This is a genomic window from Isoptericola sp. NPDC056134 (genome assembly GCF_042264825.1).
GTDB classification, from domain to species: domain Bacteria; phylum Actinomycetota; class Actinomycetes; order Actinomycetales; family Cellulomonadaceae; genus Isoptericola; species Isoptericola nanjingensis.
This window is the reverse complement of record NZ_JBHJVM010000011.1, coordinates 64,433-122,103: the sequence shown is the minus strand read 5'-3', so window position 1 is coordinate 122,103 and position 57,671 is coordinate 64,433. Positions and strand designations below refer to the sequence as shown.

Below are 57,671 nucleotides of genomic sequence, written 5' to 3'. Positions count from 1 at the left end.
CGATCCCGGGCAGGGCGGCCACGCCCATGAGCACGACCAGCGTCGCCGCCCGCGAGGTCACGCACGCGACGGAGACGTCGTCGAGTACGTCGCCGCCCGCCGCGCCGTCGCGGGTGTGGCCCGTGACGACGTGGAACGCCGTCGTCGTGCCGCGGTGCGTCAGCGGCACCCCGGCCAGCGCGGGCGCGGCGAGCGCGGACGAGACCCCGGGCACCACCTCGACCGGTACCCCGGCGGCACGGCAGGCCGCGACCTCCTCACCGCCGCGGCCGAAGACGAACGGGTCGCCGCCCTTGAGGCGCACCACGCGCTCGCCGGCGAGCGCGCGCGCCACGATCAACGCGTCGATCTCCTCCTGCGGCAACGTGTGCCGGCCCGGCGTCTTGCCGACATCGACGACCTCGACGCCGGGGCCCAGGTCGTCGAGGACCTCGCGCGGCACCAGCCGGTCGGTGACGACGACGTCGGCCGTGGTCAGCGCGCGCCACGCGCGGTACGTGAGCAGGTCTGCGGCGCCCGGACCGGCGCCGACCAGGGTGACGCGGCCTGGGGCCGCGTCCCGCGTCGTCATCCGATCCCCACGTGCACGACGCCGCCGGACACGACGACCGGGTACGACGCGAGGTCCCCCGCCAGCCCCGCGCGGGGCTCCTTGCCCGCCGCGTCGAGGCAGCGACCCGTGTGCAGCTCGAAGACCTGCTTGTACACCGGGGACGCCACGGTAGGCGTGCCGCCGCGGGTGCCGACGATGCCGCGCGACATGACGTTCGCGCCCGAGTACGGGTCCAGCTGCTGCACGGCGCAGACCGTGCCGTCGAGCAGGCGGAACAGCGCCACCTGCAGCTCCTCGCCGTCCGAGCCGGTCACCAGGGCGGCGGCGCCGCGCTCGGGGGCCAGCGCGCCCAGCGGGCAGACGGCGGTCCAGCCGGGGCCGTCGACGAGGGTCGTGGCGGTGGGGCTCGGGGTCAGGGCGGTCATGCGCGCACCTCCAGGGTGGGGCCGGCGACGAGGACGGGGCTGGTGAGGGCGGAGACGAGATCGGGGTCGGCGGTGCCGGAGGCGACCTCGTCCGCGGTGGCCGGGCGCTTCTGCCCGCGCTCGGGCACGTACGCGAGCGCCGGGTCGGGCGTGGTCGGGGCGTTGACGAAGGAGCCGAACCGGGCCAGCTTCTCCGGGTCGTCGAGCACGGCCTTCCACTCGTCCTCGTACCCCTCCACGTGCTGCGCCATCGCGGCGTCGAGATCCGCGCCGATGCCGAGGGAGTCCTCGATCACCACCTGGCGGATCGCCTCGAGCCCGCCCTCGTACTCCTCCACCCACGGCGCGGTGCGCTGCAGCCGGTCGGCGGTGCGGATGTACAGCATGAGGAAGCGGTCGACGGTGCGCAGCAGCTCGGCGGACGAGAGGTTCTCGGCGAGGAGCTGCGCGTGCTTCGGCGTCTGGCCGCCGTTGCCGCCCACGTAGACGTTCCACCCCTGGTCGGTGGCGATGACCCCGACGTCCTTGCCGCGGGCCTCCGCGCACTCGCGGGCGCAGCCGGAGACGCCGAGCTTGAGCTTGTGCGGGGAGCGCAGGCCGCGGTAGCGCAGCTCGAGCTCGACGGCCATGCCCACGGAGTCCTGCACCCCGTACCGGCACCAGGTGGACCCGACGCACGACTTCACGGTGCGCAGCGACTTGCCGTACGCGTGCCCGGACTCGAAGCCGGCGTCCACGAGCCGCCGCCAGATCTCCGGGAGCTGCTCGACGCGGGCGCCGAACATGTCGATCCGCTGCCCGCCGGTGATCTTCGTGTAGAGGCCGAAGTCCTTCGCGACCTGCCCCACGACGATCAGCCCCTCCGGCGTCACCTCGCCGCCCGGCATGCGCGGGACGACCGAGTACGTCCCGTCCTTCTGCATGTTGGCGAGCATGTGGTCGTTGGTGTCCTGCAGGGTGGCCTGCTCGCCCGCGAGGATGTGCCCGTTGCCGAGGCTGGCCAGGATCGAGGCCACGGTCGGCTTGCAGATGTCGCAGCCACGGCCGGCGTCGCTCGCGCCGTCGGGCACCCGCCCGAACCGGGCGATGATCTCGCTGAACGTGTGCAGGTCGGCCACGCGCACGGCGTCGAAGAGCTGGGCGCGGGAGAGCTCGAAGTGCTCGCACAGCGCGTTGCTCACCTCGACGCCGGCCTTGGCCAGCTCCGTCTTCGTCAGCTTGGTGACCAGCGGCAGGCAGGCGCCGCACGTGGTGCCGGCCCGCGTGCACGCCTTGACGCCGGCGACGTCGGTGCAGTCGTGCTCCGTCACCGCACCGCGGATCGTGCCCGCCGAGACGTTGTTGCAGGAGCAGACGTTCGCGTCGTCGGGCAGCTCGAGCGTGGGCGCGCCGCCCGCGCCCTCGGGGAGCAGGAACGCCGACGGGTCTCCCGGCAGCTCCGCGCCGAGCATCGGGCGCAGCGACGCGTACGGCCCGGCGTCGCCGACGAAGACGCCGCCCAGCAGGGTGCGCGCGTCGTCGGCCATCACGAGCTTGCTGTAGACGCCGCGCAGCGGGTCGGCCCACACGATCTCGACCGACTTCTCGGTGCGGCCGTGCGCGTCGCCGAAGCTCGCGACGTCGACGCCCGAGAGCTTGAGCTTGGTCGCCGTGTCCGCGCCGGGGAACGTGGCCTCGCCCCCGAGCAGCCGGTCGGCCACGACCTCCGCCATCGTGTTGCCCGGTGCCACCAGGCCGAGGCAGCGGCCCTCGATGCAGGCGACCTCGCCGATCGCCCAGACGTGCGCGTCGGCCGTGCGGCAGGTGAGGTCGACGACGGCACCGCCGCGCTCGCCGACCTCCAGGCCTGCCGCGCGGGCGAGCTCGTCGCGGGGCCGCACGCCCGTGGCCATCACGACGACGTCCACGTCGAGCCGGCCGCCGTCGGCGAAGTCCATGCGGCCCACGTGCCCGGTACGGCGGTGCGGGCGGATCGCCTTGGTCGCGGTGTCGGTGCGGACCGAGATGCCCTTGTCGTTGATGAGCCGCTTGAGCGCGTGCCCGCCGCCCAGGTCGATCTGCACGTCCATGAGGTGCGTGCCGAACTGGATCACCGTGGCCTGCGCGCCGAGCGCCTTGAGCGCGCCCGCGGCCTCCAGCCCCAGCAGGCCGCCGCCGACGACCGCGCCGCGCACCGGCCGCTCGACCACGCCGCCCCGCGTCTCGACGCGCCCCGCCTCGCGCTTGGACTCGACCCAGCCGCGCAGCGCCGCGACGTCGTCGATGGTGCGGTACACGAAGACGCCGGGCAGGTCGTTGCCGTCGATGGGCGGCATCGCGGCGCTCGAGCCCGTCGCGAGCACCAGCTCGTCGTAGGCGTGCACGCGGCCGAGGCGGTCGGTCACGGTCTGCGCGGCACGGTCGATCGACGCGACGGCGCAGTCCCGGTGCAGGTCGACCAGCGGGTCGTCCCACAGCGCCGGGTCGCCGAGCGTGAGCTCCTCGGCGTCGCGCACCTCGAAGTAGCGCGTGAGCCCGACCCGGTCGTACGGCTTGCGCGGCTCCTCCGCGAAGACGGTCACGCGCCAGGCGCCGGCGTCGTCGCGCGCCCGCAGCGCCTCGACGAAGCGCTGCGCGACCATGCCGCCGCCCACGACGACGACGTGCCGCGGGTCCGGCCGGGTGCTGGGGGGCGTGCCCTGCGTCTCGTTCATGGCGCTGACGCTAGAAAGCCGCCGTGTCGCGGCCGTCAGGCCACGGTTACCTCACGGGAACATCTGCCTCACGCGCGAAACATGCCGCGCGAGAGAACCGTCCTGTCCCTGTCGAGCACGGGATCTGTATCGCCATGGGACCTCATCGCGGTACAGATCCCGTGCTCGACGGTCACATCCCGCGGACGGTCTCCAGCGGGCCCTCGTCGGGCGTCGGGACCTCGAAGCCGTCGTGGTACGCCGCCGCGACCTCGGGGGTCAGGACGACGTCGTGCGGGTGCGCGGCGGCCCGGGCGGCGACGCGCGCGAGGGCGACGTCGCGCGGCGTGTCGACGTGGACGACCAGCGTGTCCGCGCCGTGCGTCGCGCCGAGCGCCCGGTACTCCTCCCGGGACGCGCGGGACCAGAACGACGAGTCGACGACGACGTCGCGCCCCTCCTCGAGGAGCGTCGCGACCCGGGACCGCAGCGCGTCCTCCACCCGGCGGGCAGCGCCGGCGGGCAGCGGGTGCACCGCCGGGTGCCCGGCCGCCCACGCGAGCTCGTCGACGGACGCGACCGCGTAGCCGTCGGCCGCGTAGCGGCGGGCGTGCGTGGACTTGCCCGCGCCGGCGGGGCCGCACAGCAGGACGAGGTTCGGCACGGTCGTGACGCTACCCTCGCCGGCCATGCCGAGGACGATGCCGACGACGCAGCTCGATCGGCGCACGACGACGAACCCGCTGGTCCGCTCCGTCGGCCGACGGCTCGGCCGGCTCAACGACCGGAATCCGTGGAACCACAACGACCGCGTCCACGGCTGGATCCTGCGCCGCCTGCCGCGCCGGAGACGCCGCGTGCTCGACGTCGGCTGCGGCGGTTCTTCCGCTACACGCTCGAGTGGACCTCCCCGGCCTCCTGTCCCTCCGTCTCCGACCGCGCCTGCCGCGCGGTCGACAGCCACTCCACCAACCCGCACACGGCCTCGGTGCAGCTGCCGCAGCCGGTGGTGGCGCGCGTGGCGCGGGCGACGTCGTCCTGCGTAATCGCGCCGTCGGCCACGCAGGCCGCGATGTCGTGCTTCGTGACGCCGTTGCAGCGGCAGACGGTGGCGTCGTCGGGCATGTGCTCGGGGCTGGACGCCGGCTCGGCCGCCGGCATGACGGGCGTGAGCAGCAGGAACGCCGGGTCGGCGGGCACGGGGGTGCGGCGGGTGTAGGCGGCGGTGAGGTCGGCGGCCACGCGAGCGTCGCCCACGCACGTCGCGCCGACCAGGACGCCGCCCGCCACCACGGCCTCGACGAAGCGCCCCGCGGCCGGATCGCCGAGGCGCACGGCCCGCTCCCCCGGTTCCGGGACGCGCCCGGAACCGCAGCGCCCCATCGCGACCACGCTCAGCGGCCCTGCCTTGACCTTGACGACGTCGGTCCCGCGGGCATCGACGCCGCCCGCCCGCGCCCCCGGCGCGCGCGAGGACAGCAGGGTGCCCAGGCGCACCGCCATCGACGGCCCCGCGCCGTCGCCCGGCAGCCGCAGGTGCTCGCGCGGGCCCTCGACCCGCGCCTCCGGGCGCGGGCGCGCCGCGAGCGCCACGAGGTGCTCGGCGAGCCTCCGCGCCTGGTCCCAGCCCTCCGCGACGAGGCCGCGCGACCCCTCCGGAGGCTGCGCACAGTCGCCGACGGCGAAGACCCGGGGGTCGGTCACGCTCGCCAGGTCCGGGCCCACGACGACGCCCCGCTCGACGGCGAGCCCGGACCGTCGGGCCAGCGCCGTCTCCGGCGCGGTGCCGCACGCGAGGACGACCAGGCCCGCGCCGAGCGTCTCCCCCGGTTCGGTCGTCGCGCCGTCGAGCCGCACCCCGACGGCCCGGCCGCCGACGACGAGCACCTCCTGCGGCCGCACCCCCGTGCGCACGGCCACGCCCGCCGCCTCCAGGCTCGCGCGCAGCACGGCGCCCGCCTGGTCGTCGAGCTGCCGGTCCATCGGCGCCCCCGCGCCGTGCACGAGCGTCGTGGACAGGCCGCGCCCGGCCAGCCCGAGCGCCAGCTCCACGCCCAGCACCCCGCCGCCGACGACCACCGCGCGCGGGGCGTTCACGGTGGCGGCGACCACCTCGCGGGCGTCGTCGAGCGTGCGCAGCGCGTGCACCCCGGCGGGCAGGGCCGTGGCGTCCGTGCCGAGGCCGGGCACGTCGGGCAGGCGCGCGGCGGCGCCGGTGGCGAGGACCAGGTGGTCGTAGGGGTGGCGGGTCCCCTCGTCGGTGAGGACCACGCGGGCGTCCCGGTCGACGGCCGTCACCGCCGTGCCCCGCAGCACGCGGGTGCGGCCGTCGTCGACCGTGGGCATGCCGATCGCCGCGACGTCCGTGCGCCCGGCGACCACGTCGGACAGCAGCACCCGGTTGTACGGCTCGTAGGGCTCGGCCCCGAGCACGGTGACGTCGAGCGCGCCGTCGCCGTCGCGCCGGGACAGCTCGTCCGCCAGGCGCGCGCCCACCATGCCGTGACCGATCACGACCACGCGGTGCGGCACGCGCAGCCCCTGCTGCGGGTCGTGACTCATGCGAGGACCTCCAGGGTCTCGACGTGCTCGGCCGTCGCGGCCGGAGCGGGGACGGCCGGCGTCACCGACACCGCGCAGACCTTGAACTCCGGCATCGCGGAGACCGGGTCGACGGCGTCGGTGGTGAGGCGGTTGACGCTGCCCGCGCCGCTCCAGTGGAAGGGCATGAAGACGGTGTCCGGGCGGACGGCGTCGGTCCAGCGGGCCGTCGCCTCGACGACGCCGCGGGCCGAGGCCAGCCGCGCCCGGCCGCCGTCCGGCACGCCGACCCGCAGCCCGAGCAGGGGGTGCAGCTCGACGTACGGCTCGGGGACCAGCCGCTCCAGCTCGGGCACCCGGTGCGTCTGCGCGCCGGACTGGTAGTGCTGCAGCACCCGCCCCGTGACGAGGTACGTCGGCGCGTCGGGGCGCACGTCGTCGGACGGGCCGGAGTGGTCCACCGCGACCATCCGCGCCCGGCCGTCCGGCGTCGCGAACCGGTCGAGGAACACGCGCGGCGTCCCGGGGTGCTGCCCCGTCGAGTTGTCCGAGGGAGCGGCGGGGCAGGGCCAGTACAGCCCCGCGCCGCCGGCGGCCTCGTGCGCGTCGAGCCGGTCGTGGCTGAGCCCGGAGTAGTCGGCGACGCCACCCGCCGACGCGCGCGCCAGCTCGTCGAACACGACGGCGGGGTCGGTCGGGAACGCGACGTCGGAGCCCAGGCGTCGGGCCAGCTCCGCGAGGATCCACAGCTCGGACCGGGCCTCCCCCGGCGGGTCGGTGGCCCGCCGCCGGCGGATCACGCGTCCCTCGAGGTTCGTCATCGTGCCCTCCTCCTCCGCCCACTGGGTGGTGGGCAGCACGACGTCGGCGAGCAGCGCGGTCTCGGACGGCACGACGTCGCACACCACGAGCAGGTCGAGGGCGGCGAGCCCTTCGCGCACCCGGTCGGAGTTCGGCGCCGACACGACGACGTTCGAGCCGTGCACCAGCAACGCGCGCGGCCCGCCGGGGGCGCCGAGCGAGGTGAGCAGCTCGACGGCGGGGACGCCCGGCCCGGGCAGCGACCCCGGGTCCACGCCCCACACGCCCGCGACGTGCGCGCGGGCGGCCGGGTCGTCGATCTTGCGGTAGCCGGGCAGCTGGTCGCACTTCTGCCCGTGCTCGCGCCCGCCCTGCCCGTTGCCCTGCCCGGTGAGGCAGCCGTACCCCGACCCCGCCCGGCCCACGAGCCCGAGCGCGAGGGCCAGGTCGATCGCCGCCGTCACGGTGGCCGTGCCCTGCGCCGACTGCTCGACGCCGCGCCCGGTGAGCACGTACGCCCCGCGCCCCCCGCGCGACGGCGACGCCGCGGCCAGCAGGCGGGCCACCCGGCGCAGCTCCTCGGCGGGGACGCCGCACACCGTCTCCGCGCGCTCCGGCCACCAGGCCGCGGCCGACCGCGCGACGTCGTCGAACCCCGCGGTGCGCTCCGCCACGTACTCCCGGTCCACGAGGCGCTCGGCCACCAGCACGTGCAGCAGCGCCAGCAGCACCACGAGGTCCGTGCCCGGGACGGGCTGCAGGTGCACGCCCTCGCCCGGCCCGGCGAGCCGCGCCGTGGCGGACCGTCGCGGGTCGACGACGACGAGCCCGCCCGCGGCGCGCGCGCCGGCGAGGTGCTGCACGAACGGCGGCATCGTCTCGGCCACGTTGGAGCCCAGCAGCAGGATCGCGCCGGCCCCGGCCAGGTCGGTCACCGGGAACGGCAGCCCGCGGTCCAGGCCGAACGCCCGGTTGCCCGCCGCGGCGGCGGACGACATGCAGAACCGGCCGTTGTAGTCGATGAACGGCGTGCGCAGCACGGTGCGGGCGAACTTGCCGAGGGCGTACGCCTTCTCGTTCGTCAGCCCACCGCCGCCGAACACCGCCACGGTCTGCGGCCCGTGCTCGGCGGCCAGCACCGCGAGCCGCCCGGCGACGAGGTCGAGGGCGGCCTCCCACGACGCGGGGGCGAGCGCGCCGTCGGCCCCGCGGACCAGCGGAGTCGTGAGCCGGTCGCTCGCGCGCAGCACCGTCGCGCTGGTCCACCCCTTCTGGCAGAGCCCGCCGCCGTTCGTGGGGAACTGCCGCGGCGTCACCGTCACGGGCAGCGTCGCCCGACCCTCCGACGCGGGCCCGGGGGCGCCGGCGGGCGCGAGCTCCATGCCGCACTGCAGGGCGCAGTACGGGCAGTGGGTGGCGACCGCGGCCCCCGACGGCGTCATACGCGCGCCGCCCGCATCGCGGTGCCGCGCCGCGCGTACACCGCCCAGGTGACGACGGCCATCACCGCGTACGCCCCCACGAACACCCACAGCGCGGCGACGAGCGAGCCCGTCATCGACGTCGACATCGCGAACCCCCGCGGGATGAGGAACCCGCCGAAGGCGCCGACGGCGCCCGCGATGCCGATGCAGCCGGCGGCGGCCTTCGCCGTCGCCGCCAGGTCACGGCCGGCGCCCGCCACCCGGAAGGCGGCCGGGATCATCCGGTAGACCGACCCGTTGCCCACGCCCGTGGCCACGAAGAGCACGAGGAACGAGGCGAAGAAGAGGCCGAAGCTGTGGCTGCCGAGCGCGGAGATCGCGCCGAGCGCCCCGACGATCATCATGGCGTAGCAGCACACCGTCACGACGGCGCCGCCCACACGGTCGGCCAGGATGCCGCCCAGGGGGCGGGTGACCGACCCCACGAGCGCGCCGAGGAACGCCAGGGACAGCGACACCTCGGGGAACTGCCCCGCGAGCAGCGTCGGGAACGCGCCGGAGAAGCCGATGAACGACCCGAACGTGCCGATGTAGAGGAACGAGATGATCCAGGTGTGCGGCTCCTTCACCGCGACGACGAACGTGCGCGGGTCGGCCTTCGCGGCCGACAGGTTGTCCATGAACCGCCAGGCGAGGATCACGGCCAGCACCACGAACGGGACGAACATCAGCCCGGCCCGCTGAAGCGCGACCCCGGCGCCCGCGGTGATGACCAGCGGCACCGCGAGCTGCACGGCCGCGGTGCCGATGTTCCCGCCCGCCGCGTTCCAGCCGAGGGCCGCACCCTTCTCCTTCTCGGGGAAGAAGAAGGAGATGTTCGCCATCGAGGAGGCGAAGTTGCCGCCGCCGAACCCGGCGAGCGCGGCCACGGCGAGCATGACGCCGAACGAGGTGTCCGGGCGCTGGACGACGAACGCCATGGTCAGGGTCGGGATCAGCAGCAGCCCCGCCGACACCATCGTCCAGTTGCGCCCGCCGAAGACCGGCACCGCGAGGGTGTACGGGATACGGAGCGTGGCGCCCACGAGCGACGGCACCGCGATGAGCCAGAACATCTGGTCGGTCGAGAAGGCGAAGCCGGCGGCCGGGAGCTGCGGCACGACGATCGACCAGAGCGCCCACACGCAGAACCCGAGGAACTCGGCGAACACCGAGATCACGAGGTTGCGCCGCGCGACGCGGCGGCCGCCGCCCGCCCAGAACGCCGGGTTCTCCGGCTCCCACCGGTCGATCCAGCGGCCGGGGCGGTCGATCGCGCCCGGACGCGCGTCGGGTCGGGCCGGCGTTGTCACGGTGGTCGGTGCGGCCATCGCGTGTCCTCCTGTGCGCGGGCCCGACGACGCCGGGCGGTGGTCTGGAACCACCGGCGCGTCGTCGGGCCGGTAGGTCCGACGCTAGGAAGGCGGTGTTTCGACGCCCGGCGTCGGGCCGTGAAATGCGCGTGAGCACGAACGCACAGACTCTGGGGCAGCCCTGTGAGGTCCCGGCGTGCCCGGTCGTCCGCGGAGCAGCGGACGGAACCCGGCTCCGACGCCGCCGACGGGCGCTCCCGCCGGCTCCCCTGCCCGACATGCGCTGTCGCAGGTCCGGGCCCATGATGCGAAGCAGTGACTCTACGGTTCCCCAACCCCAGGAGTGCGCATGTCGACCACCCGCCCGCCCGTCACCGCTGACCTCGGGGCGGCGCCGCCGACCGGGGCCGCCGACGCCCTGCTGCGGCTCGGCAAGCACCTGCGCAAGGGGGACGTGTCGGAGGACCTGCGCCAGCTGTTCCTCAAGGGCGGGCGCGAGGGTGACGTCTTCTACCGGGACCGGTGGTCGCACGACAAGGTGGTGCGCTCGACGCACGGCGTGAACTGCACGGGCTCGTGCTCGTGGAAGGTGTACGTCAAGGACGGCATCATCACGTGGGAGACGCAGCAGACCGACTACCCGTCGGTGGGCCCGGACTCCCCCGAGTACGAGCCGCGCGGCTGCCCCCGAGGCGCCGCGTTCTCCTGGTACACCTACTCGCCCACGCGGGTGCGCTACCCCTACGTGCGCGGCGTCCTGCTGCGGGCGTACCGCGAGGCGAAGGCCGCGGTCGGAGGGGACCCGGTGCTCGCGTGGGAGCGGCTGACGTCCGACCCGGAGACGGCGCGGGCGTACAAGAGCGCGCGCGGCAAGGGCGGCCTCGTGCGGGCTACGTGGGACGAGGCGGCGGAGATCGTCGCGGCGGCGCACGTGCACACGATCAAGGCGCACGGGCCGGACCGCGTCGCGGGCTTCTCCCCCATCCCGGCGATGTCGATGGTGTCGCACGGCGTCGGGGCGCGGTTCGTGCAGATGCTGGGCGGCACGATGCTGTCGTTCTACGACTGGTACGCGGACCTGCCGGTCGCCTCCCCGCAGGTGTTCGGCGACCAGACGGACGTGCCGGAGTCCGCGGACTGGTGGAACTCGTCCTACCTCATGATGTGGGGCTCCAACATCCCGGTGACCCGCACCCCGGACGCGCACTTCATGGCCGAGGCGCGCTACCGCGGCACCAAGGTCGTGTCGGTCTCCCCCGACTACGCGGACAACACGAAGTTCGCCGACCAGTGGCTGGCGCCGCAGCCGGGCACCGACGGGGCCCTGGCGATGGCGATGGGGCACGTGATCCTGCGGGAGTTCCTCGTCGAGAAGCGCACCGCGCCGTTCGTCGACTACCTCAAGAGGTACGCGGACGCCCCGTTCCTCGTGCGGCTGGACGAGCGGGCCACGGAGTCGGGCGGCACCGCGTACGTGCCGGGCAAGTTCCTCACCGCCGCGGACGTCGACGACGCCGTCCTGCCGGGCGCGTCGACCGCGGCGAACCCGAGCTTCCGGACGCTGCTGCTGGGCGCCGACGGCGCCGTCGTCGCGCCGAACGGCACCCTCGCCGACCGGTACGGCGAGGCGGGCGAGGGGCGGTGGAACCTCGACCTGGGCGACGTCGACCCGCTGCTGTCGGTGGCCGACGGCGCGGCGTCCGGCGAGCGGGGCACCGCGGCGGTGCTGCTGCCCCGGTTCGATGTCGTCCCCGACGGTGACGACGGCGGTGCGGGAGACGGCGCGCAGCAGGCGCACCTCGGCGGCAAGGGCGTGCTGACGCGCGGCGTGCCGACCCGGCGCGTGGGCGGGCACCTGGTGACGACCGTGTTCGACCTGCTGCTGGCGCAGTACGGCGTCGAGCGGGCGGACCTCGACCTGCCGGGCGAGTGGCCCACCGGCTACGACGACGCGACCGCCCCGGGCACCCCGGCCTGGCAGGAGGAGATCACCGGCGTGCGGGCGGCGGACGCCGCGCAGATCGGCCGCGAGTTCGCGCAGAACGCCGAGGACTCGGGCGGCCGCTCGATGATCATCATGGGCGCGGGCGCGAACCACTGGTTCCACTCGGACACGATCTACCGCGCCTTCCTCACGCTCACCACGATCACCGGCTGCCAGGGCGTCAACGGCGGCGGCTGGGCGCACTACGTGGGCCAGGAGAAGTGCCGCCCGATCACCGGCTGGGCGCAGTATGCGGGCGGCCTGGACTGGGTGCGCCCGCCGCGCCAGATGATCGGCACGGGCTGGTTCTACCTGGCCACGGACCAGTGGCGCTACGACGGGATGCCGGCCGACGCGCTCGCCTCGCCCCTCGCGCCCGGGGTCCTGGCGGGCCGCACGACGGCGGACTCCCTGGTGGAGTCCGCGCAGCGCGGCTGGATGCCGAGCTACCCGACGTTCGACCGCAACCCGCTGGACCTCGTCGACGAGGCGCGCGCGGCGGGCAAGGAGCCGGAGCAGCACGTCGTGGACGAGCTGAAGAAGGGGACGCTCAAGTTCGCCTGCGAGGACCCCGACGACCCGGCGAACTTCCCCCGGGTCCTGACGATCTGGCGGGCCAACATCCTCGGCTCCTCCGGCAAGGGCAACGAGTACTTCCTCAAGCACCTGCTCGGCACGGACGCCTCCGTGCTGGCCGACGAGGCCCCGGAGGGCCGCCGTCCGGCGTCGATGACGTGGCGCGACGAGGCGCCGCGCGGCAAGCTCGACCTGCTGGTCACGATGGACTTCCGCATGACGAGCACCACGCTGTTCTCCGACGTCGTGCTCCCCGCGGCCACCTGGTACGAGAAGCACGACCTGTCGAGCACGGACATGCACCCGTTCGTGCACTCGTTCAACCCGGCGATCAACCCGCCGTGGCAGACCAAGACCGACTTCGACACGTTCCACACGCTGGCGGGGCTGGTCTCGCAGATGTCGGTGGAGCACCTGGGCGTGCGCGAGGACCTGGTCGCGACGCCCCTGCTGCACGACTCCCCCGACGAGCTCGCGGTGCCGCACGGCACGCTCACGGACGCGGGCGCACCGGTCACGGAGCGCGAGCTGGTCCCGGGCGTGACGATGCCGCGGCTGCAGGTGGTGCAGCGCGACTACCCGGCGTTCGCCGCGCGCATGGCCGCGCTCGGGCCGCTCACCGACTCCAAGGGCATGGCCACCAAGGGCGTCGCGTTCATGCCGGACGAGGAGGTGCGCAGGCTCGGGCAGGTCAACGGCCTGGTCGCGTCCGGCCCCGCGGCCGGTCGGCCGCGACTGGACCGCGACACCCACGCCTGCGAGACGATCCTGGCCCTGTCCGGCACCACGAACGGGCGCCTCGCGGTGCAGGGGTTCGAGCACCTGGAGAAGCGCACTGGCCAGCGGCTGGCGGACCTGGCGGCCGACGACCAGGCCAAGCGCGTGACCTTCCCGGACGTGCAGTCGCGCCCGACGACGGTGATCACCTCCCCCGAGTGGTCCGGGTCGGAGCACGGCGGGCGCCGGTACACGGCGTTCGCGGTGAACGTCGAGCGGCTCAAGCCGTGGCACACGCTCACCGGGCGCCAGCACTTCTACCTCGACCACGACTGGATGATCGAGCTGGGCGAGCAGCTGCCGGTGTACCGGCCGCCGCTCGACCTGCACCGCCTGTTCGGCGACTCCCCCACGCCCGGCGCGTTCGACGACGGGGGCGCCGACGGCAGCGGCACCGGCCATGCCGCCGTCGCGGTGCGCTACCTGACACCGCACTCGAAGTGGTCCATCCACTCGGAGTACCAGGACAACCTGTTCATGCTGTCGCTGTCGCGCGGCGGCCCCAACGTCTGGATGAGCCCCGCGGACGCCGCGAAGATCGGCGTGGCGGACAACGAGTGGATCGAGGCGGTGAACCGCAACGGCGTCGTCGTCGCGCGCGCCGTCGTCTCCCACCGCATGCCCGAGGGCACGGTCTACATGCACCACGCCACGGACCGCACGGTGGACGTGCCCCTCGCCGAGACGTCCGGCCGTCGCGGCGGCATCCACAACTCCCTGACCCGGATCCTGCTCAAACCCACGCACCTCGCGGGCGGCTACGGGCAGCTCACCTACGCGTTCAACTACCTCGGCCCCACGGGCAACCAACGGGACGAGGTCACGGTCATCCGGCGTCGCAGCCAGGAGGTGCGGTACCAGTGAAGGTCATGGCGCAGATGTCGATGGTGATGAACCTCGACAAGTGCATCGGGTGCCACACCTGCTCGGTGACGTGCAAGCAGGCGTGGACGAACCGCACCGGCACCGAGTACGTGTGGTTCAACAACGTCGAGACCCGCCCGGGTCTCGGCTACCCCCGCACCTACGAGGACCAGGAGACCTGGCAGGGCGGCTGGGTGCGCACCAAGCGCGGCAAGCTCAAGCTCCGCGCCGGCGGGCGGGCCAAGAAGCTCGCCTCGATCTTCGCCAACCCGAAGCTGCCCTCCATCCACGACTACTACGAGCCGTGGACGTACGAGTACGACATGCTGCTCAGCGCCCCGCAGGGCGAGCACACCCCGGTCGCGAAGCCGAAGTCGCTGCTCACCGGCGAGGACATGTCGATCCAGTGGTCGGCGAACTGGGACGACGACCTCGGCGGGTCCACCGCGACGATGCAGGACGACCCGATCCTCAAGCACATGAGCGAGCACGTCGCCGAGGAGCTCGAGCAGACGTTCATGTTCTACCTGCCGCGCATCTGCGAGCACTGCCTCAACCCGTCCTGCGTCGCCTCCTGCCCGTCGGGCGCGATGTACAAGCGGGTCGAGGACGGCATCGTGCTCGTCGACCAGGACCAGTGCCGCGGCTGGCGCATGTGCGTCACCGGCTGCCCGTACAAGAAGGTCTACTTCAACCACAAGACCGGCAAGGCCGAGAAGTGCACGCTGTGCTACCCGCGCCTCGAGGTCGGGCTGCCCACCGTGTGCTCCGAGACCTGCGTCGGCCGCCTGCGCTACCTCGGCCTCGTCCTCTACGACGCGGACAAGGTCGGCGCGGCCGCCGCCATCGAGGACGAGCACGACCTGCTCGCCGCACAGCGCGAGGTGTTCCTGGACCCGCACGACCCCGAGGTCATGGCCGCCGCCCGCCGCGAGGGCATCCCCGACGACTGGATCGAGGCCGCGCAACGCTCCCCGATCTGGAAGCTCATCTCGGAGTACGAGGTCGCGCTCCCCCTGCACCCGGAGTACCGGACGCTGCCGATGGTCTGGTACATCCCGCCGCTGTCCCCCGTGGTCGACGTCGTCGCCAGCTCCGGCAACGACGGCGAGGACGGGCGCACCCTGTTCGCCGCCATCTCGCAGCTGCGCATCCCGCTGGAGTACCTCGCCGGCCTGTTCACCGCCGGCGACACCGGCCCCGTCGAGCGGGTGCTGCGCCGGCTCGCGGCCATGCGGTCAGGGATGCGGGAGGTGAACCTGGGGCGTGAGTTCCCGGAGGAGAACGCCGAGGCCGTCGGCATGACCGGCGACCAGGTCCAGGAGATGTACCGCCTGCTGGCCATCGCCAAGTACGAGGAGCGGTACGTCATCCCCACCGCGCACACCGAGGTGGCGCGCGAGCTGGAGGAGATGGCCTGCTCGCTCGACTTCGAGGGCGGCCCCGGCATGGGCGGCGCGGGCCCGTTCGGCTCGTCGTCCGGCCAGCCCACCCCCGTCGCGGTGGAGAACTTCCACGCGCTCTCCGCCCGGCAGACGGCGGACTCCCCCTACGGGCCGTCCACCCCCGGGCGCGTCAACCTGCTCAACTGGGACGGCAACGGCCGGCCCACGGGCCTGTTCCCGCCGGGCGAGGACGGCGCGGGCGAGGAGGGGCGGTCGTGAGCCTCGCTTTTCTGCCCCGCCCGGGCGTACGCGCCAAGCGCCTCGACCCGCTCGCGCCGGTGCCGCTGGGCGACGGGGACCGCGCCGTCGCGCACATGGCCGCGTCGGTGCTGCTCGCCTACCCGGACGACGCGACGCTCGAGGCGGCGCCCACGGTGCGCGACGCCGTCGCCGGCCTGCCCGACCCGGTCCGGGACCGCCTCTCCGGGCTCGCCACGACGCTGCTCGACGGCGACCCCGACGCGCTTCAGGCCCGGTACGTCGCGACGTTCGACCTCAAGCGCCGCTGCGCCATGTACCTGTCGTACTACGCGGCAGGCGACACCCGGAAGCGCGGCGCCGCCCTCGTGCGGTTCGTCGAGGCGTACCGCGCCGCCGGGTTCGAGACCACCGGCGACGAGCTGCCCGACTACCTGCCCACCGTCCTGGAGCTGTCCGCCCGCGGCGGGCCCGACGGCGCCCGGATCGCCGGCGCGCTGCTCACGGCCCACCGGGACGGCATCGAGGTGCTGCGCTCGGCGCTCGCCGCGCAGCGCTCGCCCTGGACGGCGGCGGTCGAGGCCGTGAGCCTCACCCTCCCACCCGTCGACGCGGCCACCGCCGAGCGCGTCGCCGACCTCGTGGCGGCCGGCCCGCCCGCGGAGCTGGTGGGGCTGAGCGGGTACGGGGACGCCGGGTACGGGAACGACGGGAAGGACCTGCCATGGGCCTGACGGACGCCTCCGCCGACAAGATCATCCTCTGGGTCGTGCTGCCCTACGTGACCTTCGCCGTCCTGGTCGTGGGGTCGATCTGGCGGTACCGGTACGACAAGTTCGGCTGGACCACGCGCTCCAGCGAGCTCTACGAGAAGCGCCTGCTGCGCTGGGGCTCGCCCCTGTTCCACTTCGGGCTGCTGTTCGTCGTGCTCGGGCACTTCCTCGGGCTCGTGATCCCGAACACCTGGACCGAGGCCGTCGGGGTCAGCGAGGGGTTCTACCACTTCATCGCGACGTCGATGGGGTCCATCGCCGCACTCGTGGCGGTCGCCGGCCTGCTGATCCTCGTCTACCGGCGCCGCTCCACCGGCCCGGTCTTCCTCGCGACCACGCGCATGGACAAGACCATGTACGTGTTCCTCGCCGCGTCCCTGCTGTCGGGGGCCTGGGCCACCGTCCAGACGCAGATCCTCGCGGGCGGGCACGGGTACGACTACCGGGAGACGATCTCGCCCTGGTTCCGGTCGCTCTGGTACCTCCAGCCGCAGCCCGCGCTCATGGAGGGCGTGCCCGCGGCGTTCCAGGTGCACATCGTCGCGGCGATGCTCCTGTTCGCGCTGTGGCCCTTCACACGGCTGGTGCACGCGTTCTCCGCCCCCGTGCAGTACCCGTTCCGGCCCTACGTGGTCTACCGCTCCCGGGAGGCGTCCGTGACGTCGCGGGCGCCGCGGCCCGGGTGGGACCCCACGACGACGCCGCCCCGCTGATCCCGACCGTCCGTCACGACCGTCCGTCACGACTGGAGGAACCATGACCTCGGCAGCCACCCCGGGACCGGCCGACGCGCCGGCCGCCCCGGCCGTGCAGGGCAACGTCACCCAGCTCACCCTCGCGACGATCGGCTTCGCGATCTGCTTCTGGGCGTGGGCGCTGCTCGGACCGCTCGGCAACAGCTACGGGCAGCTGTACGACCTGTCCGACTTCGAGGTCTCCGTGCTGGTGGCCGTCCCCGTGATCGTGGGGTCCCTCGGGCGCATCCCGATCGGCGCGCTCACCGACCGCTTCGGCGCCAAGGTGATGTTCCCGCTGTGCGCCGCGCTGACGATCATCCCCGTGCTGTTCATCGGGTTCGTCGCGAACAGCCTGGTGTGGCTGCTGATCGGCGGGTTCTTCCTCGGCCTGGGCGGCACGACGTTCGCCATCGGCGTCCCGTTCGTGAACAACTGGTACCCGCCGGCCCGCCGCGGCACCGCGATCGGCATCTTCGGCGCCGGCATGGGCGGCACGGCCATCGCGTCGTTCTCGACCGTGCCGATCCGGGACGCGTGGGGCGACGGCGCCCCGTTCATCATCGTGGCGGTGTTCCTGGCGGTCTTCGCCCTCGCCTCGCGTGCCCTGCTGCAGGACTCCCCGGCCTGGTCGCCCGGCGCCGGCGGCGGCATGTGGGCGCGCACCTGGGCGACCCTGAAGATCCCCGCCACGCTGCAGCTGTCCTGGCTGTACGCGATCGGGTTCGGCGGCTTCGTCGCGTTCTCCGTCTACCTGCCGACCTTCCTGCAGAACGCGTACGACCTGAGCGCCGGCGACGCGTCGTTCCGCACCGCCGGCTTCGTCGTGCTCGCGGTGATCTGCCGGCCGATCGGCGGCACCCTGTCGGACAAGGTGGGCGGCGTCGCGGTGAACCTGGTGTGCTATGCGGTCGTGACCGTCGGGGCCGCCGTGATCATCTTCCAGCCCGGCCTGATCCCCGTGGCGACGATCGCGTTCCTCGCGATGGCGGCGGCGCTTGGCGGCTCCTCCGGCGCGACCTTCGCCCTCGTGGCGAAGATGGCCCCGCCCGGGACGGTGGGCGCCGTGACCGGCGTCGTCGGCGCCGCGGGCGGCCTCGGCGGCTTCATCCCGCCGCTGATCATGGGCGCCGTCTACGGCGCGCGGGGCGACTACGGCATCGGGTTCGGCCTGCTCGCGCTGACGGCGCTGCTCACCCTGCTGTTCACGCTCGGCCCGGTGCGCAAGCGCGTGCGGGCGAACGCCGGATGACGGCACGCCCCGCCGTCTCACCCCCGGGCGCGGTCGGTCGTGAGGCGCGCGCCGCACGGGCGACACGTCGTCGGCCTAGCGTGGCCCCATGAGCACCTCGCGCAGCCTCGCGGAGCATGCCGCCGCCGTGCTGGCGCGGGTCGGGCCGCTGCCCGTCCAGGACGTCGGTCTGGACGCCCTCGCCGTCGAGGGCCCGGGCCGCGTGCTCGGAGCCGACGTGCACGCCGCTGCGCTCGTGCCGCCGTTCGACGCCGCGGCGATGGACGGCTACGCGGTGCGCCTCGCCGACCTCCCCACCGACGGCTCCCCCGTGACCCTGCCCGTCGTCGGCGACCTCCGCCCCGGCTCGCCCCCCGACCGTGGTGAGCGCGACGGGGGCGCGGTGCGGATCATGACCGGAGCGCCGGTGCCCGTCTGGGCCGACGCCGTCGTGCCGGTGGAGCGCACGTCGACGGGCCGGTTCGTCGCGGGCGGCCCGACGACGGAGCGCGAGGTCACGCTCGCCCGGCAGCCCCGGGCCCACCTGCGGCACCGGGGCGAGGACGTGCGGCCCGGCGACGTGCTCGGCCGGGCGGGCGACGCCGTCACCCCGGCGCTGGTCGCCGTCGCGGCCTCGGGCGGGCTGACCGCGCTGCCGGTGCGCCGTCGGCCGTGCGTGGCCGTGCTGTCGACGGGGTCGGAGCTGGTGCCGGCCGAGGGTGGCGGCATCGCCGGCGACGGGCTGATCCCCGACTCCAACTCGCTGCTGCTGACGGCGCTCGCGCGCGCCGCGGGCGCCGACATCGTGCGCGTCGGCGCCGTCCCCGACGACGCCGACGCCCTCCGCGCCGCGCTCGATCATGTCGTGGGCGCGGCCGTCGACCTGGTCGTCACGACCGGCGGGGTGTCGGCGGGGGCGTCGGACGTCGTGCGGGCGGTGCTGGCCGACGACGACGCGCGGCTCGCGGACGTGGACGTCGCCGCCGTGGCGCTGCGGCCCGGGCGGCCGCAGGCGCTCGCGCGCTGGCGGGGCGTGCCGTGGGTGGCGCTGCCCGGCAACCCGGTGAGCGCGTTCGTGTCGTTCGCGCTGTTCGTACGCCCGGCGATCGCCGACCTTGCGGGCCGCGAGCCCCCGCGACCGGTGCGGCGCCCCGCCGCCGAGGCGTGGCCGAGCCCGCCGGGACGCACCCACGTCGTGCCGGTGCGGACGTTGCCGTCGGGCGCCGTCGCGCGGGCCACCGCGCCGGGCGCCGGCCACCGCCCGGGCGGCCACGCGACGTCGACGCTGCTCGGCGCCGACGCGCTCGCCCTCGTCCCGCCGGACGTCGAGAAGGTCGAGGCCGGTGACGGGCTCGACGTGCTGCCGCTCGACCTGCCGTTCGGCGCCGGGGGCTGACGTGGCCCCCGACAGGACGACGCCCGTCCGGCACGACGCCGTGATCCTCGCCGGCGGTCGCGCCACGCGCCTCGGCGGCGTGCCCAAGCCGACCGTGGTGCTCGACGGCGCCACGCTGCTCGACCGCGCCCTCGCCGCGGCCCGCGACGCCGCTCGCACCGTCGTCGTCGGCCCCGACCCCGTCCTGCCGCCCGGCCGCGACGTGCTCGTCACCCGCGAGGACCCGCCGTTCGGGGGCCCCGTCGCCGGCCTCGACGCCGGGCTGCGGGCCCTGGACGCGGCGTCGGTCGCGGCGCCGGGCCGTGCCGCGCCGCCGTGGGTGCTCGTGCTCGCCGTCGACGTGCCCCGCGCGGGCGACGCCGTGCCGCTGCTGCGCGCCGCCGTCGACCCGCCCGCCGGCGACCTCGACGGCGCGTACCTGGTCCGCGAGGGCCACGCGCAGTGGCTGGTGGGCCTGTACCGGCGCGACGCGCTGCGCCGCGCCCTCGACGTCGTCGCCGGGCCGGGGATACCCGGCGGGCTCGTCGGGGTGCCGGTGCGCCGCCTCGTCGCGGAGCTGTCGTGCGCGGAGGTGCCCGACCGCGACGCCGTGAGCGCGGACGTCGACACCTGGGACGACCTGCGACGGCTTACGGTAGGACTCCACGCAGGAAGCCACGCAGGAAGCCACGCAGGAAGCCACGCGGGAAGCCACACGGTCGTGGCGGCCCGCGCCGGTACGGAGCCCGCGACGCACCGACCGCCGACCGACCGCCCGGGAGGACACCGATGACCGACCAGACGCCCCCCGCCACCCCCCGCGGCGCGGAGCCCGGCTCCAGCGTGCTGGACCGGTGGGTGGACGCCCTCGAGGCGGAGCTCGAGCTGCCGCCGCGCAGCGTGGACGTCGGTGCGGTGCTCGACCTCGCGCGCGACGCCGCGCACCAGGTGGCGCGGCCCGCCGCGCCCGTCACCGCGTACGCGGTCGGGTACGCGGAGGGGCTGGCCGCGGCGCGCGGCGAGTCGTCCGACGCCCTCGACCGCGCGACGTCGTCGGCGCTCTCCTGGCAGGACCCGGGCCCCGGCTCCCCGGCCGCCGGCGCCGCGTCCGGGGCGGGGAGCTGATCGGATGACGACCGTCTCCCTCGGGATGCCGCGCCTGCCCGGCGCGGGCGTGCCCGACGTGCGGCTGCCCGCGGACCGGCCGGCCACCGGCGGGCTCGTCGACACGTTCGGCCGGGTCGCGACCGACCTGCGCGTCTCGCTCACCGACCGCTGCAACCTGCGCTGCACGTACTGCATGCCGGCCGAGGGGCTGCCGACCCTGCCGAAGGACTCGGTGATGACGCGCGAGGAGATCGTGCGGCTCGTCGGGATCGCGACGCGCGACCTGGGCGTGCGTCAGGTGCGGTTCACCGGCGGCGAGCCGCTGCTGCGCCGCGACCTGGTCGACATCGTGCGCGAGTGCGCCGCGCTGCCGCACCGGCCCGAGCTGAGCCTCACGACCAACGCCGTCGGCCTCGACTCCCGCGCCGCCGCGCTGCGCGAGGCCGGGCTGGACCGCGTCAACGTCTCCCTCGACACCCTCGACCCCGACACGTTCGCCACGCTCGCCCGGCGCCCGTTCCTCGAGCGCACGCTCGCGGGGATCGACGCCGCGGCGCGGCAGTTCGACCTCGTGAAGATCAACGCGGTCCTGGTGCGCGGCGTCAACCTCGACCACGCGGCCGAGCTGCTCGCCTGGTGCCTGGAGCGCGGCTTCGAGCTGCGGTTCATCGAGCAGATGCCGCTGGACGCCGACCACGCGTGGGACCGCGCCGCGATGGTCACCGCGGCCGAGGTGCGCGAGCAGCTCGGCACCCGGTTCGCGCTCGAGCCCGACGAGGAGCCGCGCGACGGCGCCCCGGCGGAGCGGTTCGTCGTGCGGGGCGCGCGCGGCGACCGCCTGGGCCGGGTGGGCATCATCGCGTCGGTCACGGAGCCGTTCTGCGACGACTGCCGCCGCACCCGCCTCACCGCGGAGGGCGGCGTGCGCGACTGCCTGTTCGCGCACACCGAGACGGACCTGCTCGGGCCGCTGCGCGCGGGCGCCGACGACGCCGTGCTGGCCGACCTGTGGCGCGCCGCCATGTGGGCCAAGCAGGCCGGGCACGGCATGAGCGACACCGGCTCCGGCACCGACCTGGACAGCTCGGGGTTCACGCAGCCGGAGCGCACCATGAGCGCCATCGGAGGATGACACGAATGACTCAGGAGACGACGGTGCCGGGCCGGTCGACGGACGCGACGCCGGCCCTCGAGCAGACGGTGGCGCTGCGCTACTTCGCCGCCGCACGTGCCGCGCTCGGCCGCTCGGAGGAGACGCTCGCCGTCCCGCCGGGCGCGACCGTCGCCGACGTCGTCGCCCGCCTTGCCGCCGCATCACCCGCGGCCGGGCCCGTGCTCGCCCGCTGCAGCGTGCTGGTCGACGGCCGCCGGGCCGCGCCGTCCGACGTCGTGCCGGCCGGCGCGAGCCTCGACCTGCTGCCGCCGTTCGCGGGCGGCTGACCCCGGGTTCGGATCGAGCCGTCAGCCCTCGCGGTGGGCGCGGATGGCGGCCGCGGCCTGCGGCAGCACGTCGGTGAGGTCGCCGACGACGGCGAAGTCGCAGATCTCGAAGATCGGCGCCTCCGGGTCGGAGTTCACCGCCACGATCACCTGCGCCGCCTGCATCCCTCCGCGGTGGTGCGGGGCGCCGGAGATCCCCGCCCCCACGTAGAGGCGCGGTGCGATGGTGACGCCGGTCTGGCCGATGTAGCGGTCGAACCAGCCCTCGAAGACGGCGTCGCGCGACGCACCGATCGCGGCGCCGACGGCGTCGGCGAACTCCTCGACCGGGCCGAAGTCGCCACCGGTTCCGCGCCCGCCGGCGACGACGACCGCCGCCTCCTCGAGGGTCGGCCGACCCGGGGCGCGCTCCTTGACCTCGCGGGACGTGACGACGACGCCGGCGGTGCCGACAGGCGCGACCGGCAGCGCGTCGACCTCGGTCGCGACCGCCGCCTCGGCGGGCTCGGGCACGACGGCGTTCGCGCGCACCGTGAGCACGGCGACGTCGGCGGTGACCACGCAGCGGGTGTCCCAGGCGCCGGCGAAGACGCGCTTGCCGGCCACGATCCGGCCGTCGGCGTCCTCCCCCACGGCGGCGGCGTCGATGACCAGCCCGGCGCCGAGCGCGTGGGCGGCCAGGGCGGCGGCCTCCTTCGCGGCGAACGTGGCGGGGGCCAGGACGACGTCGGCGTCGGTGCGACGCACGGCCGCGGCGAGCGTCGCGGCCACGACGGAGGGCAGGTGGCGGGCGCCGTCGCCCCCGGCGGCGGCGAGCGCGTCGGTGGGCACCTCGGCCTGGTGCACCGTCTCGACGCCGTACGCGCCGAGCTGGGCGAGCGCCTCGACGGTCGGCGCCTCCAGTGTCACGGCCTCGACGCGGCCGAGCCGGCGCGCGATGGTGAGCAGCTCGAGCGCGCCGGAGCGCACCTCGGTGGCGGGGTCCAGGAGGACGAGGACGGTGCGGTTGCGGGTGGGCTCAGACATCTCGCGTCCTCTCAGACCAGCTCGTTGCGGATGAGGTACTCGGCCAGCGCGGTGCCGCCCTCGCCCTTGTCGACGACCAGCTCGACCTCGGGACGGGCGGGGCGCGGGGCGGCGGAGACCGCCTCGGTGCGCGCCCCGGCGGTGCCGACGGCGGCGGGGTCGAGGCCGAGGTCGGCGGCCGACCACGCCTCGATCTGCTTGGTGCGGGCCGCCATGATCAGCTTGAAGTTCGGCATGCGCGGCGTGTTCGCGGTGTCCGCGACGGACAGGACGGCCGGCAGGGGCGCGGCGAGCGTCTCGGTGGCCTCGTCGGTCTCGCGCGTGACGGTCAGGGTGCCGTCCGCGACGTCCACCTTCTTCGCCAGCGTGAGCGCCGGGCGGCCGAGCTCGGCCGCGACGAGCGCCGGGACCACGGAGCCCAGGCCGTCGAGCGCGGCCATGCCGGTGATCACGAGGTCGACGGGAGCGCCGTCGGCCTCCAGCCTCCGCACCCCGGCCGCGAGCGCCGCGGCGGTGCCGAAGTAGTCCGAGCCGGCCAGGGCGTCGTCCGTGACGCGGACCGCGCGGTCCACGCCCATCTGGAACGACTTGCGCAGCGCCACGTCGCCGTCGGCGGGGGCGACCGTGAGGGCGACGACCTCGCTCGCCGCGCGCTCGTCCTCGGGCAGGGCGTCGAGGATCCGCAGCGCCGCCTCGAGGGCGTTCTCGTCAAGTTCGTTCAGGGTGCCGACGCCCGGGTCGCGGTCGACGCGACAGTCCACGAAACGTCGGTCCGCGTTGATGTCCGGCACGTACTTCACGGCGACGACGATGCGCACGGGCGCGACCTCCAGCTCACGGTGGTGACGGCGGCCGCACGCGCTGCGGCCGACGGTGCCGAGCCTACCCGCGGCACCGCCGGGGCAGCCGCCGCGTCCACACCGCCGCGCGCGGCTGTCGGCCGTCCCGGGCACGATGTCCCCCATGGAGGTCCCCATGGAGTCCCGCCCCAAGGTCACGCCGCTGACGCGCCCGACGGCACGCCGCAGCCACGTGCCTCCGCTCGGGGTGCACCCGACGCCGGACGGCGGGGTGGACGTCGCCGTGGCGGCGGCGCACGCGGACGCGGTGGAGCTCTGCCTGATCGACGTCGCCGAGCCGCACCGCGACGCGCACGACCCGGCGCGGTACGTGGAGCGGAGGGTCCCGCTCGACGGGCCGGTGTACGGCGTGTGGCACGCCCACGTGCCCCACGTGCGGCCCGGCCAGCGGTACGGATTCCGGACGTACGGCGCCTGGGACCCGGAGGCCGGGCACCGGCACAACCCGGCCAAGCTGCTCGTCGACCCGTACGCCCGCGGGCTGGTGGGTGACCTCACGTACGGCCCGGAGACGCTCGGCGCCGTGGGCGCGGTGGTCGACCCGGATTCCCCCGAGTCACCGGAAGGTCGGTCGTGGGTGGCCGAACGGTACGGCGCCGCCGACGACCGCGACTCGCTCGCCTTCGTGCCGCACTCCGTCGTCGTCGCGTCCCACCCCGGCCCGCCGCCGCTGAGCCGACCGCGCGTGCCCTGGGCGGACACGGTGGTCTACGAGGCGCACGTCAAGGGCCTGACGGCGACGCACCCGGACGTCCCGCCGGAGCTGCGGGGCACGTACGCGGGCGTCGCGCACCCGGCCACGATCGCGCACCTGACGAGCCTCGGCGTCACGACGCTCGAGCTGCTCCCGATCCAGGCGTTCGCCAGCGAGCCGCACCTCGTCGCCCGCGGGCTGACCAACTACTGGGGCTACCAGACGCTCGGGTTCTTCGCCCCGCACGCGGCGTACGCGACGCGGGCGGCGCGCGAGGCGGGCCCGGCGGCCGTCCTCGACGAGGTGCGCGGCATGGTGCACCTGCTGCACGACGCCGGCATCGAGGTGCTGCTCGACGTCGTCTACAACCACACGTGCGAGGGCGGCGACGACGCGCTGCACGTGAGCTGGCGCGGCCTGGACAACGCGGGCTACTACCTGCACGACGGCGCGTCGCCGGCCGCCCTCGCCGACGTCACCGGCACCGGCAACTCGCTCGACTTCCGCCGCCCGCGCGTGGTGCAGCTCGCCCTGGACTCGCTGCGCTACTGGGCCGAGGTCGTGGGCGTGGACGGGTTCCGCTTCGACCTCGCGGTCACCCTGGGCCGGGGCGGCCACGGCTTCTCCGCCGACCACCCGTTCCTCGTGGCGCTGCAGACCGACCCGGTGCTCAACAACCTCAAGCTGGTCGCGGAGCCGTGGGACGTCGGCCCGGGCGGGTGGCAGACCGGCAACTTCCCGCCGCCGACGGCCGAGTGGAACGACCGCTTCCGCGACGCCGCGCGCGGGTTCTGGCTCGACGCCGCCCGCGAGGGCAGCCGCGGCCGGCCCATGCACGGCCTGCGCGAGCTCACCACCCGCCTCGCGGGCTCGGCCGACCTGTTCGGGCACTCGGACCCGCCGCTGCTGCGCGGGCCGGTGGCGTCCGTCAACTACGTGACCGCCCACGACGGCTTCACCCTCGCCGACCTGGTCGCCTACGACCACAAGCACAACGAGGCCAACGGCGAGGAGAACCGCGACGGCTCGGACCACAACCTGTCGTGGAACCACGGCGTGGAGGGGCACGCGCCCGGCGCCGAGGACGGGGAGGGCGCGGGCGACACGGGCACCGAGCCCTGGTCCGCCGTCGTGCCGCTGCGGCGGCGCTCGCAGCGCAACCTGCTCGCGACGCTGCTGCTGTCCGCAGGCACGCCCATGCTCACCGCCGGCGACGAGCTCGGCCGTACCCAGCGCGGCAACAACAACGCGTACGCCCAGGACAACCCGATCTCGTGGGTCGGCTGGGACCTCGAGGACGCCGCCCGCGACCTGCTGGACACCACGCGCTTCCTGGTGGGGCTGCGGCGCGAGCACGCGGCCCTGCGCGCGGACTCGTTCTTCCTCGGCACGCCCCGCCCCGGCGAGGACGAGACCGACCTGCTGTGGTTCGCCGCCGACGGCGCGCCCATGGACCGCGACGCCTGGGCGGTCGCCGGGCGCCGCGTGGTGCAGATGCTGCGGCCCGGGCCCGACGACGGCGACGCGCACGTTCTGCTCGTGTTCAACGGCGGGCTCGACGACGCGGAGCTCACCCTCCCCGGCGCCCCCGGCGGCGGCGCCTGGGAGCGGGTGTGGAGCTCCGCGTGGGACCGGCCCGAGGCGCCCGACGACGAGGCCGAGGACGTCGTGCTCGAGTCGCTCAGCGTCGAGGTGTTCCTCGGGCGGTAGTCGCAGGAGCCCGAAGACCTCCAGGTCGAACGCCGTCGAGATCGCGCGGGCCAGGTCCTCCTCCTGGTCGTCCAGGAGGAAGCCGACCTGCCGGCCGATCCGGTCGACGTGACGATCGCGCACCCCCGGACGGGTGAGGACGACCGCCGGGTGCGACTTCTCCAGGTGGATCGATGTGGATCGGGCGCATCAGCCGAGTGGTCCCAGCTCGAGTTCTTCTCCACCCGGCGCACCCTGCCGGCGAGGTCGTCCGGATCGTCCTCGCCGGCCGTCGCCGCGTAGATCTGCGCGTCCCGCTCGGCGTCGAGGGGCGCCGGCGGTCCCCGCGCCGCCCGCGAGCGCACCACCCGCTCACCCTGTTCACGCGGTGCCCCACCTCTGCCAGACTGCGCGCATGGATGCTGACGTCGTCGTCATCGGTGGGGGCCTGTCGGGGCTTGTCACGGCCACGGAGCTCACGGCCGCCGGCCGCCGGGTGGTGCTGCTCGACCAGGAGCCGGAGGCGTCGTTCGGCGGCCAGGCGTGGTGGTCGTTCGGCGGCCTGTTCCTCGTGGGGTCACCCGAGCAGCGCGCGATGGGCGTGCACGACACCGCGGACCTGGCGTGGTCGGACTGGCTGGGCTCCGCGCAGTTCGCTCCTGGGGCCGAGCGAGGCGAGGGCCCCGACCGGCACGGGTACGCGTGGGCCCGCCGCTTCGTGGAGTTCGCGGCCGGCGACCTGCGGTCCTGGCTGCACGCCAAGGGCGTCCGCTGGTTCCCGCTGGTGCAGTGGGCCGAGCGCGGCGGGTACACCGTGGGGCACGACGACGGCCGCACCGAGCACGGCAACTCCGTGCCCCGCTTCCACGTCACCTGGGGCACCGGCCCCGGGATCGTCCGGCCCTTCGTGGAGGCGGCGCTCGCCGCCCGCGACGCGGGCCTGCTCGACCTGCGGTTCCGCCGCCGGGTCACCGGGCTCGTCACCACGGACGGTCGGGTCACCGGGGTGCGCGCGGACGTGCTCGCCGACCAGCCCCTCACCGGGCTGCCGTTCGGCGGCCGGGGTACGCCGTCGAACCGCGACGTGGTGGGCGCCGAGGAGATCACGGCGGGTGCCGTCGTCGTCGCGACCGGCGGCATCGGCGCGAACCACGACCTGGCCCGCGCGCACTGGGACCCCGAGGCCGGCACCCTGCCCGAGCGGATGCTGTCCGGCGTCCCGGACTCGACCGACGGGCTCATGCTCGGCATCGCGGCCGACGCCGGCGCCGCGCTGGTGCACGAGGACCGCATGTGGCACTACCCGGAGGGCATCGCCAACCACTCGCCGGTCTGGACGGACCACGGCATCCGCATCCTGCCCGGTCCGTCGTCGCTGTGGCTCGACGCCGACGGCGGCCGGCTGCCTGCCCCGCTGTTCCCCGGCTTCGACGCGCTCGGCGCGCTGCAGCACGTGACGCGGCGCGGCGACGACCACTCCTGGTTCGTGCTCAACAAGGCCATCATGGAGTCGGAGTTCGCCCTGTCCGGCTCGGAGCAGAACCCGGACCTCACCGGCAAGGACGTCAAGCTCCTCGCACAGCGGGTGCTGCCGCGCGCCGTCGGGCCGGTCGCGAAGTTCGCCGCCGAGTCGCCCGAGTTCCTCTGGGCCGACACCACCGACGAGCTCGCCGCGAAGATGAACGCGCTGGTCGAGGCCACCCCGGGCTCGAAGGGCCACGTGGACGCGGGGGCGCTCGCCGCCGTCGTCGCGGCCCGCGACGCCCAGGTCGCCTCCGGCCTGGGCAAGGACCCGCAGGTGGTGGCGACGCGCGCCGCCCGCGACTACCGCGTGGACAAGCTCATCCGGGTCGCCAAGCCGCGCCCCCTGACGACGCCGAAGGACGGCCCGCTGCTCGCCGTCCGGCTGTCCGTGCTGACCCGCAAGACCCTCGGCGGCCTGTGGTGCGACCCGTCCGGCCGCGTGCTGCAGCCCGACGGGTCCGTGCTGGACGGGCTGTGGGCCGTGGGCGAGGCGGCCGGGTTCGGCGGCGGCGGCGTGCACGGCCACCGCGCCCTGGAGGGCACCTTCCTCGGCGGGTGCCTGCACACCGGCCGCACCACCGGCCGAGCGCTCGCCTCGACCTCGCGGCACCGTCGTCCACAGATCGGCGGTCGTGGTCCCACTCGGGTGCCGTCGGGAACCACGATCGACCCATGTCCAGGACCGCGACGCGCCGGCCAGGCGCACCGACCCCCGACCGCCCGCAGCTGCCGGCCGCCGTGCGATACGACCCCGAGCGGAGGGCGGAGCTGCGGGAACGAACCCGGGACGACGACCTGGTACGGCTCCGGCGCGGCATCTACCTGCCGACCGTCGACCCGTCGCTCACCGCCGCAGTACGCCGCCGAGCGCAGCTGCTGGCCCACATGACTGCCGTGGCCGAGCGTCTGACCACGACGTTCTGGTTCAGTCATGCGAGTGCCGCGGTCGCGTGGGGGTGCTGGACCTGGCACCTCGGGCCCCAGGTGCACGTGACCCAGCTGACCCGGCCCGCGCCCGGGCCGGCCGACGACGTCCTCCGGCGCCATGTCTCGCCCGTGCCCGACGAGGATCGCGGCTTCCTCGACGGCGTTCCCGTGACGTCGCTGGGCCGCACGGTCGTCGACTGCGCGCGCACGCTCGCGGAGCCGTCGTCCATCGTCGTGGCAGACTCCGCTCTCGCGCTGGGCGTCGACCCGGACGAGCTCACGGGACGGCTCGACCGGTCCCGCGGCGCGCGCGGCGTACGACGTGCGCGGCGCGTGCTCGCCGCGGCGGACGGGGCGTCGGAGTCGCCCCTGGAGTCGCTCGTCCGCTGGCACCTGCTCGCCGCGGGGCTGCCGCGTCCCGTGCACGCGATCCCGGTCGGCACCTGGGCCGGCACGTTCTGGGTGGATCTCGCCTGGCCCGACCTCAAGGTCGCGCTCGAGGTCGACGGCGCGGTCAAGTACGACGGAAGGGCGGGCGACCCGCAGCAGGTGCTCCTGGCGGAGAAGCGCCGGCACGACGCCCTCGTCGAGGCCGGGTGGACGATCCTGCGGGTCACGTTCGCCGACCTGCGGGACGTCCGCCGCCTCGTCGCGAGGGTCGAGCACGCCCTGCGTGTCGCCAGGTCGAGGTGAAGCGTCCGAGATCGAGGCCCGGGACATCGACCTCGAGCCCTTGCCTCGACCTGGGCGCGCGCCGGGCTGACCGTCTGGCTAGCGTGGAGGCCGTGACGTCTCCGCAGCCCACGCCGCACGTGCCCATCGGACGGATCCCCGTCCTGCAGCTCTCCCCCGTCGTCGAGGGAGGGCGCTGGCCGGCGAAGGCGGCGATCGGCGAGGTGGTGCCCGTCGAGGCCACGGTGTTCCGGGAGGGGCACGACGCCGTCGGGGCCACCGCCGTCCTGCTCGCGCCGGACGGCACGGTGCACTCCACCGCGCCGATGGCCGACGTCGCGCCGGGGTTGGACCGGTTCCGCGGCTTCCTGCAGCCCGACGCGGAGGGTGACTGGTCGTTCCGCGTCGAGGCGTGGTCCGACCCGTACGGCACGTGGTCCCACGACGCGGTGATCAAGTTCGACGCCGGGCAGGACGTCGACCTGGTGCTCGCGGAGGGGCGGCTGCTGTTCGAGCGCATCGTCGCTCCGGAGCTGCAGGCGGCCCGCTCCGCCGATGACGCCGCCGTGCTGGAGGCCGCGGCCCGCGAGCTGGCCGACACGACCCGCCCGCCCGAGGCCCGGCTCGCGATGGCGATGACGGCCGCGGTGAAGGACGCGCTGCGCCGCTCGCCGCTGCGCGACCTGGTGACCGCGAGCGCCGCCTACCCGCTGCGCGTGAGCCGCGCGCTGGCGCTGGCCGCGAGCTGGTACGAGATGTTCCCCCGCTCGGAGGGCGCGAAACGCCGCAAGGACGGCACCTGGCGCTCGGGCACGTTCGCCACGGCGGCGAAGCGGCTGCCCGCGATCGCGGCGATGGGGTTCGACGTCGTCTACCTCACGCCCGTGCACCCCATCGGCACGACGTTCCGCAAGGGTCGCAACAACACCCTGGACCCGCAGCCGGGCGACCCCGGCAGCCCGTACGCGATCGGCTCGCCGGACGGCGGGCACGACGCGATCCACCCGGAGCTGGGCACCGAGAAGGACTTCCGGGCGTTCACCGCCGCCGCCCGCAAGGAAGGCCTCGAGGTCGCGCTCGACCTGGCCCTGCAGTGCTCCCCCGACCACCCGTGGGTCACGGAGCACCCGGAGTGGTTCTCGGTGCGCGCGGACGGCACCATCGCGTACGCCGAGAACCCGCCGAAGAAGTACCAGGACATCTACCCGCTGAACTTCGACCGCGACCCCCAGGGCCTCTCGGCGGAGATCCTGCGGATCGTCGAGCTGTGGATCGGTCGCGGGGTGACGGCGTTCCGCGTCGACAACCCGCACACCAAGCCGTTGGACTTCTGGGAGTGGCTGCTCGCGCGGGTGCACGCGGCGCACCCCGAGGTGATCTTCCTGTCCGAGGCGTTCACCCGGCCGGCGATGATGCAGACGCTGGCGCGGATCGGCTTCCACCAGTCGTACACGTACTTCACCTGGCGCAACACCAAGGAGGAGGTCGAGGAGTACCTGCAGGAGGTCTCGGGGCCGCAGGGCTCCGTGCTCCGCCCGTCGTTCTGGCCCACGACGCACGACATCCTGCCCCCGTACCTGCAGCACGGCGGGGTGGCGGGCTTCGCCGTCCGCGCCGTGCTGGCGGCCCTCGGCAGCCCCACGTGGGGCGTCTACTCGGGGTACGAGCTGGTGGAGAACGTGCCGCGCCCGGGCGTCGAGGAGCAGATCGACAACGAGAAGTACGAGTACAAGCCGCGCGACTGGTCGCAGGCCGACGTCGTCGGCGTCTCCACGCTGCTGCGCCGCCTCAACGAGATCCGGCGGGCCCACCCGGCCCTGCAGCAGCTGCGCGACCTCACGGTGCACCCGACGACGAACGACCAGGTCGTCGCGTTCTCGCGGCGGGTGCGCGCCGAGCACCTGCCCGGCGCGGGCCGGCCGGGCGCCACGCAGGACGACGTCGTGCTGGTCGTGGTCAACCTCGACCCGTGGACGACGCAGGAGGCCACGCTGTTCCTCGACCTGGAGGCGCTCGGGCTCACGCGGCCGGACGGGGTCGAGGACCAGCCGTTCTTCGTCGCCCACGACGAGCTGTCGGGCGCCACCTACCCGTGGGGCGCCCACCCGTACGTCCGGCTCGACCCGCGCGAGCAGGTGGCGCACGTCCTGACGATCGGGCTGGCATGACGGTGCCGACATGAGCGGGCGCGCATGAGAGAGCCCCGATGACGCCCCAGGTGCCCCGCCCCGTCACGCGCCAGGTGCCGGTGCAGGCGCTGCCCACGCGGCCGCAGCCCGCACCGCCGCCCCTGGACAAGCCCGGCCTGTCCGAGGACCCGGAGTGGTACCGCACGGCCGTGTTCTACGAGGTCATCGTGCGGGCCTTCTCGGACACCGGCGGCGCGGGCACGGGCGACCTGCGGGGGGTCACGGAACGGCTGGACTACCTGCAGTGGCTGGGCGTGGACTGCCTGTGGCTGCCTCCGTTCTACCCGTCGCCGCTGCGGGACGGCGGCTACGACATCGCCGACTACACGTCGATCGCGAGCCAGTACGGCACCATCGGGGACTTCACCGAGCTCATCGAGGCGGCGCACGCGCGCGGCATCCGCGTGGTGGTGGACCTCGTGATGAACCACACCAGCGACCAGCACCCGTGGTTCCAGGCGTCGCGGTCCGACCCGGAGGGCCCGTACGGCGACTTCTACGTGTGGTCCGACGACGACACGCGCTACGAGGACGCGCGCATCATCTTCGTGGACACGGAGACGTCGAACTGGACGTTCGACCCGGTGCGGCGGCAGTACTTCTGGCACCGGTTCTTCCACCACCAGCCCGACCTCAACTTCGAGAACCCCCGCGTGGTGGACGCGATGCTCGACGTGGCGCGGTTCTGGCTCGGGGTCGGCGTGGACGGCTTCCGCCTCGACGCCGTCCCGTACCTGTTCGAGGCCGAGGGCACCAACTGCGAGAACCTGCCGGAGACGCACGCGTTCCTCCGCCGGGTGCGCCGCATGATCGACGACGAGTTCCCGGGCCGCATCATGCTGGCCGAGGCGAACCAGTGGCCGCAGGACGTGGTGGACTACTTCGGCACGGCGGACGAGCCGGAGTGCCACATGTGCTTCCACTTCCCCGTGATGCCTCGCGTCTACTACGCGATGCGCGACCAGCGCGCCCGGCCCCTGCTCGACATCCTCGCCGACACCCCGGACGTCCCCGCGCCGGGCGGGCAGTGGTCGACGTTCCTGCGCAACCACGACGAGCTCACCCTCGAGATGGTCTCCACCGAGGAGCGCGCGGCGATGTACGGGTGGTTCGCGCCCGACCCGCGCATGCGCGCCAACATCGGCATCCGCCGCCGCCTCGCCCCGCTGCTCGACAACTCCCGCAAGGAGGTGGAGCTCGCCCACGCGCTGCTGCTCAGCCTGCCGGGCAGCCCGTGCCTGTACTACGGCGACGAGATCGGCATGGGCGACAACATCTGGCTGCCCGACCGGGATGCGGTGCGCACACCCATGCAGTGGACGCCCGACCGCAACTCCGGCTTCTCCACCGCCGACCCCGGCCAGCTCTACCTGCCGCTCGTGCAGTCGCTGGTGCACCACTACCAGCACGTCAACGTCGAGGCCCAGCTCGCGCAGCCGTCCTCGCTGCTGCACTGGGTGCACGGCATGCTCGCCGTGCGGCGGCTGCACCCCGCGTTCGGCACGGGGGCGTTCGCGCCCCTGGAGGCCGACGACGACGCCGTGATCGCGTTCACCCGCAGCTCGGCGGACGAGACGCTGCTCGTGGCGGCCAACCTGTCCGCGACGGCGCGGTCGTCCGTCGTGCGGCTGCCCGGGCGGGCGGGCTGGTCGCTCACCGACCTGTTCGGCGGCGCCCGCTTCCCCGACGTCGGCGCGGACGGCACCGTGACGATGACCTGGGGGTCGCGCGACTTCTACTGGCTGCTGCTGACCCCGCCGGGGCCCGGCGCCGGCGACACCTCCGCGCCGTCGACCGGAGGCGAGCCGGCATGACCGCGGTGCGGCCGGCCGCGGGCGTCCCCGACCCGAGCGTCGGGGAGCTGCTCGCCGCCTGGCTGCCCGGCCGGCGGTGGTTCCCCGCGGGCGGCGCGAGCGCCGCCACGGTGCACGTCGAGCCGTGGCTCGCGGTCACGTTCGACGACGGCGACCCGGGCGGCGGGCCCGACGGCGCCGACGTCGTCGTCCTCCTCGTGCGCCTGCGCGGCGCGGGCGTGCCAGGTGGCGAGGTCGTCGCGCAGGTGCCGCTGGTGCTCACGGACCCCGCCGCGCGCGGCCCCGGGTTCGTCGCCGAGGTCCGCACCGCCGCGGGCGACGTCGCCGTGCACGACGGCGGCGCGCACCCCGCCTGCTGGCTCGCCCTGCTGCGGGCGGCCGGCGTCGGCGACGGTGTGCCGGGCGAGGCGCTCGTCGCGGGCGGCCAGGTCGTGGCGGGCGAGCAGTCGAACACGAGCGTCCTGCTGCCGGGCGTGCCGTCGCCGGACGGCACCGGCGGGATGCTCAAGATCCTGCGTACCGTGACGCCCGGGCCGCACCCCGACGTCGTCGTCCCGCGCGCCCTGACCCGCGCCGGCTGGGACGGCGTGCCGCGCTTCCTCGGCGCCCTCCAGGTGGCCACCGCGCCCGGCACGACCACCGCCCTGGCCGTCCTCAGCGAGCTGGTGCCGCGGGCCCGCGACGGGTTCGAGCTCGCCTGTGAGCACGCCGGCCGCAGCGAGTCGTTCGCGCACCTCGCGGCCGACCTCGGGCGCGTCGTGGCGGAGCTGCACGCGGTGCTGCGCCAGGCGATGCCGCCCGGCCCGCTCCTCGACCCGGCGACGTTCGTCGGGGGCCTGCGCGACCGGGCGGCGCTCGCCGTCGCCGAGGCGCCCGGGCTGGCGGCCCGGGCCCCCGCGATCGACGCGCTGCTCGACGACCTGCAGGGCCGCCTGCCCCGGCTGCGCCTGCAGACCGTGCACGGCGACCTGCACCTCGGCCAGGCGCTGCACGGCGAGACCGGGTGGAAGCTGCTCGACTTCGAGGGCGAGCCGCAGCGGCCCGCCGCCGAGCGCACGGCTCCCGACCTCCCCCTGCGCGACGTCGCGGGGATGGTCCGCTCGTTCGCGTACGCGGCTGCCGTCGGCGGAGCGCCCGACCCGTGGTGGGAGGCGGAGTCCGTGCACGCCTTCCTCGCCCGCTACCGACGGTCCGCCGACACGTCCGCGGCCGTCAGCGGGCTCACCACCCGCCGGCCGCCCGAGCTCGACCCGCCCACCGCGGACGCCGTCCTCGCCGCCCTCGTGCTGGACAAGGCGCTCTACGAGGTGGTCTACGAGACGCGGCAACGGCCGACGTGGGTGCACATCCCCCTGTCGGCCGTCGACCGCGTGCTCACCCGGCCGCGCTGACCCCGCCGAGCAGGTCGTTCGCCGTGCGCACCGCGGCGGCGAACGCCTCCGGGTCGCCCCCGGGCGAGGTGATCCGGAGCGTCACGCTCTGGCCCGCACGCAGCGTGACGAGCCCGGCGTCGACGCGCGCCTCCGGGTCCACCACGTCGACCGGGCAGAAGATGTCGCGGGCGAGCGAGGTCGCGGTCAGCCGCAGCTCGCAGCCCCCGGGGACGGGTGACGCCTCGATCCGCACCGGGCTCGGGTCGAGCCGCTGGTCCACGACCTCGGCCCCGTACCGCAGCGCGGCCGCCACGCCTGACTCTGGGTCGTCGGCCGTCGCCACGAGCACCTCGGCGGCCACGTCGTCGAACGTGGCGACCTCGGTGGGCACGGTCACCGTCGCCGCGCCGCGGGCGGGCGCGTCGACGTCGACGGTCGCCTTGGCCAGGACGGACCCGTCCAGCGCCTCGCGCGTGACCGTCCAGGTCCCGGCCAGACGCTCGCCGGTGTCGTTGACGACGACGAGCGCGACGGTGTCGGGCGCCGGCTCCAGCCCCTCCCACGCGGCGGCCCTCGCCTCGTCCGACGCGCGCGGCTGGAAGGTGGCCAGCCGCGGCGCGTACGCGGCGCGCAGGGCGTGCCACAGCGGCTTGCGGTGCTCGTCGTGGTCGACCGCCGCCCACGACACCACGGGCCAGTTGTCGTTGAGCTGCCACACGATGGCGCCGGTGTTGTGGGGCGTCAGCGACCGTACGTGCTCGATACCGAAGCGCACGGCGTGCGCCTGGTTGAGCTGCGTCGTCCAGTGCCAGTCCTCGATCGTCGCCGGGTCGGGCAGGTGCCCCTGCCAGCCGCGCTCGAGCTTGGCGTTGCCCAGGTGCGCCTTCTGGTGCACGAGCATCTGGTGCCCGAACGGGTCGAGCGGCTCGTCGTGGACCACGCGCGTGAGCGTCGACCAGGCGGGCGGGCCCTGGAAGCCGAACTCCGACAGGAACCGCGGCTGGTAGCGGGCGTACACGGAGTAGTCCTCCCGGTTCCACACGTCCCAGATGTGCATGGTGCCGTAGCGCTCGTCGTTCGGGTGGCGGTAGTCGCCGAACGAGTACGGGCTCGCCGGCGAGTACGGGCGCGTGGGGTCCAGCTCGGCGAGCACGCCCGGCAGCAGCTCGCGGTAGTACAGGTCGCCCCACGGGCGGCCGCCCAGCCGGCCGGCCCAGCCCCAGTCGACCGAGCCCCACGTGTTCTCGTTGTTGCCGTTCCAGATGACGAGCGACGGGTGCGGGCTGAGCCGCGTGACGTTCTCGCGGGCCTCGGCCTCCACCTCGGCGCGCATCGGCTCGTCCTCGCTGTACGCGGCGCAGGCGAACGGGAAGTCCTGCCACACGAGCAGGCCGCTCTCGTCGGCGAGGTCGTACAGGTCGTCGGACTCGTAGATGCCGCCGCCCCACACCCGGAGCAGGTTGATGTTCGCCTCGAGGGCGTCGTCGACCCGGCGCGCGTACCGGTCGCGGTCGATCTCCGTGAGGAACGCGTGGTCGGGGATCCAGTTCGCCCCACGGACGAGCACCGTCTCGCCGTTGACCTTGAGCAGGAACGGCGCGCCGGCCTCGTCGGGCGTGGTGTCCAGCTCCACCGTGCGGAACCCGACGCGCCCCGCCCAGCGGGCGCCGTCGGCCGTGACCTCGACGTCGTACAGCGGCTGGTCCCCGTGGCCGACCGGCCACCACCGGCGCACGCCGGGCACCTCGACGGTCACCGCGCCCTGCGCCTGCCCCGCGGGCACGCTGCCCGTGGCCACGAGCCGCTCGCCGTCCGGCCCGGTGAGGGTCACGCGCAGCGGGACCTCGCCGTCGGCCGCCTCGCCGTCGCGCTCGATCTCGACGTGCGCGACCAGGACGCCGTCGTGCGCGCCGTCGGGCCCCGCCACGACGTCGACCAGCGGCCGCACCGCGGCGATGCGTACCCCGGACCAGGAGTCGAGGCCGATCGGCTTCCAGATGCCGGCACCGGCGACGTCGATCCCCCAGTCCCAGCCGAACGAGCAGGCCATCTTCCGCAGCTGGTTGTACTCGTGATGGTTGGTCGACGGCAGCACCCCGTCGCGCTCGGCCCGGGCCAGCGCCTCGGGCACGGGCGCGGCGAACGTGACGACGAGGGAGTTGTCGCCCTCGCGCAGCGCGTCGCGGGCGTCCCAGCGGAAGGACCGGAACATGTTCTCGGTCCGCCCGAGCTCCACCCCGTTGAGCTCCACCGTCGCCACGGTGTCGAGGCCGAGCGCGACGACGTCGTGCCGCGCCGCGTCGCCCGGCCGCCACGCGAACGTCGTCGCGTACCGCCACGCCGTGTCGCCGATCCACTGCTGCGCCGCCTCGTTGTCGCCGTCGAAGGGCTCGTCGACCAGCCCTTCGCGGTGGAGGTCGAGGTGCGCCTCGCCGGGCACCACGGCGGGGATCCCGTCCGCGAGCGCCGGCGTCACGCCGTCGGGCGCGTCGGCCGCGAGCTCCGCGGCGGTCAGGCTCCACCCCTGGTGCAGGGCGCGGAAGGTCGTGGGGAGGTGCGTCATGGCGGAGTCCTTCGTGGTTCGCAGGGAGTTCGCTGGGTGCCGACCCGGTCAGGGTCGCAGGTGGCTCAGACGGACGCCGGACGGCGCGGCTCGCGCAGGACGCGCGCGCCGCCGGCGGGCACGGTGGTCAGCGGCCCGACCTCCGCCCCGGACAGCAGGTCGTGCCCGGCGGCGGCGACCTTCTGCTCGTCGCCGGTGTGGTTGAGGAGGAAGAGGTAGGAGCGGTCGTCACCCCGGCGGCGCACCGCCTCGAGCCCGGGCGCCGCGTCGAGGACGCGCGGCACGCCGCCGTCCGCGAGGAGCCGGTCGACGAGCCGCCCCACGCCGTCGGCGCCGAGCGCCGCCGAGACGTACCAGGCGGCGCCGTCGCCGATCTCGCGCCGGGTCACCGCCGGCCCGCCCGCGAGCGAGCTCGAGGCGTACCGGACCACGGCCTCGGCCCCGTCCAGGTGCACCCGCTCGGTCCACTCGGTCGCCTCGCCGCCGTCGTCCAGCCGGACGGCCTGCCCCTCCTGGAGGGGGTAGAGCTCGTCGCTCCAGGCGCCGAGCACGTCGGCGAACGCGGCCGGGAAGCCGCCGGTGCGGACCTGGCCGTCGTCGTCGCAGACGCCGGACAGGTAGGTCACCAGCAGGGTGCCGCCCCGCGCGGGGACGGCGGCGAGCCGCGCGGCCGTGTCGTCGTCGACGACCAGGAGCGTCGGCACGACGACGAGGTCGAAGCCGTCGAGCGGCGCACCGGGCGGCACGACGTCGCACAGCACCTGCCGGTCCCACAGGGCCCGGTGCCAGGCCCGCAGCTCCCGGCCGTAGGACAGCTCGCGGTGCGGCATGAGTCCGTGCTGGAGGGCCCACCCGGCGGGGTCGTCGACCACCATCGCGGCCCGGGCGGCCTCGACGGCCGTCCCGGCGACCTCCGCCAGCGAGCGCAGGTGGCCGCCCAGCTCGACGACCTCCTGCCACACCCGCGACCGGGTGCCGCTGTGCGGGAGCATCGCCGAGTGGAACTGCTCGGCGCCGGCGCGCGAGGCGCGCCACTGGAAGAACATCGCGCCGTCCGACCCCCGGGCCACGTGACCGAGCGAGTGCCGCACGATCTCCCCGGGGTCCTTGGCGCGGTTGCGGCGCTGCCAGCTCGGGGCGCCGGTCGAGCTCTCCATCAGCAGCCACGGCCGCCCCGGGGACATCCCGCGCACCCGGTCGGCGGCAAAGGCGAGGTCGTGCTCGCGGTCGCCCGCCGGAAGGTCGCCGACCAGCGTGTAGTGGTCGTTGGCGACGACGGCCGTGTGCGGCGCCCACGACGCGTAGTCGACCACCTGGGCGCCGGCGCCGACCATGAGGTTGGTCGTGACGGGCACGGCGGAGTGCCGCTCGAGGACCTCCTTCTCCGCCAGGTAGTGCGCCAGCAGCGCGTCCGACGAGTAGCGCTCGTAGTCGAGGTAGAGCCCGGGGTTGGGGGCGCCGTGCCGGCCGCGCGGCGGCATGATCTCGTCCCACTCGCCGTACCGGTGCCCCCACTGGGCGGTGCCCCACGCGGCGTCGACCCCCTCGAGGCTGCCGTGCCTGTCGCGCAGCCACCGGCGGAACCCCGCCGCGGAGTCGTCGCAGTAGCAGCGGGCGTTGCCGCCGCCGAGCTCGTTCCCCACGTGCCACAGGCGCACGGCCGGGTGGTTCCCGTAACGGCGGGCGAGGGCCTCGACGTGGCGCAGCGCGTACCGGCGGTAGACCGCCGACTCCGGGCACCACGCGTTGCGTCCCCCGGCGGGCTCGCGGTACCCGTCGGCGAGCACCGGGGCGATGCCGGGGTGCGCGGTGAGGAGCCAGCTCGGCGGCGCCGCGGTGGGGGTGGCCAGGTCCACGGCGATCCCGTGGGCGTGCAGCAGCTCGATCGCGTCGTCCAGCCACGACCAGTCCCGCACGCCGTCGGCGGTCTCCACGGTCCCCCAGGCGAAGACGCCGAGGGTCACGATGTTGACGCCCGCCTCGCGCATGAGACGCACGTCCTCGTCCCACACCTCCCGCGGCCACTGCTCGGGGTTGTAGTCGCCGCCGTAGGACAGGCCGTCGGTCGGCCAGCGCGTCCCGGCGGGGGGCGCCGCCGTCACGACGTGCTCCGGGCGGCCGCCCCGCCGCGCGCCTGCGCCGCGGGCACCCCGGCCTCCTGCCACTCGCCCGCGAAGTGGTCGTAGCAGACGCTGTTGTCGATGGCGCCGCGGTCCGTGCCCTCCTGGGTGAGGCTCACGCGGTCGACGCGCTCGGGGTCCGGGGCCGCCGTCGCGAGGAGCTTGGTGTAGTCGTGGTGCGGGTCGAGGATCACCGCGTCCGCGGGCCCCCGCTCCACGACCCGCCCCCGGTACAGCACGACGATCTCGTCGGAGAAGTGCCGGGCGGTCGCCAGGTCGTGCGTGATGTACAGGACGGCGAGGCGGTCCTCGCGCTGCAGGCGGCCGAGCAGGTTGAGGACGCCGAGCCGGATCGACACGTCGAGCATCGACACGGGCTCGTCGGCGATGAGCACCTGGGCGCCCGGGGCGAGGGCACGGGCGATGGCGACGCGCTGCCGCTGGCCGCCGGACAGCTCGTGGGGCCGGCGCGGGGCGATGTCCTCGGCGGGCGTGAGGTTGACCCGTTCGAGCATCTCGACCACCCGCTCGTGCGTCTCCCGCGCCGTGCGGGTGCGCTGGTGGATCCGCAGCGGTCGGGCGACGTGGTGCTCGATCGAGTGGAACGGGTTGAGCGACGCGAACGGGTCCTGGAAGACCATCTGCACCTGGCGCCGGTACAGCGAACCCTGGACCGGGGTGTCGTCGTCGAGGCGCACGTCGACCGTCCCCGACGTCGGCTTCTCCATGCGCGTGAGGATCTTCGCGATGGTCGACTTGCCGGAGCCCGACTCCCCCACCAGGGCCACGGTGCGCCCGGGGACCAGGTCGAGGCTCACGTGGTCGACGGCGCGCAGCCGCGACCGGCGCAGCCCCGTGCGGATCGAGTAGTCCTTGACCAGGTCGGACACGTGGACGCGGGTCATGCTCGGTCCTCCTGACCGTTCGGCACGGGTGTGCCGGCGTCGGCGAAGTCGTCGACGCCGCTGCGGATGAAGCCGCCCCGCTCCCCCGACAGGCTCGGGAACGAGCCGAGGAGCTTGCGGGTGTACGGGTGGCGCGCCTCGCGGTACAGCCGCTGGGCGGTGTCGAGCTCGACGATCTCGCCCGCCAGCATGACCGCGATGCGGTCGCTGATCTCGAGCAGCAGGGGCAGGTCGTGGGTGATGAACACGACCGCGAAGTCGAGCTCGTCGCGCAGCCGCACGATCTCGCGCAGGATGTCGCGCTGCACGACGACGTCGAGCGCCGTCGTCGGCTCGTCCATGATCATGATCTGGGGCTCCAGCAGCATCGCCATCGCGATCATGACGCGCTGGCGCATGCCGCCGGACAGCTCGTGCGCGTACGACCCGAGGCGCCGCGGGTCCACGCCGACGCGGGTCAGCACCTCCTCCGACCGGCGGCGCACCTCGGCCCGCGGCGTGCCCGGCCGGTGGGCCAGCAGCGTGTCCCGCAGCTGTGCGCGCACGGTGGTCACCGGGTTGAGGGCGTTCATCGCGCCCTGGAAGACCATCGACAGCTTGTCCCAGCGGAACGCGCGCAGCGCGGAGTCCTCCAGGGCGAGCACGTCGACGTCCGCGCCGTCGCGGTCGTGGAAGGTGATGCTCCCGGACGCGATCCGCGCCGGGGGCCGGTGCAGCCGGTTGACCGCGTAGGCGAGCGTCGTCTTGCCGCAGCCGGACTCGCCGGCGAGGCCGAGGATCTCCCCGCGGTGCAGCGTGAGGCTCGCGTCCTTCACCGCCGTGACCGGCTGCTCCACCTCGTAGACCACCGTGAGGTCCGAGACCGTGAGGACCGGTTCCGTCCGACCGCCGCGGGCGGCGGTCCCTTCGTCCTGCACCAGGGTCGTCGTCATCGCGCGGACACCTCCTTCGCGCCGTCCGCCTCGCGGACCGCGTCCGGCTCCTGCGGGCGCGACCGGCGGTGCGCGCGGGCCAGGTCGCGCTCGAGGCGGGCGGCCTTGCGGGCCCGCCTGCGGTGCTGGCGCAGGTTCTTGAGCTTGGGGTTGATGATCTCGTCGATCGAGAAGTTGATGAGCGACAGGCCCATGCCGAACAGCGCGATCACCAGGCCCGGCGGCACGAACCACCACCAGGCCCCGAGGGAGAGGGCAAAGCCGTTCTGCGCGTAGAAGAGCATCGTGCCGAGCGTCGCGGAGTTCGACGCCCCGAGGCCGATGAACGACAGGCCGGCCTCGCCGAGGATCGCCGCGATGACCGCGAAGACGAACTGCGACGCGATCACCGGCAGGAGGTTCGGCAGGATCTCGACGACGATGACGCGCCACGGCTTCTCGCCCGAGACCTTCGACGCCGCGACGTAGTCACGGTTGCGCACGGACAGGGTCTGGGCTCTCAGCACCCGCGCCGACGCGGCCCAGCTCGTCACCGCCAGCACGACGGCGATGGTCCACAGGCCACGGCTCTCGCGCGGCACGAAGCCGGAGATGACGATCACGAGGGGCAGCCCGGGGATCACCAGGAAGACGTTCGAGAGCAGCGAGAACGCCTCGTCGGCGAAGCCGCCGCGGTAGGCGCCGTAGATGCCGAAGAACGCGGACAGGGCGGTGGCCAGCACGCCGACCAGCAGGCCGATCTGCAGCGAGCCGCGGGTCGCGTACGCCAGCTGGGCGAGCACGTCCTGGCCGGTCTGCGTGGTGCCGAGCAGGAAGTCGGCCGACGGCGGGGTCAGCCCGATGTCGCGGATCTGCCGAGGGTCGCCGACCAGGTACGGGCCGAAGATGCCGAAGAGCGTGATGACGCCGACCAGCACCAGGCCGACAGCCAGCCAGGGCGTCATCGTGGGCAGGAGCATGCGCCAGCCCGAGCGCGGCGCGCCGCCGGCGCGGTCGCGCGCCACCTCCTCGGCCTCGGCCTCGTCCACGAGGGACGGTTCGTTCGCAGGACTCAGGTTCGTCATGACGGTGCCTCCTCAGGACCGGGCTCGGGTGCGCGGGTCGATCAGGCCGTACAGCAGGTCGACCACGAGGTTCGCGCCGAGCACGGCGAGCGTGATGACGAGGAACAGCCCCTGCATGAGCGCGTAGTCGTTGTTGGTCACGGCCCCGAGCAGGCGTCCGCCGATGCCGGGGTACGAGAACACCTGCTCGGTGATCACCGAGCCCGAGACGACGAACCCGAGCGAGATCGCGAAACCGGCGACCGACGGCAGCACGGCGTTGCGCGAGGCGTAGGAGCGCAGCACCGTGCGCGGGGACAGCCCCTTGGCCTCGGCGGTGAGCACGTAGTCCTCGGACAGCGTGGAGACCATCATGTTGCGCATCCCGAGCAGCCAGCCCCCGACGGAGGCGAGCACGATCGTCAGCGCCGGCAGGGCGCCGTAGTGGATCGCGGAGAGGATGAACTCCGCGTTCCAGTCGGGGTCGAGGACGACGTCGTAGCCGCCCTGCAGCGGGAACCAGCCGAGCACGCGGGCCAGGACGTACGCCAGGATCAGCGCCAGCCAGAAGTACGGCACCGCCGCCAGGAGGGTGGTCGCCGGGATCAGCGAGTCCAGCCAGGTGCCGGGCTTCCACCCGACGAACGCCCCGAGCGTCACGCCCAGGACGGCGGCCATCACGGTGGCGATGCCCACCAGGACCACCGTCCACGGGAGCGACTGCGCGATGACGTCCGTGACCTGCGCCGGGTAGTAGCTGACGGACACGCCCAGGTCACCGTGGACGAGGTTGTTCAGGTAATCGACGTACTGGTTCCACAACGGTTGGGAGTCGTCGCCCCCGAGGAGGAGGGCGTACGCCTCCCGGGTCTCGGGCGTCACCGTCCCGCCGCGCTGCTGCAGCTTGGCGAGCAGGATGTCGACCGGGTTGCCCGGGAGGAGCCGGGGGATCGCGAAGTTCAACGTCAGCGCGGCCCACAGCGCCACGACGTAGAAGCCCATCTTGCGCAGGAAGTAGTTCACGGCAGGGTGCTTTCCTCGGGGACGACGTCTCGGGTCATGTCAGCCGGCCGGCTGGATCTTCTTGAAGATCTCGGCGGCGTCCATCGCGGACCACACGGCCGGGAACGCGTAGAGGTCGTCGTCGGACGGCCAGCCGCTGAACTTCGCCGTGTTCCACACGCTCGTCGTGCCGCCGGTGAGGATCGGCACGTACGGCATGTCCTCGAGGATCTGCTCCTGGATCGTGTCGAAGTACGGCTGGCGCGCCGCCGCGTCGTCGAGCGGGAGCTTCGCCAGCTCGTCGAGCGCCTTGTCGACCTCGGGGTTGGAGTACCGCGAGTAGTTGTTCCCCGCGGACTTGCCGACCTTTGCGCCGGAGCCCGAGTCGAAGAAGTAGTTGTAGAGGTAGAACGGGTCGGGAGCGGGTCCCTGCCACAGGGAGTCGATCGCGAGCTCGAACTTGCCCGACCCCTTCTTCTCCGTCCACTCGTTCCACGACGACTGCGCGGTCTGGAGGTCGATGCCGGCCGCCTTCGCCTGGGAGGCCATCGTGTCCAGGGCGGTGATGTAGTCCGTCCACCCGGTCACGACCTCGACCGTGAGCGTGAGCTTCTCGCCTTCCTTGGCGTAGATGCCGTCCGAGCCCTTCGCCCAGCCGGCGTCCTCGAGCAGCTGCGCCGCCTTGTCGGGGTCGGCCGTCATCGGGGCGGTCTTCTCGGTCACCGCGTCCGAGACGAACTCGTCCTGGCTGGGGGTCAGCGTGAAGACCGGGGACATCTCGTTCGCCGTCTCCATGAACGCCAGCTTGTTGAGCTGGGTGCGGTCCATCGCGTAGTACAGCGCCTTGCGGACGGCGGGGTCCGTCTGCGGACCCGTGCAGCCCATCTCCGCGCTCGAGCAGGTGGACAGCACCATCTGGTTCTGCCACTGCGTGTACGCGTCGTAGCTCGGGAAGTTCTGGTGGGTGTTCTGGATGTCCGGGATGGGGCCGGTCTGCCAGTCGACCGTGCCCGCCGCGATCGCGTCGGCGCCGGCCTGGTTGCCCGACAGCGACAGGAAGCGGATGTTCTTGACGGCGGACTCACCGCCCCAGTAGTCGGGGTTCGCCTTGTACGTGAACGCCTGCGGCTTGAAGCTGTCGAGCAGGTAGGCCCCCGTGCCCACGGGGTTCTCGATGACGTCCTCGACGGGGTTGATGTCCTTCCACAGGTGCTCGGGCACGATCGGCGTGTTCATCACGTCCGGGCCCTTGACGAACGCGGGCTGCTCGAACGTGAACGTCACGTGGGTGTCGTCGACCGCCTTCGCCGTCCCGTCGAAGCCGCCGCTGTTGATCGAGGGGTTGTCCTTGAGGAGGGTGAAGGTGAACTCCACGTCCTTCGCGGTGAAGGGCTCGCCGTCGCTCCAGGTGACGCCCTCGCGCAGCGTGACGGACAGCTCCGTGCCGTCGTCGTTCCACACCTGCTCGGTGCCCAGCAGCGGCACCGGGTCCCGCACCTCGGCCTTGTTGTAGAAGAACAGGGGCTCGTAGATGGTCCCGAGGCCGCCGATCTTCGAGGGCGAGAACGGGTTGAAGTTGATCTGGTAGTCGCCGGCCTGGCCGGTGTACGCGACGAGCGTGCTGTCCGCGCCCCCGCCCGAGCCGCCCGAGCTGCCGGCCGAGCCGCCCCCGGAGCACGCCGCGAGGGCGAGACCGAGGGCCGCGACACCGGCGAGCACCGCGCCGCGCCGACGGATTCCTGTCCTGAGGAACATCTGCGGTCCTTTCTCGTGCCGGCACCAGAGCCGGCTCCAGCGGCGCCGTCGTCGGCGCTCGTGGGTATTCTTGCCATGGTTAACTTAAGCGGTCAAGTGCTGTAGGTCACTCACGCAAGGAGGCGGTAGATGCTGCTGGACGGCGTCGCGCAGGTCGTCTCGTCGCGCCGTCTGCTCGATCTCGTGCGGACCCGCGGGTCGATCAGCCGGGTGGAGCTGGCCCGGCTCTCCGGCCTCACCTCCCCCACCGTCACGCACGTCGTCCGGGGGCTGCTGGACCTCGGTCTGGTGCACGAGACCGGGGTCCAGCAGCGCGGCCGCGGCCAGCCGCGCCGCCTGCTGAGCGTCACGGCGGACGCCGGGTACGCCGTGGGCATCCAGGTCGACCTGACGACCACGACGGCGGTGGTCGTCGACTTCGCCGGCGCGACGGTCGCGAGCGCCGGGCTGCGGGGCTCCGGACGGCGGTCGCCCGACCGGACCGTGGGGACGCTCGTCGACCACGTGGGCGACCTGCTCGCGAGCGCCGGCGTCCCCCGCGACCGTGTGCTCGGCGTGGGCCTCGTGACCCACGGCCCGCAGGACCGGGAGCGGGGCATGCTCCTCACCGCGCAGCCCACGCCCGCGTGGGAGAGGTTCCCGCTGACGGCGCGCCTCGCCGCCGGGCTGGGCCTGCCCGTGCTGCTCGAGAACGACGCGACCGCGGCGGCCGTGGGCGAGCTGTGGACGCGGGACCTCGACACCGAGACGTTCGGGCTCGTCTACATGGCCTCGGGGATCGGCGGGGCCGTCGTCGTGGACGGCGTCGCCTACCGCGGGCGTGCCTCGAACGCGGTCGAGATCGGCCACGTCCCGCTCCCAGACGCACGCTCCGCCTGCGTCTGCGGCAACCGCGGGTGCACGCAGGCGGAGGCGGGCCCGGCGGCCGTCGTCACCCAGGCCCTAGCCCGCGGCGACGTCGCCGAGCGCTGGGGCGTGCGGGGACCCGCCGAGGACACGCTCGCCGACTTCGAGCGCGTGGCCCGCGCCGCGCGCGACGGCGACGCCGCCGCCACCGACCTGCTCACCCGGTCCGCCCGCCGGGTCGGCCAGGCGGCCACCGTCCTCGTCAACCTCTTCGACGTGGACACCGTGCTGCTCGCCGGCCCGGCGTTCGCGACGGCCGGCCCGCTGTACCGCCGCGTCGTCGGCGCCGCGCTGTCCGAGCACGCCCTCAGCCGCACCCTCAGCCCGCCCCGGGTGGCGCTCTCCGGACAGGTTGCCACGGCCGCCGCCGTCGGCGGCGCTCTCACGGTGCTGCGCGGCGCGCCCGACCCGGGCCTGCCGCTGGGGCGTGCCCGACCCCGACCGTCGACCGACCTCACGCCCGACCCCGAACCCGACCAGCCCGCCACGATCGGAGCCCTGTGACCACCGCCCACCACGTCCTGCACCGCGACGGGACCGCCCTCGTCCTCCATCTGCCGACGCACGGCCTGCCCGCCGTCGTGCACTGGGGTGCGGACCTCGGTCCGCTCGACGACGACGCCGCCGACGTCCTCCTCCGGGCGACCAGCCGCCAGACGCCGCCCGGCACCCTCGACGCCGCCTGGCGCCTGCCGCTCCTGCCGCAGGAGTCCGACGGCTGGTCCGGCCGGCCCGGCCTCCTCGTCACGCGTGCCGGCCGGCCCGTGTACCCCCGGTGGGAGTCCTCCGTGGGCCGCCCGGACGAGGCGACCTCGATCATCACCGCCACCGACGCCACCGGCGGCCTCACCCTGCGCACCCGCGTGGAGGTCGGCCCCGGCGGCCTCGTCGTGCTCGACCACGAGCTCGTCAACGACGGCGCCGACCGGCTCGAGGTCGCCTGGCTCGAGGCGACCCTGCCCGTGCCGAAGACGGCCGACCACCTCACCACGTTCGGCGGCCGGTGGACGCGCGAGAAGTCCCCGCTCACGACCCCGATGCCACGGGGGACCACCGTGCGCGAGTCCCGCCGGGGCCGCGGCGGCCACGACGCCCCCTGGGTGACCCTCGCCTCCGAGGGCGCGCCCCGCGCCGGGGACGGCCGGGTGTGGGCCGCCCACCTGGGGTGGAGCGCCGACGTGCGCCACCGCGTCGACCGGGTCACCGAGCACGTCTCGCTGCTCGGCGCGGGAGAGCTCCTGCGACCCGGCGAGCTCGTCCTGGCGCCCGGCGAGTCGTACCGCGCGCCGACGGCGTACTTCGCCTGGTCGGACGGCGGCCTCGACGGCGTCGCGGCACGGTTCCACACCTGGCTGCGCGCCCGCCCCCAGCACCCGCGCTCGCCCCGGCCGCTCGTGCTCAACACCTGGGAGGCGGTGTACTTCGACCACGACCCCGAGCGCCTCTTCGCGCTCGCCCGGCGGGCGGCGGAGGTGGGGGTCGAGCGCTTCGTCCTCGACGACGGCTGGTTCCCCGCGCGCCGGGACGACACCAGGGGTCTCGGCGACTGGGTGGTCGACCGAGGCGTGTGGCCCGACGGCCTCGAGCCGCTCGCCGAGCTGGTGCACGGCCTGGGGATGCAGCTCGGCCTGTGGTTCGAGCCGGAGATGGTCAACCTCGACTCGGACCTCGCGCGCCGGCATCCCGACTGGATCCTGGCCAACCCCGCCTCCGTGCCGTCGCCCGACGGCCTGTCGTTCCGCACCCAGTACGTGCTCGACCTGGCGAACCCCGACGCGTGGGAGCACGTCCGGGGGCAGTTGTCCGCGCTCGTGACGGACCTCGGCATCGACTTCGTCAAGTGGGACCACAACCGGGACCTGGTCGAGCCCGTCCACGACGGCGCGCCCGGCACGCACGCCCAGACGCTGGCCACGTACCGGCTCCTGGACCGGCTCCGGGAGGACCACCCCGCGCTGGAGATCGAGTCGTGCTCCTCCGGCGGGGCGCGCACCGACCTCGGCATCCTCGCCCGCACCGACAGGGTCTGGGCCTCCGACTCCAACGACCCGGTGGAACGGCAGGACGTCCAGCGCTGGACCGAGCTGGTGCTGCCCCCCGAGCTGGTCGGCGCGCACGTCGGGCCCTCGCCCGCGCACTCCTCCGGGCGTGCCACCGACCTGTCGTACCGGATCGCCACGTCGCTGCAGGGCTCCGCCGGGTTCGAGTGGGACATCCTCGGCTGCACCCCGGAGGAGACCGCCCGGATCACCGCGTTCGCGGCGCTCTACAAGGAGCTCCGCGGCCTCCTGCACTCGGGCACCGTGCGGCACCCCGACACCGCCGACCCCGCCCTGCGGGCGCGCACCGTGGTCGCCGAGGACCGGTCGGAGGCCGTCGTCACCGTCGCGACCGTCGCGTCGCCCGAGGAGGCGCTCGCGGAGCGGCTGCGGATCGACGGTCTCGACCCGGAGCGGCGGTACACCGTGCGGCTGCGGGACGAGATCGGGGAGTCACGCTGGGGCTGGGTCACGCCGGGCTGGCTCGGCGACGGACCGGTCACCCTCCCCGGCCGGGTGCTCGCCGAGGTCGGGCTGCAGCTGCCGACGCTGTGGCCCGTCCAGGCGATCGTGCTGCACCTCGCTCCGGCCTAGGCAGGCGGGCCGGTGCTCCCCCGCACCGTGAGCGTCGGGGTCGAGTCGCGGTACGCCCGCGCCTCGGCCCCGGCCATCCGCTCGAACAGCCGCCGGGCCACGTGCGCCCCGTAGCTCGTCACGTCGTGGCTGAGCGCCGTGAGCTGGGGGTACGCCGCCTGGCACAGCGGCGAGTCGTCCCAGGCCACCAGTGAGACGTCCTCGGGCACGCGCGCCCCGAGCCCGTGCGCGACCCCGAGGCCGGCGAACGCCATGACGTCGTTGTCGTAGATCACGGCCGTCACGGGGTCGTCCGTCTCCAGCAGGGAGCGGGTGGCGGCCGCACCGGAGTCCGGCGTGAAGTCCGCCCGCGCCACCCGGGCGACCACGCCCGCGCGCGTCGCCTCGTCGTCGAACGCCAGGTCACGGATGGTCGTGTGCCCGAAGCCCTCCGTGCCGGACACGCGGCCGATCCTGCGGTGCCCCAGCCCGGCGAGGTAGCGCACGCACTCGCGGAGGGCCGTGGCGTCGTCCGTGTACACCGCGGGCAGGTTCCCCGCGAACTCGGGGTCCCCCACGACGACGGCGGGCAGGGCGTCGCGCTCCGACAGCGCCGCGATCCGGGGGTCGTCCTTGCGGGGGTCGACCACGATCACGCCGTCGACGCGGCGGGCGGCGTGCCAGCGCCGGTGCGCCTGGGTCTCGGCATCCATGTCGGGCACGACCTGCAGCAGCAGCCCGTACGAGCGCTCCGTGAGCACCTGCTCGATGCCCGCGATGAACTGCATGTAGAACGACTCGAAGCCCAGGGTCTCCGGGGCGCGGGCGAGCACCAGGCCGATCGTCTCCACCCGCGCGCCGGACAGCGCCCGGGCCGCCTGGCTCGGCACCCACCCGAGCTCCGCCGCGACCCCGAGGATCCGTGCCCTGGTCTCGTCGGAGACGCCCGGGCGGTCGTTGAGGGCGTAGGACACCGCCCCCGTGGACACACCGGCCCGCCGGGCGATGTCCGCGATCGTGATCCGAGCCATCCGCTCTCCTTCCCGAGCAGGATGGTATGCCTCGCCGGGCCGCTGCCCGCGCCCGGGGCCGGGCCGCGCGTCGGAACGCGCCCGACATACGTCCGTGGAATCGTGGGCGCATGACGCCGTCGCCACCGCCCGTCGACCCCGAGGTGCTGACCGCCCTGGCCCAGGGCACGCTGCACGACCCGCACGCCGTGCTCGGGCCGCACCTGCTGGACGACGACGGCTCGCCGGCCGACCGGGCCTGGGCCGTCGTGCGGGTGCTGCGGCCGCTGGCCGACGAGGTGACGGTCGTGACCGGGGACGGCGAGCACCCGGCCCGGCACGTGGCGGCGGGCGTGTGGGAGTCGGTGGTGCCGGCGGGCGTGGACGCCGACGGCGGGCGCCACGCCCCGGACTACCGCGTGCGGACCCGCTACGACGACGACGTCCAGACCGTCGACGACCCGTACCGCTTCCTGCCCACCCTGGGCGAGGTGGACCTGCACCTGATCGCCGAGGGCCGCCACGAGGAGCTGTGGCGGGCGCTCGGCGCCAACCCCCGCCGGTTCCCGAGCGCGCTGGGCGACGTCGACGGGACGGCGTTCGCGGTCTGGGCGCCGAACGCCCGGGGCGTGCGCCTCGTGGGCGACCACAACCGCTGGACCACGGTGCACCCGATGCGCTCGCTCGGCGCGAGCGGCGTGTGGGAGCTGTTCGTGCCCGGCGTGGGAGAGGGCACCCGGTACAAGTTCGAGGTGCTGGGCGCCGACCGCGTGTGGCGGGCCAAGGCGGACCCGCTCGCCAAGGGCACCCAGGTGCCGCCCGCCACGGCGTCGGTCGTCGTCGACTCGGCGTACGAGTGGGCGGACGGCGAGTGGATGGCACGCCGCGCGACGTCCGACCCGCACGCGGGGCCGGTGAGCGTCTACGAGGTGCACCTGGGCTCGTGGCGGCCAGGGCTCGGCTACCGCGAGCTCGCGGAGGAGCTGACCGCCTACGTCGTCGAGCTGGGCTTCACGCACGTCGAGCTGCTGCCCGTGGCAGAGCACCCGTTCGGCGGGTCGTGGGGCTACCAGGTGACCGGCTACTACGCGCCGACCGCACGGTTCGGGCACCCCGACGACTTCCGGTACCTCGTGGACCGCCTGCACCAGGCCGGCGTCGGCGTCATCCTCGACTGGGTGCCCGGTCACTTCCCCCGCGACGAGTTCGCCCTCGCACGGTTCGACGGCGGCCCGCTGTACGAGCACCCGGACCCCCGCCGCGGGGAGCAGCCCGACTGGGGCACGCTCGTCTTCGACTTCGGTCGCCGCGAGGTGCGGAACTTCCTCGTCGCCAACGCCACGTACTGGTTCGAGGAGTTCCACGCCGACGGCCTGCGCGTCGACGCCGTCGCGTCGATGCTCTACCTCGACTACTCGCGCAAGCCCGGCGAGTGGGAGCCGAACGTGCGCGGCGGGCGGGAGAACCTCGAGGCCATCGCGTTCCTGCAGGAGGCCAACGCCACCGCCTACCGCCGCTCCCCCGGCGTGATGATGATCGCCGAGGAGTCGACGGCCTTCCCCGGCGTCACCCGGCCCACCGACGCTGACGGGCTCGGCTTCGGGCTGAAGTGGAACATGGGCTGGATGAACGACGGGCTGCGATACGTCGCGCACGACCCGATGTACCGGCGCTACCACCACCACGAGCTGACGTTCTCACTGGTCTACGCGTTCTCGGAGCAGTACGTGCTGCCGGTCAGCCACGACGAGGTGGTGCACGGCAAGGGCTCCCTGCTGCGCCGCATGCCGGGCGACCGGTGGAAGCAGCTCGCGGGCGTGCGCGCCTTCCTCGCCTACCAGTGGACGCACCCCGGCAAGCAGCTGCTGTTCATGGGCCAGGAGTTCGCGCAGGACGCCGAGTGGGACGAGGGCTCCGGCCTCGACTGGTGGCTGCTCGAGACTCCCGGCCACGCCGGCGTGCAGCGCCTGGTCCGCGACCTCAACGCCCTCTACCGGGTCACGCCCGCCCTCTGGGAGCGGGACTTCGACACCGCCGGGTTCGAGTGGCTCGACGCCGACGACGCCGACCACGACACGCTCTCCTGGGTGCGCCGGTCCGCCGACGGCGACCCCGCCGTCGTGGTCGTGAACTTCGCGGGCGTGCCGCACGAGGGGTACCGCCTCGCGCTGCCCGACGGCGGCGCCTGGGACGAGGTCCTCAACACGGACGCCGAGGTCTACGGCGGCTCCGGCGTCGGCAACCTCGGGCGCGTGCACGCCCAGGACGTGCCCTGGAAGGGGCGGCGGCACTCCGCCACACTGCGGGTGCCGCCGCTCGGCGTGCTGGTGCTGCGCCCCGCGGACTGACCCGGGGACGCATCGGGCGTGGGCGTCAGTACAGGCTGATCGCCAGGCGCTGGCGGGCCTTGATCACGCGCGGGTCGGTGGGCCCGACGATCTCGAAGTACTCGACGAGCCGCACGCGGAGCTTCTCCTTCGCGTCCGCGTCGGCGCCGGGGAGCAGCTCGAGCAGGCGGGCGAAGGCGTCGTCCACCTTGCCGCCGAGCATGTCCATGTCGGCCACGGCGAGCTGCGCCTCGACGTCCGCCGGGGCGTCGGCCGCCGCGGTCCGGGCCGCCTGCAGGTCGGCGCCGCGGGTGCGCTGCAGCAGGCGCACCTGCGCCAGGCCGGCCACCGCGAGGGCGTCCTTCGGGTCCTGCTTGATCGCCTTCTCGTACGCCGCGACGGCGGTGTCGAGGTCGTCGCGCTCGATGGCGTCGTACGCCTCCTGGTGCAGCGGCGGCAGCGGCTCCTCGACCGGCTCCTGGTCGACGGCCTCCGCGGGCTCCTCGCCCTCGGCGCCCTGGGCGGGGGCGCGTCCCGTGACACCGTTCTGCTCGGCCGCGGCCAGCACCTGGTCGAGCACGCCGCGCACCTGCTCCTCGGGCGCCGCCCCCTGGAACAGCGGGAGGGGCTGGCCCTGCAGCACCGCGACGACGGTCGGCACGCCCTGCACCTGGAAGGCGGCCGCCACCTGCGGGTAGGCCTGCGCGTCGAGGCGGCCGAGCAGGAACCGGCCGGCGTACTCCTCCGCGAGCCGGCCCAGCAGCTCGCCGAGATCGGCGTTGGCCTTGTCGGTGGGGATCCACAGCAGCATGACCACGGGGTACGTGGTCGAGTCCTGCACCACCTGCTGGAAGTTCGCGTCCGTGACGTCCAGCACGTAGCCGCCCGCCGACGGCGCGCCGCCGGGCTCCCCCGGGGGCGGCGACTGCGGGCGGTTCAGCGCCGACAGGTCGACGGCGCCACGCGTGCTGAAGGTCGGGTCGGGCGTGGGGTTGGTCATGGGCGCCATCCTACGAGCGGAGCGTCAGTTCGAGGCCGCCGTCGCCACGTGCGAGTAGCCGAGCGGCCGGATCTTCTCGTCGGAGCCCTTCGCCGGGACGTACAGCGCGACCATGTCCGTGTACCGGGTGTTCAGCACGTTGGTCTGCTCGGCGTCACCGAGGAGCGCCTTCTGCGTCTCGGAGAGGGCCGGCACCTTGGCGTCCTCCTCCGCCTCGACCGTGGTCTTGCCGTCGAGGACGCCCATGACGAGCGCCCCGCCGTCGGCCGTGCGGACCGCGCGGACCTCGTCCTTGCGCGCCTGGTACTTCTGCGTGTACTTGGTCCCGGACTCCTCGAAGCCCTCGACCTCCTTCCACGCCGCCGCGTCGGCCGCGACGGCCGCGACCAGGTCGCCCTCGGGCAGTTCGAAGCCCTTCGTGAAGGACGACTTCTTGGCACCGAGGGTGACGATGTCCGCGTACTGCGCGAGGGCGTCGACGGGTGAGGCCGCCAGGGAGTCGTCGTCCCCCGCGACGGCGTCCGATCCCACGGCCGAGTCGGCGAAGTACGGCATGCTCTGCCCGGGGATGAGCTGCACCCACGCCCACATCTTGTAGTCCGAGCGTGCGGACGCCTGCTCGAACGCCACGAGGCGTGGCGTCTCGAGGTCCTCGGTGCTGGACGTGATGGAGAAGCTGGTGCGCGGCCATCCCTCGGTGGTGGGGATGATCATCTGCTGGGACTCGCTCGGGATGTCCGTCACGAACTCCGCGTTGTCCCGCTTCTTGGCGACGGCGAGCTGGCTCTTGCGCACCTCGTACGCAGGCCCGCTCACGCGCGGCTTGAGCGCGTCGCTCTTGAGCGCCTTGTCGGCCTTCGCCACGGTGTCGGCGACCGCGGTGAACACCTGGGTGTCCTGCTCCTCGGTCAGCACGGGCCCGCTGAACGCCTCGCCGGCCTGGGGCTGGGGCAGCTCGTCGGCGCAGCCGGCGAGCAGCGTCGACGACACGACGAGGGCGCTCGCCACGGCCAGGCCGCGGGTGGTACGGCGGTTCATCGGTTCTCCCCGTCGTTGTCGGTCGTGGGGTCGGCGGGCTGCCCGGTCCGGGAGGTGTCGCCGAAGCCCCAGGTCGCGCGCCAGGCGGCGGCGCGGCCCGCGGGCGTGGAGGTGTCGGGTCGGGTGGCGCCCTCCTCGGACGCCCCGTCGGGCTGTGCGGGGCGCACCGCGGGGATCGAGCCGGTGATGGCGCGCAGCATGCGGGTCATCCCGCCCTGCTCCGCCGCCCGCCGGGCCTCCTCCTGGGCGCGCAGCTCCCGCCGTGTCATGCGCAGGGCACCGGTGGCGGTGGTCGGCTCGGCCGGCACGGGCTCGTGCACGGTCGGCTCGGCCGGCACCGCGGGGCCGGGGACGGGCAGGCTGCCGAACGGCCCAGGGGCGGCCGTGTCGGCGGCGGTCGGCGCCGGGTCGGCCGACGGCACGGCCGGCGCGTCGGCGGCCTCGTCGCGCTGGCGGCGGCGCGACCGGCGCAGCAGCCTGCCGGCGAGCGGCACCTCGGCGGTGCCGGCGGCCGAGTCGCGCGCGGTGCCGTCCTCCGGGGAGTCGTCCTCGGCCTCGGTACCCGTCGCCGGCTCGGCGGGGGCGGCTTGGGCGTCGTCCGCCGCAGGCTCGGCGGGCGTCGACGGCGCCCAGGGGCCCGCTGTCGCGGTCGTCGGGCGCACCGGGGCGAACGGGGCCCCGAGGCCGCCGGCCGGCGGGCCGTCGTCGTGGAGGTCGGTGGCGGTCTCGTCGCCCGCCCCCTGCTCGGCGAGGTCGGCCCGGTGGGCGCGGGCACGGCGCCCGCCCAGCACGAGCAGCAGGACTCCGCCGAGCACCAGCACGACGCCCACCCCGACGCCGGGCCACAGGTAGGGCGTGGTGACGGCGCGCGGCCAGCTGAGCTCCAGGGTCGGCGCCTGCGCGCCCTCGCCGACACCGGCGGCGAGGAGCGTCCAGCGGCCGGGGCGGTCGCTCCAGCGCAGCGTGACGCTGTTCTCGTCGGAGGCCTCTGCCACCCACATGTCCGACCCGGCCGGGTCGGAGCCGGACTTCGGCGCCTCCTCGGTCTCGGCGTCGGGGTCGGCGGGCTCGCCCGCCGCGACGGAGAGGTTCTCCCAGTCGCTCAGGCCCGTCACGCGCGAGTACGGGTCGTTGCCGACCCACCCCGCGACGTCGACGTCCCGACCGACGGCGAGGGTGACCTTCTGCCCCTCGGGGACGGACGCGCTCACGGTGACGTCGCCACCGACGAGCCCGAGGACACCGGGGTCGGTGACGACGAACGTGCCGTCACCGGTCGGCTTGGCCGTGGCGACCACCGTGTCGGTGTCGCGCCAGACCGTGGCCGAGGCGACACCGAGCGCGGCGGCAGCCAGTCCGACCAGGACCAGGACACCGCCCAGAATGCGTTGCAGCACCGAGCTTTCCCTTCGACGTGGACAGTCCAGCATAGGGACGGCGCGGAGGGCTCCGTCCACGTGACCGCCCTGGCAGGGTGCGGTTCACGAACCCTTCACGACTCGCGTACGACGGCCGCGCCCTGGCTCCTGCGCGTCGTCACGACCCGTGGAACACTGCCGGGGCGACGCCGTCGCGCCGCACCGACCCGGCGTGGGAGGATGTCCGACTCGTCCCGCGAGGGCAAGAATGTCCCGAGTATCGGCGCCCTGCCCCCGCCACTATCCTGGCGACGCCGGGGCACCCACCATGTACGGAGGTCTGCACGTGTCCGACGAGCGCACGCTCTTCCCGATCACCATGCGCGGTTACGACCGCGCGCAGGTGGACGGTCACATCGCCCGACTCGAGCAGGCGCTCGAGGAGGCCCGCCGGAACGTCGAGAGCACCGACGCGCGCGCCATGCAGATCTCCTCGGAGCTCGCGCTGGTGCAGCGCCAGCTCCGGGAGAACGAGAAGCCCTCGTACGCCGGGCTCGGCTCGCGCGTCGAGCGGCTCCTGCGGTCCGCGGAGGAGCAGTCCACCGAGGTGCTCACGCAGGCGAACCAGCAGGCCGCCGACATCATGGCGCGGGCCAAGCTGTCCGCGGGCCAGGTCCGCGCCCGCGCGGAGTCCGAGGCCTCCGAGCTGCTCGGCAGCGCGCGCCGCGAGGCCGAGGAGATCCGGTCCACCACGGCCGCCGAGGCGGAGGGCACGCTGCTCGCCGCCCAGCGCCGCGCCGAGGAGCTCGTCGGCTCCGCCGAGCGCGAGGCCGCCCTCATCACCAGCACGCTGTCCGCGGAGGAGAGCGAGCGCCGCGCCACCCTCGAGCGCGAGATCGGCGTCCAGCGCTCCACCGCGGAGCGCGAGACCACCGAGCTGCGCGTCGCCGCCGAGCGCGACACCGCACAGCAGCGGGCGCAGGCGGCCGCCGAGGCCGCCGCGCAGCGGGAGGAGGCGGACCGCGAGTCGACCGACCTCCTGGAGCGCACCCGCCGGGAGGCCGCCCGCATCATCGCCGAGGCCAAGCACCAGGCGGCCGAGGCGTCCGACGCCGTGACGACCGAGCTCGAGCAGCTGCGCGAGCAGGCTCGTGCCGCGCTGGCCGACGCCGAGCTGGAGATCGCGCAGCGCCGCGAGCAGGTGGAGCACGAGGCCGCCGCGCGGCACGAGACCGCCCGCCAGGAGACGGACCTGCTCGTCCGGGCCGCCGAGGAGCACGCGGCGGAGGCGGAGCAGCGGGTCGCCATGGCCCTGCAGCAGGCGGAGAAGGTCCGCGCGGAGTCGGACACCTACGTGAAGGCCCTCGTCGCGGACGCCCGCCGCACCGCGGACGGGATCGTCGCCGAAGCGCGGGAGTTCACCGAGACGATGGTCAACGACGCGCGCGTCGAGGCGGAGAACCACCGATCCACGGCCGCCCGCCAGCTCGAGGACCTCACCCGCCGGCACGACTCGATCAACTCCTACCTCGAGGAGCTGCGCGGCCTGCTCGGTGCCGAGAAGGCCGAGACCCCGGCCGGCCAGGGCCAGCCCGTCACCGTCCTGCAGGCGCCCGTCCCGGCTCCCCCGGCGCCGCAGGCGGGGAAGGTCGCCGAGCACACCGACGTCGAGCCCGAGGCCGACGAGCAGCCGGACGCCGCCGGGCAGCCCGAGGACGCCTCCTCCGACCAGGACTCCGCGGAGCCCGGGGAGGTCGCCGAGCCCGAGGACGCCGCGGACGAGCCCGTGGAGGCGGACGCCGAGAACGAGACCCCGGCCCCGCCCAAGGCCAAGGCCAAGGCCAAGGCCTGAGCGACGCGCGCTGACGCCGCGGGGGGGGCCCACACCCCCGTTTGTGGTCCCGTTTTCTTCCCCCCCCGTCCTCTCCCCCCCCCCCCTCCCCCCGCTCGCCCCCCCCCCCCCCCCCCCACCGCAGGCCCCCAGCCCCCCATCAACACATGGGGTTCCGCCCGAGACGTGCACCGCCCAAAAAGCCAACACCACCCCCGCCTCCAACCAC

Annotated in this window: 39 protein-coding genes and 1 pseudogene (1 of these 40 cut by a window edge); 20 read left to right on the top strand and 20 right to left on the bottom strand. The window is 74.5% G+C overall.

From position 1 onward, the window contains the following. The 7 genes from cobA to ACFCZN_RS12580 form a co-directional block, all read right to left on the bottom strand. Positions 1–571, bottom strand: partial view of a uroporphyrinogen-III C-methyltransferase gene (cobA, locus tag ACFCZN_RS12610; protein ID WP_430557008.1) — the 5' portion only. 233 nt of this gene lie to the left of the window's left edge; only the first 571 of its 804 coding nucleotides appear in the window; its start codon is at positions 569–571; its stop codon lies beyond the left edge, outside the window. Next, positions 568–978 (bottom strand): nitrite reductase (NAD(P)H) small subunit, encoded by a 411-nt coding sequence (locus tag ACFCZN_RS12605; RefSeq protein WP_429766898.1) that lies wholly within the window; start codon positions 976–978, stop codon positions 568–570. Before ACFCZN_RS12605 ends, cobA begins: the two co-directional genes overlap by 4 nt. Then, complete coding sequence (gene nirB, locus ACFCZN_RS12600) at positions 975–3,671, bottom strand: nitrite reductase large subunit NirB (RefSeq protein ID WP_430557007.1); 2,697 nt, start codon at positions 3,669–3,671, stop codon at positions 975–977. The genes ACFCZN_RS12605 and nirB overlap by 4 nt, the downstream gene beginning before the upstream one ends. 172 nt (positions 3,672–3,843) lie before the next feature. Beyond that, complete coding sequence (locus ACFCZN_RS12595) at positions 3,844–4,431, bottom strand: AAA family ATPase (protein WP_430557006.1); 588 nt, start codon at positions 4,429–4,431, stop codon at positions 3,844–3,846. A 107-nt stretch (positions 4,432–4,538) separates the two neighbouring features. Further along, positions 4,539–6,212, bottom strand: coding sequence for an FAD-dependent oxidoreductase (locus ACFCZN_RS12590; protein WP_430557005.1), 1,674 nt, complete (start codon positions 6,210–6,212; stop codon positions 4,539–4,541). Then, entirely contained in the window at positions 6,209–8,434 is a 2,226-nt protein-coding gene (locus ACFCZN_RS12585) for a molybdopterin oxidoreductase family protein (protein WP_430557004.1), read from the bottom strand. The genes ACFCZN_RS12590 and ACFCZN_RS12585 overlap by 4 nt, the downstream gene beginning before the upstream one ends. Beyond that, a complete protein-coding gene (locus ACFCZN_RS12580; RefSeq protein ID WP_429766907.1) occupies positions 8,431–9,786 on the bottom strand; it encodes an MFS transporter in 1,356 nt (451 codons plus the stop codon). Before ACFCZN_RS12580 ends, ACFCZN_RS12585 begins: the two co-directional genes overlap by 4 nt. Positions 9,787–10,117: 331 nt before the next feature. Between ACFCZN_RS12580 and ACFCZN_RS12575 the strand changes: the two genes are divergently transcribed. From ACFCZN_RS12575 to ACFCZN_RS12530, 10 genes are all read left to right on the top strand, one after another. Continuing rightward, positions 10,118–13,969 carry a nitrate reductase subunit alpha gene (locus ACFCZN_RS12575; RefSeq protein WP_430557003.1) on the top strand — a complete coding sequence of 1,284 codons (3,852 nt, stop codon included), beginning with the start codon at positions 10,118–10,120 and terminating at the stop codon, positions 13,967–13,969. Next, positions 13,966–15,633, top strand: a complete 1,668-nt coding sequence (narH, locus tag ACFCZN_RS12570; protein WP_429766910.1) for a nitrate reductase subunit beta — start codon at positions 13,966–13,968, stop codon at positions 15,631–15,633. The genes ACFCZN_RS12575 and narH overlap by 4 nt, the downstream gene beginning before the upstream one ends. Next, entirely contained in the window at positions 15,630–16,346 is a 717-nt protein-coding gene (gene narJ, locus ACFCZN_RS12565) for a nitrate reductase molybdenum cofactor assembly chaperone (RefSeq protein ID WP_429766912.1), read from the top strand. Before narH ends, narJ begins: the two co-directional genes overlap by 4 nt. Continuing rightward, the gene (narI, locus tag ACFCZN_RS12560) at positions 16,337–17,098 is read left to right on the top strand and encodes a respiratory nitrate reductase subunit gamma (RefSeq protein WP_429766914.1); all 762 of its coding nucleotides are present in this window, start codon (positions 16,337–16,339) and stop codon (positions 17,096–17,098) included. The genes narJ and narI overlap by 10 nt, the downstream gene beginning before the upstream one ends. 43 nt (positions 17,099–17,141) lie before the next feature. Next, a complete protein-coding gene (locus tag ACFCZN_RS12555; RefSeq protein ID WP_430557002.1) occupies positions 17,142–18,371 on the top strand; it encodes a nitrate/nitrite transporter in 1,230 nt (409 codons plus the stop codon). Positions 18,372–18,459: 88 nt separating this feature from the next. After that, positions 18,460–19,746 carry a gephyrin-like molybdotransferase Glp gene (glp, locus tag ACFCZN_RS12550; RefSeq protein WP_430557001.1) on the top strand — a complete coding sequence of 429 codons (1,287 nt, stop codon included), beginning with the start codon at positions 18,460–18,462 and terminating at the stop codon, positions 19,744–19,746. A 1-nt stretch (position 19,747) separates the two neighbouring features. Further along, positions 19,748–20,518 (top strand): molybdenum cofactor guanylyltransferase, encoded by a 771-nt coding sequence (locus ACFCZN_RS12545; RefSeq protein ID WP_430557000.1) that lies wholly within the window; start codon positions 19,748–19,750, stop codon positions 20,516–20,518. Continuing rightward, positions 20,515–20,850, top strand: a complete 336-nt coding sequence (locus ACFCZN_RS12540; protein ID WP_430556999.1) for a DUF6457 domain-containing protein — start codon at positions 20,515–20,517, stop codon at positions 20,848–20,850. The genes ACFCZN_RS12545 and ACFCZN_RS12540 overlap by 4 nt, the downstream gene beginning before the upstream one ends. 4 nt (positions 20,851–20,854) lie before the next feature. Next, the gene (moaA, locus tag ACFCZN_RS12535; protein WP_429766924.1) at positions 20,855–21,964 is read left to right on the top strand and encodes a GTP 3',8-cyclase MoaA; all 1,110 of its coding nucleotides are present in this window, start codon (positions 20,855–20,857) and stop codon (positions 21,962–21,964) included. 5 nt (positions 21,965–21,969) lie between these two features. Continuing rightward, positions 21,970–22,272 carry a MoaD/ThiS family protein gene (locus ACFCZN_RS12530; RefSeq protein ID WP_430556998.1) on the top strand — a complete coding sequence of 101 codons (303 nt, stop codon included), beginning with the start codon at positions 21,970–21,972 and terminating at the stop codon, positions 22,270–22,272. 21 nt (positions 22,273–22,293) lie between these two features. On the opposite strand, the gene ACFCZN_RS12525 is transcribed toward ACFCZN_RS12530, so the two are convergent. After that, positions 22,294–23,298, bottom strand: coding sequence for an electron transfer flavoprotein subunit alpha/FixB family protein (locus tag ACFCZN_RS12525; protein WP_430556997.1), 1,005 nt, complete (start codon positions 23,296–23,298; stop codon positions 22,294–22,296). A gap of 11 nt (positions 23,299–23,309) precedes the next feature. After that, positions 23,310–24,116: an electron transfer flavoprotein subunit beta/FixA family protein gene (locus ACFCZN_RS12520; RefSeq protein ID WP_429766929.1), complete on the bottom strand. Its 807-nt coding sequence runs from the start codon at positions 24,114–24,116 to the stop codon at positions 23,310–23,312. A gap of 145 nt (positions 24,117–24,261) precedes the next feature. Here ACFCZN_RS12520 and glgX point away from each other — a divergent pair, with 145 nt between their 5' ends. From glgX to ACFCZN_RS12490, 6 genes and pseudogenes are all read left to right on the top strand, one after another. Continuing rightward, complete coding sequence (gene glgX / locus ACFCZN_RS12515; protein WP_430556996.1) at positions 24,262–26,562, top strand: glycogen debranching protein GlgX; 2,301 nt, start codon at positions 24,262–24,264, stop codon at positions 26,560–26,562. Positions 26,563–26,956: 394 nt separating this feature from the next. Then, positions 26,957–28,663, top strand: a pseudogene (locus ACFCZN_RS12510) (FAD-binding dehydrogenase); the annotation flags it as partial. Positions 28,664–28,950: 287 nt separating this feature from the next. After that, the gene (locus ACFCZN_RS12505; RefSeq protein WP_429766932.1) at positions 28,951–29,685 is read left to right on the top strand and encodes a hypothetical protein; all 735 of its coding nucleotides are present in this window, start codon (positions 28,951–28,953) and stop codon (positions 29,683–29,685) included. 83 nt (positions 29,686–29,768) lie between these two features. After that, positions 29,769–31,832, top strand: a complete 2,064-nt coding sequence (locus ACFCZN_RS12500) for an alpha-1,4-glucan--maltose-1-phosphate maltosyltransferase (RefSeq protein WP_430556995.1) — start codon at positions 29,769–29,771, stop codon at positions 31,830–31,832. 38 nt (positions 31,833–31,870) lie between these two features. Continuing rightward, on the top strand, positions 31,871–33,667 hold the full coding sequence (gene treS, locus ACFCZN_RS12495) for a maltose alpha-D-glucosyltransferase (RefSeq protein WP_430556994.1): 1,797 nt from the start codon (positions 31,871–31,873) through the stop codon (positions 33,665–33,667). Continuing rightward, positions 33,664–35,058, top strand: coding sequence for an aminoglycoside phosphotransferase (locus ACFCZN_RS12490; RefSeq protein WP_430556993.1), 1,395 nt, complete (start codon positions 33,664–33,666; stop codon positions 35,056–35,058). Before treS ends, ACFCZN_RS12490 begins: the two co-directional genes overlap by 4 nt. Here the strand turns inward: ACFCZN_RS12490 and ACFCZN_RS12485 are convergent. The 7 genes from ACFCZN_RS12485 to ACFCZN_RS12455 all read right to left on the bottom strand — a co-directional run bounded on the left by ACFCZN_RS12485 (position 35,042) and on the right by ACFCZN_RS12455 (position 45,360). Continuing rightward, a complete protein-coding gene (locus ACFCZN_RS12485) occupies positions 35,042–37,603 on the bottom strand; it encodes a glycoside hydrolase family 2 protein (RefSeq protein WP_430556992.1) in 2,562 nt (853 codons plus the stop codon). The two genes, ACFCZN_RS12490 and ACFCZN_RS12485, sit on opposite strands and share 17 nt — an antisense overlap. A gap of 65 nt (positions 37,604–37,668) precedes the next feature. Continuing rightward, the gene (locus ACFCZN_RS12480) at positions 37,669–39,705 is read right to left on the bottom strand and encodes a beta-galactosidase (protein ID WP_430556991.1); all 2,037 of its coding nucleotides are present in this window, start codon (positions 39,703–39,705) and stop codon (positions 37,669–37,671) included. Beyond that, positions 39,702–40,628, bottom strand: coding sequence for an ABC transporter ATP-binding protein (locus ACFCZN_RS12475; protein ID WP_430556990.1), 927 nt, complete (start codon positions 40,626–40,628; stop codon positions 39,702–39,704). The genes ACFCZN_RS12480 and ACFCZN_RS12475 overlap by 4 nt, the downstream gene beginning before the upstream one ends. Continuing rightward, positions 40,625–41,560: an ABC transporter ATP-binding protein gene (locus ACFCZN_RS12470; protein WP_430556989.1), complete on the bottom strand. Its 936-nt coding sequence runs from the start codon at positions 41,558–41,560 to the stop codon at positions 40,625–40,627. The genes ACFCZN_RS12475 and ACFCZN_RS12470 overlap by 4 nt, the downstream gene beginning before the upstream one ends. Next, positions 41,557–42,624 (bottom strand): ABC transporter permease, encoded by a 1,068-nt coding sequence (locus ACFCZN_RS12465; protein WP_430556988.1) that lies wholly within the window; start codon positions 42,622–42,624, stop codon positions 41,557–41,559. Before ACFCZN_RS12465 ends, ACFCZN_RS12470 begins: the two co-directional genes overlap by 4 nt. Positions 42,625–42,636: 12 nt before the next feature. After that, positions 42,637–43,626 carry an ABC transporter permease gene (locus ACFCZN_RS12460; RefSeq protein WP_430556987.1) on the bottom strand — a complete coding sequence of 330 codons (990 nt, stop codon included), beginning with the start codon at positions 43,624–43,626 and terminating at the stop codon, positions 42,637–42,639. A gap of 39 nt (positions 43,627–43,665) precedes the next feature. Continuing rightward, positions 43,666–45,360 carry an ABC transporter substrate-binding protein gene (locus tag ACFCZN_RS12455; protein ID WP_430556986.1) on the bottom strand — a complete coding sequence of 565 codons (1,695 nt, stop codon included), beginning with the start codon at positions 45,358–45,360 and terminating at the stop codon, positions 43,666–43,668. A gap of 129 nt (positions 45,361–45,489) precedes the next feature. On the opposite strand from ACFCZN_RS12455, the gene ACFCZN_RS12450 reads away from it, so the two are divergent. Both ACFCZN_RS12450 and ACFCZN_RS12445 read left to right on the top strand, forming a co-directional pair. Then, entirely contained in the window at positions 45,490–46,770 is a 1,281-nt protein-coding gene (locus ACFCZN_RS12450) for an ROK family protein (protein ID WP_429766953.1), read from the top strand. Continuing rightward, positions 46,767–48,899 (top strand): alpha-galactosidase, encoded by a 2,133-nt coding sequence (locus tag ACFCZN_RS12445; protein WP_430556985.1) that lies wholly within the window; start codon positions 46,767–46,769, stop codon positions 48,897–48,899. The genes ACFCZN_RS12450 and ACFCZN_RS12445 overlap by 4 nt, the downstream gene beginning before the upstream one ends. On the opposite strand, the gene ACFCZN_RS12440 is transcribed toward ACFCZN_RS12445, so the two are convergent. Then, entirely contained in the window at positions 48,896–49,909 is a 1,014-nt protein-coding gene (locus ACFCZN_RS12440; RefSeq protein ID WP_429766956.1) for a LacI family DNA-binding transcriptional regulator, read from the bottom strand. The two genes, ACFCZN_RS12445 and ACFCZN_RS12440, sit on opposite strands and share 4 nt — an antisense overlap. Before the next feature lie 110 nt (positions 49,910–50,019). On the opposite strand from ACFCZN_RS12440, the gene glgB reads away from it, so the two are divergent. Then, positions 50,020–52,236, top strand: coding sequence for a 1,4-alpha-glucan branching protein GlgB (gene glgB / locus ACFCZN_RS12435; protein WP_430556984.1), 2,217 nt, complete (start codon positions 50,020–50,022; stop codon positions 52,234–52,236). A gap of 25 nt (positions 52,237–52,261) precedes the next feature. On the opposite strand, the gene ACFCZN_RS12430 is transcribed toward glgB, so the two are convergent. From ACFCZN_RS12430 to ACFCZN_RS12420, 3 genes are read right to left on the bottom strand one after another with little or no spacing between them, the layout of a single operon-like run. Next, a complete protein-coding gene (locus ACFCZN_RS12430; RefSeq protein WP_429766960.1) occupies positions 52,262–53,215 on the bottom strand; it encodes a co-chaperone YbbN in 954 nt (317 codons plus the stop codon). Between the two features lie 24 nt (positions 53,216–53,239). Then, a complete protein-coding gene (locus ACFCZN_RS12425) occupies positions 53,240–54,253 on the bottom strand; it encodes a hypothetical protein (protein WP_430556983.1) in 1,014 nt (337 codons plus the stop codon). Next, positions 54,250–55,650, bottom strand: a complete 1,401-nt coding sequence (locus ACFCZN_RS12420; RefSeq protein WP_430556982.1) for a hypothetical protein — start codon at positions 55,648–55,650, stop codon at positions 54,250–54,252. Before ACFCZN_RS12420 ends, ACFCZN_RS12425 begins: the two co-directional genes overlap by 4 nt. Before the next feature lie 307 nt (positions 55,651–55,957). Between ACFCZN_RS12420 and ACFCZN_RS12415 the strand changes: the two genes are divergently transcribed. After that, a complete protein-coding gene (locus tag ACFCZN_RS12415; protein ID WP_430556981.1) occupies positions 55,958–57,463 on the top strand; it encodes a hypothetical protein in 1,506 nt (501 codons plus the stop codon). The last annotated feature ends 208 nt before the right edge of the window (positions 57,464–57,671 follow it).

Excerpts from the sequence above, each read along its gene's own strand:
- ACFCZN_RS12605 (WP_429766898.1), bottom strand. The coding sequence starts at position 978 with ATGACCGCCCTGACCCCGAGCCCCACCGCCACGACCCTCGTCGACGGC.
- nirB (WP_430557007.1), bottom strand. The coding sequence starts at position 3,671 with ATGAACGAGACGCAGGGCACGCCCCCCAGCACCCGGCCGGACCCGCGG.
- ACFCZN_RS12590 (WP_430557005.1), bottom strand. The coding sequence starts at position 6,212 with ATGAGTCACGACCCGCAGCAGGGGCTGCGCGTGCCGCACCGCGTGGTC.
- ACFCZN_RS12585 (WP_430557004.1), bottom strand. The coding sequence starts at position 8,434 with ATGACGCCGTCGGGGGCCGCGGTCGCCACCCACTGCCCGTACTGCGCC.
- ACFCZN_RS12580 (WP_429766907.1), bottom strand. The coding sequence starts at position 9,786 with ATGGCCGCACCGACCACCGTGACAACGCCGGCCCGACCCGACGCGCGT.
- ACFCZN_RS12575 (WP_430557003.1), top strand. The coding sequence starts at position 10,118 with ATGTCGACCACCCGCCCGCCCGTCACCGCTGACCTCGGGGCGGCGCCG.
- narI (WP_429766914.1), top strand. The coding sequence starts at position 16,337 with ATGGGCCTGACGGACGCCTCCGCCGACAAGATCATCCTCTGGGTCGTG.
- ACFCZN_RS12555 (WP_430557002.1), top strand. The coding sequence starts at position 17,142 with ATGACCTCGGCAGCCACCCCGGGACCGGCCGACGCGCCGGCCGCCCCG.
- glp (WP_430557001.1), top strand. The coding sequence starts at position 18,460 with ATGAGCACCTCGCGCAGCCTCGCGGAGCATGCCGCCGCCGTGCTGGCG.
- ACFCZN_RS12540 (WP_430556999.1), top strand. The coding sequence starts at position 20,515 with ATGACCGACCAGACGCCCCCCGCCACCCCCCGCGGCGCGGAGCCCGGC.
- moaA (WP_429766924.1), top strand. The coding sequence starts at position 20,855 with ATGACGACCGTCTCCCTCGGGATGCCGCGCCTGCCCGGCGCGGGCGTG.
- ACFCZN_RS12530 (WP_430556998.1), top strand. The coding sequence starts at position 21,970 with ATGACTCAGGAGACGACGGTGCCGGGCCGGTCGACGGACGCGACGCCG.
- ACFCZN_RS12525 (WP_430556997.1), bottom strand. The coding sequence starts at position 23,298 with ATGTCTGAGCCCACCCGCAACCGCACCGTCCTCGTCCTCCTGGACCCC.
- glgX (WP_430556996.1), top strand. The coding sequence starts at position 24,262 with ATGGAGGTCCCCATGGAGTCCCGCCCCAAGGTCACGCCGCTGACGCGC.
- ACFCZN_RS12505 (WP_429766932.1), top strand. The coding sequence starts at position 28,951 with ATGACTGCCGTGGCCGAGCGTCTGACCACGACGTTCTGGTTCAGTCAT.
- treS (WP_430556994.1), top strand. The coding sequence starts at position 31,871 with ATGACGCCCCAGGTGCCCCGCCCCGTCACGCGCCAGGTGCCGGTGCAG.
- ACFCZN_RS12490 (WP_430556993.1), top strand. The coding sequence starts at position 33,664 with ATGACCGCGGTGCGGCCGGCCGCGGGCGTCCCCGACCCGAGCGTCGGG.
- ACFCZN_RS12485 (WP_430556992.1), bottom strand. The coding sequence starts at position 37,603 with ATGACGCACCTCCCCACGACCTTCCGCGCCCTGCACCAGGGGTGGAGC.
- ACFCZN_RS12475 (WP_430556990.1), bottom strand. The coding sequence starts at position 40,628 with ATGACCCGCGTCCACGTGTCCGACCTGGTCAAGGACTACTCGATCCGC.
- ACFCZN_RS12470 (WP_430556989.1), bottom strand. The coding sequence starts at position 41,560 with ATGACGACGACCCTGGTGCAGGACGAAGGGACCGCCGCCCGCGGCGGT.
- ACFCZN_RS12465 (WP_430556988.1), bottom strand. The coding sequence starts at position 42,624 with ATGACGAACCTGAGTCCTGCGAACGAACCGTCCCTCGTGGACGAGGCC.
- ACFCZN_RS12455 (WP_430556986.1), bottom strand. The coding sequence starts at position 45,360 with ATGTTCCTCAGGACAGGAATCCGTCGGCGCGGCGCGGTGCTCGCCGGT.
- ACFCZN_RS12450 (WP_429766953.1), top strand. The coding sequence starts at position 45,490 with ATGCTGCTGGACGGCGTCGCGCAGGTCGTCTCGTCGCGCCGTCTGCTC.
- ACFCZN_RS12440 (WP_429766956.1), bottom strand. The coding sequence starts at position 49,909 with ATGGCTCGGATCACGATCGCGGACATCGCCCGGCGGGCCGGTGTGTCC.
- glgB (WP_430556984.1), top strand. The coding sequence starts at position 50,020 with ATGACGCCGTCGCCACCGCCCGTCGACCCCGAGGTGCTGACCGCCCTG.
- ACFCZN_RS12430 (WP_429766960.1), bottom strand. The coding sequence starts at position 53,215 with ATGACCAACCCCACGCCCGACCCGACCTTCAGCACGCGTGGCGCCGTC.
- ACFCZN_RS12425 (WP_430556983.1), bottom strand. The coding sequence starts at position 54,253 with ATGAACCGCCGTACCACCCGCGGCCTGGCCGTGGCGAGCGCCCTCGTC.